Annotated in this window: 45 protein-coding genes and 2 pseudogenes (2 of these 47 running past the window's edge); 23 read left to right on the top strand and 24 right to left on the bottom strand. The window is 70.6% G+C overall.

The annotated features are described in order from the left end of the window. The 5 genes and pseudogenes from OG985_RS42215 to OG985_RS42195 form a co-directional block, all read left to right on the top strand. A protein-coding gene (locus OG985_RS42215; protein WP_371673702.1) for a S8 family serine peptidase crosses the window boundary here: on the top strand, positions 1-282 show its 3' end. It extends 3,150 nt beyond the left edge of the window; 282 of the gene's 3,432 nt are visible here — the last part of the coding sequence; the start codon falls outside the window, past its left edge; its stop codon occupies positions 280-282. Positions 283-353: 71 nt separating this feature from the next. After that, positions 354-1,547 (top strand): annotated as a pseudogene (locus OG985_RS42210) (ISAzo13 family transposase); the annotation flags it as partial. 223 nt (positions 1,548-1,770) lie between these two features. After that, entirely contained in the window at positions 1,771-4,122 is a 2,352-nt protein-coding gene (locus OG985_RS42205; RefSeq protein ID WP_371673701.1) for a GH92 family glycosyl hydrolase, read from the top strand. Positions 4,123-4,364: 242 nt separating this feature from the next. After that, positions 4,365-4,859 (top strand): lamin tail domain-containing protein, encoded by a 495-nt coding sequence (locus OG985_RS42200; RefSeq protein WP_371673700.1) that lies wholly within the window; start codon positions 4,365-4,367, stop codon positions 4,857-4,859. A 292-nt stretch (positions 4,860-5,151) separates the two neighbouring features. Further along, complete coding sequence (locus OG985_RS42195) at positions 5,152-5,931, top strand: class I SAM-dependent methyltransferase (protein ID WP_371674657.1); 780 nt, start codon at positions 5,152-5,154, stop codon at positions 5,929-5,931. A gap of 100 nt (positions 5,932-6,031) precedes the next feature. Here OG985_RS42195 and OG985_RS42190 read toward each other — a convergent pair whose 3' ends face one another. Further along, on the bottom strand, positions 6,032-6,667 hold the full coding sequence (locus OG985_RS42190) for a hypothetical protein (RefSeq protein WP_371673699.1): 636 nt from the start codon (positions 6,665-6,667) through the stop codon (positions 6,032-6,034). A gap of 433 nt (positions 6,668-7,100) precedes the next feature. On the opposite strand from OG985_RS42190, the gene OG985_RS42185 reads away from it, so the two are divergent. Beyond that, positions 7,101-7,436: a hypothetical protein gene (locus OG985_RS42185; RefSeq protein ID WP_371673698.1), complete on the top strand. Its 336-nt coding sequence runs from the start codon at positions 7,101-7,103 to the stop codon at positions 7,434-7,436. 122 nt (positions 7,437-7,558) lie between these two features. Here OG985_RS42185 and OG985_RS42180 read toward each other — a convergent pair whose 3' ends face one another. Then, positions 7,559-8,086, bottom strand: a complete 528-nt coding sequence (locus OG985_RS42180; RefSeq protein ID WP_371673697.1) for a cysteine hydrolase family protein — start codon at positions 8,084-8,086, stop codon at positions 7,559-7,561. Between the two features lie 204 nt (positions 8,087-8,290). On the opposite strand from OG985_RS42180, the gene OG985_RS42175 reads away from it, so the two are divergent. The 4 genes from OG985_RS42175 to OG985_RS42160 all read left to right on the top strand — a co-directional run bounded on the left by OG985_RS42175 (position 8,291) and on the right by OG985_RS42160 (position 12,014). Continuing rightward, a complete protein-coding gene (locus OG985_RS42175) occupies positions 8,291-8,908 on the top strand; it encodes a TetR/AcrR family transcriptional regulator (protein ID WP_371673696.1) in 618 nt (205 codons plus the stop codon). A 312-nt stretch (positions 8,909-9,220) separates the two neighbouring features. Beyond that, on the top strand, positions 9,221-10,054 hold the full coding sequence (gene modA / locus OG985_RS42170) for a molybdate ABC transporter substrate-binding protein (protein ID WP_371674656.1): 834 nt from the start codon (positions 9,221-9,223) through the stop codon (positions 10,052-10,054). Further along, positions 10,051-10,914 carry a molybdate ABC transporter permease subunit gene (gene modB, locus OG985_RS42165; RefSeq protein WP_371673695.1) on the top strand — a complete coding sequence of 288 codons (864 nt, stop codon included), beginning with the start codon at positions 10,051-10,053 and terminating at the stop codon, positions 10,912-10,914. Before modA ends, modB begins: the two co-directional genes overlap by 4 nt. After that, positions 10,911-12,014 carry an ABC transporter ATP-binding protein gene (locus tag OG985_RS42160; protein ID WP_371673694.1) on the top strand — a complete coding sequence of 368 codons (1,104 nt, stop codon included), beginning with the start codon at positions 10,911-10,913 and terminating at the stop codon, positions 12,012-12,014. Before modB ends, OG985_RS42160 begins: the two co-directional genes overlap by 4 nt. Positions 12,015-12,056: 42 nt before the next feature. On the opposite strand, the gene OG985_RS42155 is transcribed toward OG985_RS42160, so the two are convergent. From OG985_RS42155 to OG985_RS42145, 3 genes and pseudogenes are all read right to left on the bottom strand, one after another. Then, positions 12,057-16,112 (bottom strand): molybdopterin-dependent oxidoreductase, encoded by a 4,056-nt coding sequence (locus OG985_RS42155; protein ID WP_371674655.1) that lies wholly within the window; start codon positions 16,110-16,112, stop codon positions 12,057-12,059. Positions 16,113-16,768: 656 nt separating this feature from the next. Next, a complete protein-coding gene (locus OG985_RS42150; protein WP_371673693.1) occupies positions 16,769-17,746 on the bottom strand; it encodes an ABC transporter substrate-binding protein in 978 nt (325 codons plus the stop codon). A 197-nt stretch (positions 17,747-17,943) separates the two neighbouring features. After that, positions 17,944-18,466: pseudogene (locus tag OG985_RS42145) on the bottom strand (amidohydrolase family protein); the annotation flags it as partial. Positions 18,467-18,706: 240 nt separating this feature from the next. On the opposite strand from OG985_RS42145, the gene OG985_RS42140 reads away from it, so the two are divergent. Together OG985_RS42140 and OG985_RS42135 are read left to right on the top strand one after the other, a co-directional pair. Further along, complete coding sequence (locus OG985_RS42140) at positions 18,707-19,273, top strand: hypothetical protein (RefSeq protein WP_371673692.1); 567 nt, start codon at positions 18,707-18,709, stop codon at positions 19,271-19,273. Between the two features lie 82 nt (positions 19,274-19,355). Beyond that, positions 19,356-20,117: a hypothetical protein gene (locus tag OG985_RS42135; protein WP_371673691.1), complete on the top strand. Its 762-nt coding sequence runs from the start codon at positions 19,356-19,358 to the stop codon at positions 20,115-20,117. Positions 20,118-20,138: 21 nt separating this feature from the next. Here OG985_RS42135 and OG985_RS42130 read toward each other — a convergent pair whose 3' ends face one another. Together OG985_RS42130 and OG985_RS42125 are read right to left on the bottom strand one after the other, a co-directional pair. Continuing rightward, on the bottom strand, positions 20,139-21,056 hold the full coding sequence (locus tag OG985_RS42130) for an alpha/beta hydrolase fold domain-containing protein (protein ID WP_371673689.1): 918 nt from the start codon (positions 21,054-21,056) through the stop codon (positions 20,139-20,141). Then, entirely contained in the window at positions 21,041-21,598 is a 558-nt protein-coding gene (locus tag OG985_RS42125; protein WP_371673688.1) for a quercetin 2,3-dioxygenase, read from the bottom strand. Before OG985_RS42125 ends, OG985_RS42130 begins: the two co-directional genes overlap by 16 nt. A gap of 108 nt (positions 21,599-21,706) precedes the next feature. On the opposite strand from OG985_RS42125, the gene OG985_RS42120 reads away from it, so the two are divergent. Both OG985_RS42120 and OG985_RS42115 read left to right on the top strand, forming a co-directional pair. After that, positions 21,707-22,168, top strand: a complete 462-nt coding sequence (locus OG985_RS42120; RefSeq protein WP_371673687.1) for a MarR family winged helix-turn-helix transcriptional regulator — start codon at positions 21,707-21,709, stop codon at positions 22,166-22,168. A 291-nt stretch (positions 22,169-22,459) separates the two neighbouring features. Continuing rightward, positions 22,460-23,977 (top strand): MFS transporter, encoded by a 1,518-nt coding sequence (locus tag OG985_RS42115; RefSeq protein WP_371674654.1) that lies wholly within the window; start codon positions 22,460-22,462, stop codon positions 23,975-23,977. A 172-nt stretch (positions 23,978-24,149) separates the two neighbouring features. Here the strand turns inward: OG985_RS42115 and OG985_RS42110 are convergent, their stop codons facing one another. The 3 genes from OG985_RS42110 to OG985_RS42100 form a co-directional block, all read right to left on the bottom strand. Continuing rightward, entirely contained in the window at positions 24,150-25,073 is a 924-nt protein-coding gene (locus OG985_RS42110) for an RNA polymerase sigma-70 factor (protein ID WP_371673685.1), read from the bottom strand. A 62-nt stretch (positions 25,074-25,135) separates the two neighbouring features. Continuing rightward, positions 25,136-25,609 carry a carboxymuconolactone decarboxylase family protein gene (locus OG985_RS42105; RefSeq protein WP_371673684.1) on the bottom strand — a complete coding sequence of 158 codons (474 nt, stop codon included), beginning with the start codon at positions 25,607-25,609 and terminating at the stop codon, positions 25,136-25,138. A 562-nt stretch (positions 25,610-26,171) separates the two neighbouring features. After that, positions 26,172-26,828, bottom strand: a complete 657-nt coding sequence (locus OG985_RS42100) for a maleylpyruvate isomerase N-terminal domain-containing protein (protein WP_371673683.1) — start codon at positions 26,826-26,828, stop codon at positions 26,172-26,174. A gap of 249 nt (positions 26,829-27,077) precedes the next feature. Here OG985_RS42100 and OG985_RS42095 point away from each other — a divergent pair, with 249 nt between their 5' ends. Beyond that, positions 27,078-28,493, top strand: coding sequence for a DEAD/DEAH box helicase (locus tag OG985_RS42095; RefSeq protein WP_371673681.1), 1,416 nt, complete (start codon positions 27,078-27,080; stop codon positions 28,491-28,493). Between the two features lie 44 nt (positions 28,494-28,537). Here the strand turns inward: OG985_RS42095 and OG985_RS42090 are convergent, their stop codons facing one another. Further along, entirely contained in the window at positions 28,538-30,067 is a 1,530-nt protein-coding gene (locus OG985_RS42090; RefSeq protein ID WP_371673680.1) for an APC family permease, read from the bottom strand. Positions 30,068-30,297: 230 nt separating this feature from the next. On the opposite strand from OG985_RS42090, the gene OG985_RS42085 reads away from it, so the two are divergent. Together OG985_RS42085 and OG985_RS42080 are read left to right on the top strand one after the other, a co-directional pair. Next, complete coding sequence (locus OG985_RS42085; RefSeq protein ID WP_371673679.1) at positions 30,298-31,194, top strand: PfkB family carbohydrate kinase; 897 nt, start codon at positions 30,298-30,300, stop codon at positions 31,192-31,194. 351 nt (positions 31,195-31,545) lie between these two features. Beyond that, the gene (locus OG985_RS42080) at positions 31,546-33,705 is read left to right on the top strand and encodes a Tat pathway signal sequence domain protein (RefSeq protein ID WP_371674653.1); all 2,160 of its coding nucleotides are present in this window, start codon (positions 31,546-31,548) and stop codon (positions 33,703-33,705) included. Positions 33,706-33,821: 116 nt separating this feature from the next. Here the strand turns inward: OG985_RS42080 and OG985_RS42075 are convergent, their stop codons facing one another. The 3 genes from OG985_RS42075 to mmsA all read right to left on the bottom strand — a co-directional run bounded on the left by OG985_RS42075 (position 33,822) and on the right by mmsA (position 37,848). Beyond that, a complete protein-coding gene (locus tag OG985_RS42075; protein WP_371673678.1) occupies positions 33,822-34,925 on the bottom strand; it encodes a substrate-binding domain-containing protein in 1,104 nt (367 codons plus the stop codon). A gap of 80 nt (positions 34,926-35,005) precedes the next feature. Next, entirely contained in the window at positions 35,006-36,304 is a 1,299-nt protein-coding gene (gene mmsB, locus OG985_RS42070; RefSeq protein WP_371673677.1) for a multiple monosaccharide ABC transporter permease, read from the bottom strand. Further along, positions 36,301-37,848, bottom strand: coding sequence for a multiple monosaccharide ABC transporter ATP-binding protein (gene mmsA / locus OG985_RS42065; RefSeq protein ID WP_371673675.1), 1,548 nt, complete (start codon positions 37,846-37,848; stop codon positions 36,301-36,303). Before mmsA ends, mmsB begins: the two co-directional genes overlap by 4 nt. A gap of 268 nt (positions 37,849-38,116) precedes the next feature. On the opposite strand from mmsA, the gene OG985_RS42060 reads away from it, so the two are divergent. Next, complete coding sequence (locus OG985_RS42060; protein WP_371673674.1) at positions 38,117-39,310, top strand: ROK family transcriptional regulator; 1,194 nt, start codon at positions 38,117-38,119, stop codon at positions 39,308-39,310. 198 nt (positions 39,311-39,508) lie between these two features. Here the strand turns inward: OG985_RS42060 and OG985_RS42055 are convergent, their stop codons facing one another. Continuing rightward, positions 39,509-40,834 (bottom strand): lanthionine synthetase LanC family protein, encoded by a 1,326-nt coding sequence (locus OG985_RS42055; protein WP_371673673.1) that lies wholly within the window; start codon positions 40,832-40,834, stop codon positions 39,509-39,511. 208 nt (positions 40,835-41,042) lie between these two features. Here OG985_RS42055 and OG985_RS42050 point away from each other — a divergent pair, with 208 nt between their 5' ends. Continuing rightward, entirely contained in the window at positions 41,043-42,134 is a 1,092-nt protein-coding gene (locus OG985_RS42050; protein WP_371674652.1) for a hypothetical protein, read from the top strand. A gap of 39 nt (positions 42,135-42,173) precedes the next feature. On the opposite strand, the gene cpt is transcribed toward OG985_RS42050, so the two are convergent. Then, a complete protein-coding gene (cpt, locus tag OG985_RS42045) occupies positions 42,174-42,707 on the bottom strand; it encodes a chloramphenicol phosphotransferase CPT (RefSeq protein ID WP_371673671.1) in 534 nt (177 codons plus the stop codon). 661 nt (positions 42,708-43,368) lie between these two features. Between cpt and OG985_RS42040 the strand changes: the two genes are divergently transcribed. After that, a complete protein-coding gene (locus OG985_RS42040) occupies positions 43,369-45,291 on the top strand; it encodes a glycoside hydrolase family 97 catalytic domain-containing protein (protein WP_371673670.1) in 1,923 nt (640 codons plus the stop codon). A 74-nt stretch (positions 45,292-45,365) separates the two neighbouring features. Next, on the top strand, positions 45,366-45,689 hold the full coding sequence (locus tag OG985_RS42035; RefSeq protein WP_371673668.1) for a DUF6191 domain-containing protein: 324 nt from the start codon (positions 45,366-45,368) through the stop codon (positions 45,687-45,689). Between the two features lie 63 nt (positions 45,690-45,752). Here the strand turns inward: OG985_RS42035 and OG985_RS42030 are convergent, their stop codons facing one another. The 6 genes from OG985_RS42030 to OG985_RS42005 all read right to left on the bottom strand — a co-directional run bounded on the left by OG985_RS42030 (position 45,753) and on the right by OG985_RS42005 (position 52,925). Further along, positions 45,753-46,421, bottom strand: coding sequence for a hypothetical protein (locus tag OG985_RS42030; RefSeq protein ID WP_371673667.1), 669 nt, complete (start codon positions 46,419-46,421; stop codon positions 45,753-45,755). A gap of 181 nt (positions 46,422-46,602) precedes the next feature. Continuing rightward, positions 46,603-47,424 (bottom strand): hypothetical protein, encoded by an 822-nt coding sequence (locus OG985_RS42025; protein WP_371673665.1) that lies wholly within the window; start codon positions 47,422-47,424, stop codon positions 46,603-46,605. A 305-nt stretch (positions 47,425-47,729) separates the two neighbouring features. Beyond that, a complete protein-coding gene (locus OG985_RS42020; protein ID WP_371673663.1) occupies positions 47,730-49,328 on the bottom strand; it encodes an MFS transporter in 1,599 nt (532 codons plus the stop codon). A 115-nt stretch (positions 49,329-49,443) separates the two neighbouring features. Then, positions 49,444-50,850 carry an alpha/beta hydrolase gene (locus OG985_RS42015; RefSeq protein ID WP_371673662.1) on the bottom strand — a complete coding sequence of 469 codons (1,407 nt, stop codon included), beginning with the start codon at positions 50,848-50,850 and terminating at the stop codon, positions 49,444-49,446. 317 nt (positions 50,851-51,167) lie between these two features. Beyond that, positions 51,168-51,992, bottom strand: coding sequence for a PaaX family transcriptional regulator C-terminal domain-containing protein (locus tag OG985_RS42010; RefSeq protein WP_371673661.1), 825 nt, complete (start codon positions 51,990-51,992; stop codon positions 51,168-51,170). A 234-nt stretch (positions 51,993-52,226) separates the two neighbouring features. Further along, positions 52,227-52,925, bottom strand: coding sequence for an SDR family NAD(P)-dependent oxidoreductase (locus tag OG985_RS42005; RefSeq protein WP_371673660.1), 699 nt, complete (start codon positions 52,923-52,925; stop codon positions 52,227-52,229). A gap of 90 nt (positions 52,926-53,015) precedes the next feature. On the opposite strand from OG985_RS42005, the gene OG985_RS42000 reads away from it, so the two are divergent. Further along, on the top strand, positions 53,016-53,942 hold the full coding sequence (locus OG985_RS42000) for a helix-turn-helix transcriptional regulator (RefSeq protein ID WP_371673659.1): 927 nt from the start codon (positions 53,016-53,018) through the stop codon (positions 53,940-53,942). A 136-nt stretch (positions 53,943-54,078) separates the two neighbouring features. Here the strand turns inward: OG985_RS42000 and OG985_RS41995 are convergent, their stop codons facing one another. Continuing rightward, entirely contained in the window at positions 54,079-56,094 is a 2,016-nt protein-coding gene (locus OG985_RS41995) for a BTAD domain-containing putative transcriptional regulator (RefSeq protein ID WP_371674651.1), read from the bottom strand. 199 nt (positions 56,095-56,293) lie between these two features. Here OG985_RS41995 and OG985_RS41990 point away from each other — a divergent pair, with 199 nt between their 5' ends. Beyond that, entirely contained in the window at positions 56,294-57,277 is a 984-nt protein-coding gene (locus OG985_RS41990) for an alpha/beta fold hydrolase (protein ID WP_371673657.1), read from the top strand. On the opposite strand, the gene OG985_RS41985 is transcribed toward OG985_RS41990, so the two are convergent. Beyond that, positions 57,271-57,671, bottom strand: the 3' end of a protein-coding gene (locus tag OG985_RS41985) for a serine hydrolase (protein ID WP_371673656.1). Its footprint extends 505 nt past the window's final position; the window shows 401 of its 906 coding nt (coding positions 506-906); its start codon lies beyond the right edge, outside the window; the stop codon is at positions 57,271-57,273. The genes OG985_RS41990 and OG985_RS41985 overlap by 7 nt on opposite strands.

Here is a 57,671-nt window from a genome sequence, read left to right as displayed (position 1 = left end):
CCCGCACTGTCCCTGTCCAGCACGGCGAAGGCGGGCAAGCGGTTCGAGGTGCCCTTCAGCATCGAGGGTGCGGCCGCGGGACAGCGGCCCAGGAAACTCGCCTTCGAGGTGTCGTACGACGAGGGCACCTCATGGCAGCCCGCCAAGGCCGTCGGGGGTACGCACCTGACGCTGCGGCACCCGGCCGAGGCGGGCTCCGTCTCGCTGCGGGTCAGGCTGACCGACCGGCAGGGCAACACGCTGCTCCAGACGATCGAACGCGCCTACCTCACCGCGAGGTGACGCCAGGAGTGGGTAAGGGCTCGTAGCGAAACAAGTTATGAATCAGTCGCGCGGCGCGTACGTTTCCTGCTATGCCGATCGATATGGAGTCCCTGGCCCGGCGCTACGAGGCGATCCGGGATCACCTGACCGAGCGGCAGCGACGGTTGTGGCTCGGCAACGAGGCTCGTGAGCTGGGTGGCGGCGGTGCACGGATCGTCTGTGAGGCGACCGGGGTGTCCCAGGACACGATCCGACGGGGCCGCGGGGAACTGGACGATCCGCAGCCGCTGGCGGTCGGGCGGTCCCGGGGGCCGGGAGGCGGCCGCAGACGGGCCGAGGTCCTGGACCCGCAACTGGCCGTGGACCTGGATGCCCTGGTCGAGCCGGAGACTCGTGGTGATCCGATGAACCCGCTGCGCTGGACCACGAAATCGCTGTCGCACCTGGTTGCCGAGCTGGTCAATCGGGGACACCGGTGCACCGAGAACGTCGTGGCCCGACTGCTGCACGAGGCCGGCTACTCCTTGCAGGGCAACGCCAAAACCGTCGAGGGCAAGCAGCACCCCGACCGCGACGCCCAGTTCCGCTACCTCAACGATCAGGTCAGGGCGGCCCTCGCTGCCGGACAGCCCGTCGTGTCCGTGGACTGCAAGAAAAAGGAACTGATCGGGAACTTCAAGAACGTCGGCAAGGAATGGCGACCGCCTGGGGACCCGGTGAAGGTCAACGTCCACGACTTCCCCGGACCGGCCGGCAAAGCCATCCCCTACGGCGTCTACGACATCGGCGCCAACGCCGGCTGGGTCAGCGTCGGCATGGATCACGACACCGCCGCGTTCGCCGTGAACACCCTGCGGACCTGGTGGAACAACGTCGGCCGGGCCGCATATCCGCAGGCCACGACACTGACGATCACCGCGGACAGCGGCGGATCCAACGGCAGCCGACTACGGGCCTGGAAGACCGGGCTGGCTGCCCTCGCCGCCGAGACCGGCCTGTCGATCACCGTGCTGCACCTGCCGCCGGGTACTTCGAAGTGGAATCGCATAGAGCACCGGCTGTTCTCCGCAATCACCATGAACTGGCGCGGGACACCACTGACCAGCCACGAGGCCGCCGTTTCCCTGATCGGTGCGACGACGACCGAGACCGGCCTGACCGTGTCCGCGGCCCTGGACACCGGTGTCTACCCCACAGGCATCAAGATCAGCGACAAGGCCATGAAGGCCCTCCCGCTGACCCGTCACGAAACCCACGGCCAGTGGAACTACACCATCAGCCCACCCGCCGACACTCCCGAACCCGCAGACGTTAAATCACACTGAGCCCTAAGTGAAGTCGCCCGGGGCGGCGTCGGCGCCGCCCCGGGCGTTTTCCACGCGGTCGCCGGACGGACTCGACTCCGCCGTCCACCACGCCGTACTTGACGAGTACACGCACAACGCAAAGAATTGAGCCCGCTCGCTCTGACAACGTTGTCTGGCTTTCGGGGAGGCGCTTCCGCCCATGAGATGGATCCAACGGATACGCGGTGCGGGCACGGTGGCCGCGGCAGCCGCCCTGCTCGGCGCCGCCCTTGTCGCCCCCGCGGCGGCCCAGGCCGCCGCACCGGGCGCCCGGCTCACCGATCTCGTGAACCCGTTCATCGGGACCCAGAACGAGGGCAACACCTATCCCGGCGCGGCCGTTCCCTTCGGGATGGTGCAGTTCTCACCCGACACCGGTCACAACACCGGGTACGACTACTCCCAGAACCACATCCGGGGCTTCTCACTCGTCCATCTCTCCGGCGTCGGCTGCGGCCTGGGCGGCGACCTGCCCGTGCTGCCGACCACCGGTGACGTCACCGAGACGGACTACGCCACCTATCAGGCCGAGTTCAGCCACGACACGGAGAAGGCGAGCCCCGGTTACTACAAGGTCGGCCTGAAGACCGGCATCGACGCCGAGTTGACCGCGACCGCGCGCACCGGCGTGCAGCGCTACACCTTCCCCGCCACCGACAAGGCCAACGTCCTGCTCAACGCGGGCCAGTCACTGCACCGGACGGTCTCCACCAAGGTCGAGGTCCTCGACAGCAGGACCGTGCGCACCGCGATCACCGGCAGCGGCTTCTGCCAGGACACCAAGTCGTACACCGTCTACACGATCACCCGCTTCGACCGGCCGTTCACCGCCTACGGCACCTGGGACGGCTCGACCGTCACCGGCGGATCGAGGAGCGGGCGCGACGGCGCCTACGTCCGCTTCGACACCACCAGGGACCGGACCGTCGAGGCTACGAGCGCCCTGTCGTACGTCGACGCCCACGGCGCCGCCGTCAACCTCCGCGCGGAGGGCGGTCGTTCCTTCGACCAGGTCCGCGGTGCCGCCCGCCAGGCCTGGGAGGACCGGCTCGACGACGTGCGCGCGCAGGGTGGCGGCGACGCCCTCCGGCGTACGTTCTACTCCTCCCTGTACCGGTCTTTCCTCGCGCCCAACATCGGCAGTGACGCCGACGGCCGCTACACCGGCTGGGACCAGAAGATCCACCGCGCGCGGGGCTTCACGTACTACCAGAACTGGTCGCTGTGGGACACCTACCGCACCCAGTCCCAGCTCCTGTCCCTGCTCGCGCCGCGCGAGGCGCGCGACATGGCGATTTCCGTCATCAAGATCGACGAGGAGAGCGGCTGGCTGCCCAAGTGGGGCTACGGCACGGTGGAGACGAACATCATGACCGGTGACCCGGTCACTCCGTTCCTCACCAACGCCTACCAACAGGGGCTGCTCAAGGGCTGGGAGGAGCGGGCCTATCGCGCCCTGAAGAACAACGCCGACGGTGTGCCGCCCGCCGACTCGCCGGCCGTGGGCCGCGAGGCCAACCGGGAGTACATCGCCGACGGCTTCGCGCCCTACGTCCACGACCGCCCGCACGCGAAGCCCGGCGACTCCGACTACGACCACGGCGCGTCCGCGACGCTGGAGTACGCCCTGTCGGACGCGATGCTCGGGGCCATGGCCCGCGACCTCGGCCACGCCGCGGACGCCGCCCGCTACTCCGCCCGGGCCCAGAACTACCGCAGGATCTTCGACTCCTCGACCGGCTTCTTCCGTGCGCGTGACGCCTCCGGCGCCTTCACCGGGCCGGCCGACCCGGCCCAGAGCGAGGGGTTCCACGAGGGCACCTCCTGGCAGTACCAGTGGCTCGTACCGCAGGACCTGCCGGGCATGGTCGACCTGATCGGCGGCAAGCAGGCGGCCAACGACCGGCTGGACTCCTTCTTCGCCTACGAGCAACTCGTGCGGGATCCCGCGAAGACCGCCCGCGAGGTGTGGGTGAACGGCCCGTACGACTACTACAACGCGGACAAGTACAACCCGCAGAACGAACCCGACCTCATCGCCCCGTACACCTACCTCTCCACCGGCCGGCCCTGGAAGACCACCGACGTGGTGCACGCCGCGCTGACCCTGTTCACCGACACCCCGACCGGCATGACGGGCAACGACGACCTCGGCACGATGTCCGCCTGGAACGTGCTGTCGTCGATCGGCATCTTCCCGGTGCAGCCCGGCTACGACACCTGGGGTCTGTCCACCCCCGTCTTCGAACGGGTCGACCTCACACTCGACCGACGCTACTACCCGCGTGGGGCGCTCACGGTGACGGCGCCCGGCACCTCCGACGGCCGCCATTACATCCAGTCGGCCCGCGTCGACGGGTCCCCGTACGGCCGCACGTATCTCACGACCGATGCCCTGCGGGACATGCGGTCACTCGCGTTCTCGGTCGGCACCGAGCCGTCCGGATGGGGAACGGCCGCCGACGCGGGGCCGCCCGCGCTGAACCGGCCCGCGGCCGGCCACCGGGGCTGAGCACCCTCGGTTGAAGCACTTCATGCGCGCGGCGGCTTCGACCGGTGGCCACCACTGGCTGCGGCACGCCGAGGGGCCCGTCGACGACGGGCCCCTTCCGCGACCACCCGAAAGCGGGGCGAAATCGCCACTGTAAGGCGTGCTTCACCGTTTGTACACGTGTTGTACACATGGGGGCCACCACATGATCACATCCGGTATGCTCCAGGCGCACTATTCGCACCACCGAGGGGGGATTCCTCATGCGTATGCGCCACACCCTGGCCGCAGTCGCCGCAGCGGGCACGCTGGCCCTGATAGCCGCCGGCCCCGCCGCAGCCACCGAGTACACGTCCGCGCTGAAGCTCAAGGGCGTCCAGTACGACGCGCCCGGCAGCGACTCCAACAGATGCTCGGGCGGCAACACCAAGAACGAATACCTGACCATCAAGAACTACTCGCACACCAAGACCGTCAACCTCCAGGGTTACGTCGTCAAGGACGCGGTCGGCAACAAGTTCACGTTCGACTCCAGCCACAAGCTCGAGCCCGGCGACTACGTGAAGCTGCGAGGCGGCCGCGGGACCGACTCCGACGCCGGCAACGTCGTCTACCGCCAGAACTGCAACTTCATCTGGAACAACGACAAGGACACCATCTACCTGGTGAAGCCCACCGGCTCCCGGGCAGACGTGCACTCCTACACCAAGCGCGCCGACGACCGCGACGGCAACGGCTACATCACCTTCCACGGCTGATATTCGCCGGCATACCCCACGCCGCCCCCTCCCGCGAGCACACGCACGGAGGGGGCGGCTCATTGCTTCCCTGCACCAACTCCCCACCGTCGGTGGTGTCCCCACCGGGCAACTCCTCACCCTGGGCGGGTACGCGGCCGCCCAGCACATCACCGTCTCGCGGCGGGGCAGGCTGCGCGAGCCTTCCGCGCTGATCAGACCGCGGGTTAGGGTCGTGGCGTCGGGTGGATCTTCAGCTGAGGTGGGCAGGGTGCCGGGGTCGGTCACGGGGTTCGACGAGAGTGAACGGCTCATGTGGGCAGGCCGGGCTGCCGCTTACGCCGGAAGCTTCGCCAAGCTGTGCGCCTATCCGACGCGGCAACTGCTCGACGCCGCCGGAGTGGGGCCGGGCGAGCGGATGCTCGACGTGGGAACGGGACCGGGCACGGTTGCCGCCGCTGCGTGCGCCCGGGGGGCGACGGTGACGGCTGTGGACGCGGAACCCACCATGGTCCAGTTGGCCGCGCGGTCCGCGCCCGCCGCTGATGTGCGTGTCGCCGTACTCCCCGAACTGCCTTTTGGTGACGGCGAGTTCGACGCCGTGGTGGCCAACTTCGTGTTGAACCACGTGGGCCGGCCCACCGTCGCCCTGGCCGAGTTGCGCCGGGTCGTGAAGCCGGGCGGGCGGATCGCGCTGACGATCTGGGCGGCTCCCCCGGCAGCGGGACAAGCCTTGCTGGGGCGCGCCATACAGGCCGCCGGTGCCGTACGCCCACCTCACCTGCCCGCGGGCATCGCTCCTGAAGATGACTTTCCCCGCGACGAGAGGGGCCTGACCGGGTTGATGGAGTCGGCGGGGCTGCGCGAGGCGGCGTGCGAGACGGTGCGGTGGGACCACCGCACCAGCGCCGAGGAGTGGTGGAGCGGTCCTGCGGCCGGCGTGGCGTTCGGCGGACAGATGGTGCGGAGCCAGACTCCGCGGATCCGCGCCGAAATCAAGCGCCACTTCGATCTGTTCAGCTCGGAGTTCGCCGACGGGGACGGTGTGCTGACGCTGCCGCACGCGGCCCTGCTTGCCCGTGCGCGTCGCTGATCCGCGGCATACGGCCCGGGAGTGGCGGCTCGATCCGTGCTCACCGCACTTCAGTCAACGCCCACCCGGACCGTCGATCAGCTGATCCGGCCGAAACCGCTCAGCCGATGTCGAGGTCGAGATCCGTCACGTACCAGGCTTCGTCGATCTTGGTGGAATGCACCTTGACGTCCAGCTGTCCGGACTTCACCCCGGTGGAGTGGGAAAGGATGATCTTGTCGAGCGTCTGTCCGTCGACGGTGATCTTGTCGGCGGGGACCACTGCCTTGCCACCGGTGGCCGGGACCTTGGCGACGTCGACCTTCGGGTCGTCCGTGGGCGGCTCGGGCGTGAACGCCTCACGGAACTGCCCGATGTTCTTCTCCATCTGCTTTCCCTGAGGCGCGTCGCCGTCACACGTCGCCTCGCTTCCCGCTCGCGCGGGCGACGAGCCCTTGGCTGCTTCCCCCATCAGCAGGCAAGCGTCCTTCACCTCACCCTTGACCACCGCGGTGACCCACGCGGCAACGGCCCCCTCGGCCGTGGACTGGCCGGCGGCCGAGGCCCGCGACGACGCCGAAGCGTCCTCGGGCTTCCCCTCCTCCGACTTGTCGGTGTCAGCTGCGGGCGAGCTGCTCGCGGCCGACTCCTTGTCCGCGGTGGAATCCGTACTGTCCGAGCAGCCCGTGAGGCCCATGACCGCCGCCGCCAGCGCGCTCCCGGCGATCCAGCCGATGGCCCTCTTCCTGTGACTCACTAACACCGTTCTCGCTAACACCGTTCTCGAAGTCCTTCCATGACATCCATACGCCTTGACGACACCGCGCAGCGTCTCGTCGAGGTGCCGCTTCGACCATGGAGACGGGAGTGACGGGAGAACGGTTCTGGGAGTCGGCAGATCGCGCGGTGCCAGGTCTCGTGGATCACAGTGAGGGGACCCTCCTGCCGCTCGGGCCCCGGCGGGCATCCGTGTGTGGAACCGGATGACCGCGCCGTGCCGCTGTCCACCCGTACGGCGGCACGGCGGTACCCGAGGCGGCCCAGCCCGGCCTCGTCGACGGGCATGGAGGGCGGTGGGCGGCTCCACCTCACGCGACAGCGCGACGCCGGGCCGTGTTCGTCCCGGCCCACCCTCTGGAACACCTCAAATCGCTTGCCGTACAAGGAACCTGATGGCCACGGTGATCCGCATGCGAGGAATCACGGGACTCAACACGAAACACAACTTCGTCCTGCTCGTCCGGGACGCCGACATCGTCGCGGCCGCCCTCCGCCGGGCGCTGGACGAGGCATCGCCCGAGGAGCGACCGGGCCTCGAACGCGCCGCCGCGCTGGTCGAGTCGACCGCCGCCGCGAGCGAACCGCAACTGCGCGCCCGCTGGGTCCGCTCCCGGCTGGCCGCCGCTGGCTTCACCGGCGACATCGGCTCGGTCGCGGCGGTGAAGGCACTGCGCCAGGCGGAGCGGAAGCTGAGCCTGCTGGCGGCGGTGGAACTGCAGAAGGACGCGGTGGCCCATCCGGAGTGATCCGCGTGCCCGCGCGGGCGAGGGCTGCCGGAGGCGTCGCCGGAGCTTCTCGCCGCCGTGTTCTCGACTGAACGCATCTGCCCGTACGCCGCCCGGGCGACGCGTGTCGGCCTCGCGCGTCGTCAGGACAGGAGGCCGGTCACCGCGTCCGAGTTCACCATGCGGGCGATGCGCCACAGGCCGAGCCAACCGCCGGGGAAGACCGACTCGTCCACCAGGGCCGCGTGTACCTGCGGATCCGGGTCGGCACAGGCATCCGTACAGATCAGGACCTCGTAGCCGATGTCGTAGGCCCACCGTGCGGTGGACAGCACCGTGCCGGAGGTGGCCACGCCACCGAGGATGATCCGACGGATGCCGCCTGTCTGTAGGCGCTCGTGCAGATCTGTGGTGCCGAAGGCGCCCAACGTCCTTTTGCCGAGCACCGGTTCGCCGTCGGCGGGGCTGAGCAGGGGGTGGAACTGGTCCCGCATCGCCTCGTGGGTGATGTGGAAGACGGGTGCGCCTGCCTTTCGGGCGGAGCCGATGGCGTGCGCCGCCCGGTCGGTGACGTCCGGGTCGTGGCTGTAGTTCTCGACGATGTGAGTGGCGTAGTCGAGCGCGAGGAAGGCGGTTCGCGTCCGGTCGGCTCCGTGAGCGGCCAGCGTCATGGGATCTCGGCTTCCTTCGCGGGTGGGGGGCCGGTGGTGGTCAGGGCGTCGCCGCGTCGCGTAGGCGGGGCGCCGCGAGCCAGGCATTCTCGTACGGCAGCAGGATGTTCGGTGGCGCCGCAACCGGATACGGAGAGCGCGCCCCGGTTAAGCTAGCATGAAGCGGAGAGTGCGCCCCGCTTACTGTTCCACCGAGGGAGATTCGTGGGAGGAGAGCCACGGCCGCTTCGGGCTGACGCCCGTCGGAACCGGGACCGGCTGCTGGAGGTGGCACGGACGGCGTTCGCAGCCGAGGGAGTCGCCGTTCCCCTGGATGAGATCGCGCGCCGCGCGGGCGTCGGGCCGGGAACCCTCTACCGCCACTTCCCGACCAAGGAGTCGCTGCTCGAAGCCGTCGTCCAGGAGCGAGTCCGCCGCCTTGTCGAACGTGCGCAGGCGTTGCGGCACGCCGACGACCCCGCGGCGGCCCTCGTCACCGTACTGGGCCAGGTCGTCGAGGACGCGGCCGAGAAGGCGGATCTCGTCGACACGTTGGCAGGTGCCGGGGTCGAGGTCCGGACGGCGCTGGCCACCGACGTCACCCGGCTCCACGAAGCCATCGGCCATCTCCTGGTCCGCGCCCAGAAAAGCGGTGCCGTCCGCGGTGACATCGGCATCGCCGACCTCATGGCCGTGCTCGGCGGAGTGCTGTACGCCCTGCGCAACCTCGGTGGCGGCGCCGCCCGCGAACCCGTCCTGGCCATCCTGTACGACGGCCTGCGCACGAGCGGCGCCCACGCGACGGACCCCCCGGCCGCCGTTCCGGCGGCTGCGGAGGACTGAACCACGGACCGCATCTCCGAGGGCCGCAGCCGGACCCGCGTTCCGTACAAACGCACATGCCATGCCAGACAAACAATGATCCGGCTCATGCGAAGTGACAGGTGACTTTCCCCTCGCATCTGCGGCAGTATCATCGGCATATGTGCACCTGGCGGATCGGGGGCGCTGCCGCCTACCCCCGCTCGGCCCGGTGCACGTGCCGGGCACAGGCGGTGAGGGCCTGGCCGGAGATGATCCGGTGGCCCGGCTCGTCGCGGTCCGCCAAGACCGCAGGGGATTGCGTCCGTCAGGACCAGAGGGAGTACACCCGTGATCACTCGTTCCGCTCGCCGGACCCGTCGGACGCTGCAGGTGACCGGCGCGGGCGCCGCCGCCCTGCTGGCCCTGAGCGCCTGCTCGTCCTCCGACTCGGACTCCTCCGCGAAGTCGGGTTCCTCCGCCACTGCCTCGGCCTCGGCCTCGGACAAGCTCTCGGGCGACGTGACCGTCTTCGCCGCCGCGTCCCTGAAGGAGAGCTTCACGACGCTGGGCAAGGACTTCGAGAAGGCCCACCCCGGGACGAAGGTGACCTTCAGCTTCGGCGGCAGCGACACCCTCGCCGCGAGCATCACCGGCGGCGCACCCGCCGACGTGTTCGCTGCTGCCAGCCCCAAGACGATGGCGATCGTGACGGACAAGGGGGACGCCGACGGCACGCCCACCACCTTCGTGCGCAACCAGCTGGAGATCGCCACCCTCCCGGGCAACCCGGACAAGGTCGCCTCCCTCAAGGACCTCACCACGTCGAAGCTGAAGGTCGTGCTGTGCGACAAGGCCGTGCCGTGCGGTGCCGCCGCCCAGAAGGCCCTCGACGCCGGCAAGCTGAAGCTCACCCCGGTCTCCTATGAGGAGGACGTCAAGTCCGCCCTGAACAAGGTGGTCCTGAAGGAGGCCGACGCCGCCGTCGTCTACAAGACCGACGTGAAGGCCGCGGGTGACAAGGTGGAGGGCGTGGACTTCCCCGAATCGGCCGACGCCGTCAACGACTACCCGATCGCGCTCCTCAAGGACGCCCCGAACGCGGCCGCCGCCAAGGCGTTCATCGCGCTCGTCCAGTCCGCCGAGGGCCGGCAGGTCCTGACCCAGGCCGGGTTCCTGAAGCCGTGACCTCCCCGTCCACGCCTCCGTCCCTGGACAGGGCAGACGCCGCGGACACCCTGACGGGTGGCCCGCGGCGCCGTCGCGTCCACGGGGGTGTCCCGCTGCCCCTCCTCCTGCCCGCGCTGATCGGGCTGGCGTTCCTGGCCCTGCCACTCGTCGCCCTGCTGATCCGGGCCCCCTGGCGGAGCATGCCCGATCTGCTGACCAGCACCGAGGTGTGGCAGGCGCTCCAGCTGTCGCTGCTCTGCGCCACGGCGGCGACCGCGGTGAGCCTCGTGCTCGGCGTCCCGCTGGCCTGGCTGCTGGCGCGGGTCGAGTTCCCGGGGCGGGGCCTCGTGCGCGCCCTGGTGACGCTGCCGCTGGTCCTGCCACCGGTGGTGGGCGGCGTCGCCCTGCTGATGGCGCTGGGACGCAACGGGGTCGTGGGACGGTGGCTGGACTCCTGGTTCGGGATCACTCTGCCGTTCACCACCGCCGGGGTGGTGCTCGCGGAAGCGTTCGTGGCGATGCCGTTCCTGGTGATCAGCGTCGAGGGCACCCTGCGGGCCGCCGACCCCCGCTACGAGGAGGCGGCGATGACACTGGGCGCCTCCCGCTTCACCGCGTTCCGCCGGGTCACCCTGCCGCTCATCGCCCCCGGCATCGCGGCCGGCGCCGTGCTGGCCTGGGCTCGCGCGCTCGGCGAGTTCGGCGCGACGATCACCTTCGCCGGCAACTTCCCCGGCCGTACGCAGACCATGCCCCTCGCCGTGTACCTCGCCCTCCAGAGCGATCCGGAAGCGGCGATCGCCCTCAGCCTGGTCCTGCTCGCCGTGTCGATCGCGGTGCTGGCGGGGCTGCGTGACCGCTGGATGACCACCTCATGACCGACCTCGAGAAGACCACGAAGGCCGCGCGGGACGCGGCCGGCGGCCCCGGGCCGGCCGGTGCGGGGCTCGACTCCCGGCTGGTGGTCGAGCGCGGCTCCTTCCGCCTCGACCTGACGCTGACCGCGGCGCCCGGTGACGTCGTCGCCCTGCTCGGTCCCAACGGCGCCGGCAAGACGACCGCCCTGCGCGCCCTCGCCGGTCTCGTCCCGCTCACCGGCGGCCACCTCCGGCTCGACGGCGCGGAGTTGGACCGTACGCCGCCGGAGTCCCGCCCGGTCGGGGTCGTCTTCCAGGACTACCTGCTCTTCCCCCACCTGTCCGCGCTGGACAACGTGGCCTTCGGGCCCCGCTGCCACGGCGCGACCAGGGCGGAGGCCCGCGCGCAGGCCGCCGGGTGGCTGGAGCGCATGGGCCTCGCCGACCACGCCGGTGCCAAACCCCGTCGGCTCTCCGGCGGCCAGGCCCAGCGCGTCGCCCTCGCCCGCGCCCTGGCCACCCACCCGCGTCTGCTGCTCCTCGACGAGCCTCTCGCCGCGCTCGACGCCCGCACCCGTCTCGACGTCCGGGCCCAACTCCGCCATCATCTGGCCGACTTCGAAGCGGTCGCCGTACTCGTCACGCACGACCCGCTGGACGCGATGGTCCTGGCCGACCACCTCGTGGTCATCGAGGACGGCCGCCTCGTCCAGGAGGGCACGCCGTCCGACATCGCCCGCCACCCGCGCACCGACTACATCGCCCACCTGGTCGGCCTCAACCTCTACCGGGGCGAGGCCGAGGGACACACGGTCCACGTCGACGGCAGCCCCGGGATCACGACCACGGAGGATCTCACCGGGCCGGTCTTCGTCGCCTTCCCGCCCAGCGCGGTCACCCTGCACCGGGAGCGTCCCACGGGCTCCAGCGCCCGCAACCTCTGGCGCTGCGAGGTGGCCGGCCTGGAGACCTACGGCGACCAGATCCGCGCCGCCCTCACCGGCGAACTGCCGCTGGCCGCCGACCTCACCACGGTGGCCGCCGCCGAACTCGACCTCCGCCCCGGGGCCACGGTGTGGGCGACGGTCAAGGCCGCCCAGACCCACGCCTATCCCGCCTGAGGAGACGAGCGGGGGCGTGGCCGGCCTGTTCGCCCCGTCGGTTCAGTAGACGTCGCGGACGTAGCGTTTGTCGGAGGCGAGCTGTTTGACGTACACGGCGGCCGCTTCCGGGTCGAGACCGCCGTGTGCGACGGCGATGTCGCGCAGTGCCCGGTCGACGTCCTTGGCCATGCGGGTGGCGTCGCCGCAGACGTAGAAGTGTGCGCCGTCCTGGAGCCATGACCACAGCTGGGCACCGTGCTCCCGCATGCGGTCCTGGACGTAGATCTTGACCCGCTGGTCGCGGGAGAAGGCGGTGTCGAGACGGGTGAGGGTGCCGTCGCGTCCGAAGGCGGACAGCTCGTCCTCGTAGTAGAAGTCGGTGGCGCGGTGCTGTTCACCGAAGAAGAGCCAGTTGCGGCCGCCGTGTCCGCGTGCCCGGCGTTCGTCGAGGAACCCGACGAACGGGGCCACCCCGGTGCCGGGGCCGACCATGACCATCGGGACCGTCGGGTCGGCCGGGGGACGGAAGTGCGGTGAGCGCTGGACGAACACCGGTACCGGGACGTCGGGAGCGGCGTCCGCGAGAAGGGTGGAGCACACGCCCTTGCGTGCGCGACCGTGAAGGTTCTCGTAGCGGACGACGGAGACCGTCAGCGACACCTGCCGGGGGTCGGTCAGCGGGCTGGACGAGATCGAGTACAGGCGCGGTTGGAGGCGCTTGAGGACGCCCGCCCAGTCCTGGGCGTCGGCGCGGACGGCGTACTCGGCGATGACGTCGACGCTCTGCCGGCCCCAGGACCACTGGGCGAGCTCGCCCTTGTTGTCGGGGCGCAGCAGCTTCTTCAGCTCCCGGTCCCCGGTGCGCTCGGTGACGAAGCCCAGCAGGTCGGGAGTGAGCCGGGTGATGTCCAGGTGCCGGTGCAGGGCCTCACCGAAGGGCACCTCGCCCACTCCCGGGACCACTACCGCAGCTTCGGCGTCCAGACCGGTCGCGGCCAGCCACTCGCTCACCAGCTCGGGGCAGTTGACCGGGTGCACACCGAGAGCGTCACCGGTCTCGTAGACGAGGGGTGTCCCGCTGTCGCGGCTGTCGAAGGTGAACCGTCGGACCTCCTTGCCGGCACCGGGGAGGCTGAGGAGCCGGTTGCCCGTCAGCCGGGCGGCTGCCGGTGCCGGCCTGGTGCTGCGGGCGGGTGCTGGAGCGGGAACGGTTTCCGGGCCGGTCGACGGACTGTCGGTCAGCCGGGTGAAGACCTGGTCGAGCCAGGCGTGTGCGGAGGGTTCGTAGTCCGGTTCGCAGTCGCTGCGCGGTGCGAGGCGTTCGGCGCCCAGTTCGTCCAGTCGCTGGTCGAGGCGGCGGCCGTGGCCGCAGAAGTCGTCGTACGAGGAGTCACCGAGGGCGAGGACCGCGTACCGTCGGCCGTCCAGCCGTGGGGTGTCGGGTGCGGTGAGCGCCTCCCAGAACCCGGCGCCGTTGTCGGGTGCGTCCCCGTCGCCGAAGGTGCTGGTGATCAGCAGGAGATCGGCGGTGGCCGGGAGGTTTCGGGGGTCGGTGGCGTCCATGCCCAGGAGAGCCGTGCGGTGCCCGGCGGCGGTGAGCCGGTCGGCGGTGGCCGTGGCGAACTCCTCGGCGTTTCCGGTCTGCGAGGCCCACAGCACCACCACCTCACGGCTGTCGCTCTCGACCCGGGCCGGGGGTGCGACGTCCGCCTGCGGGGCGCGCGAGTACAGGCCGGCGAGTACGCCGTTGACCCAGTGGGCGTGTTCCGCGGTGAACGGCGCGCCGGGCGGAAGGACGGGAACGCCCGGCGCGCCCGATTCCAGTCCGGCCAGGAAGCCGACCAGGTAGAGGCGTTCGTGCTCGGCCAGTACGGGCGGTGGCGTGCTCCGCAGCCCGAACACGGCCGCCGCGCCGGACGTGGGCACGCCGAACGCGGGCACGCCGAACGCGGTGGCACCGGACGTGACGGTGGTTTCCGCAGCCGACCGGGTCTCCACGGCAGGAGCCGTGACCGGCAGTGAGGCGACCGTCACCGGTGTGCTGACCTTGGCCAGGGTCACCGCGCACATCTTGAACTCGGGCTGGAAGGAGATCGGGTCGACGGCGTCACTGGTCACCGCGTTGATGCTCAGGTACTCACCGAACAGGTCGTTCCAGTGGAAGGGTGCGAAGCAGCACCCCGGCCGTACCCGGTCCGTCACCACGGCCGGCAGCACGGCTCGCCCGCGCCGGGACGCGACCTCCACGGAGTCTCCCTCGGCGATGCCCAGGCGGTCGGCGTCCTCGGGATGCAGCTCGACGAAGGGCGCGGGGTTGAGCTTGTTGAGCTTGGCGACCCGCCCGGTCTTGGTGAGGGTGTGCCACTGGTGTTGCAGGCGTCCGGTGTTGAGGACGAACGGATAGTCGTCGTCGGGCATCTCCGCCGCGGGAACGTGCGGGCGGCCGAAGAACACGCCCCGGCCGCTCGCCGTCGGGAACACCGGACCGTCGCCCCGGCTCACGTACCGGATGGGGTTGCGGTCCGGTCCCTCGGCGTCGGCGGCCGGCCACTGGACAGGGGTGGCGCGCAGCCGCTCGTAGGTCACGCCCCGCAGGTCGTATCCGGTCTTCGGGTTCCAGGCGCCCTTGATCTCCTCGAAGACGTCCTCGGCGCTGTCGTAGGAGAACGCCTCCTCGTACCCCATCGCGCGGGCGATGCGCGCGATGATCCGCCAGTCCGCCATCGCCTCGCCGGGCGGGTCGACCGCCGGCCGGGCGAGGGTGAGGTTGCGTTCGCTGTTGACCATGACGCCCTCGGACTCGCTCCACAGCGCGCCGGGCAGGACGACATCGGCGTAGGCGTTGGTCTCGGTGTCGGCGAACACGTCCTGGGTGATGACCAGTTCAGCGGCCTCGAGGCCCTCGATGACGGTCCTGCGGTTGGCGACCGAGGCGACGGGGTTGGTGCAGATGATCCAGCAGGCCTTGATCTCACCCGCGGACATCCGCCGGAACATGTCGACGGTCCCCCGGCCGGAACCGTCGGCTCGCACGGTTCCGGGCTCCAGGTCCCACAGGTCCTCGACGAAGGCACGGTCCTCGTCCACCAGCACCGACCGCTGTCCGGGCAGGCCCGGGCCCATGTACCCCATCTCGCGGCCACCCATCGCGTTGGGCTGTCCGGTGAGCGAGAACGGACCGCTTCCGGTTCGGCATATCGCTCCGGTCGCCAGATGCAGGTTGATCAGGGCGTTGGTGTTCCAGGTCCCGTGGGTGGACTGGTTGAGCCCCATGGTCCAGCAGCTCGTCCACTCCCCCGCCTCGCCGATCCACCGCGCGGCCCGCCGGATGTCCTGCTCGGGGATGCCGGTGATCTCCGAGACGGTGGCGGGCGGGTAGTCCGCGAGGAAGGCCGGCATCGTGTCCCAGCCCTCGGTGCGGGCCTCGATGAAGTCCGCGTCGAGGTGTCCGTTCTCCTGGAGCAGGTACAGCAGGCCGTTGAGCAACGCGAGGTCGGTCCCGGGCCTGATCTGCAGGAAGAGGTCGGCCTTGTCGGCGGTGGCGCTGCGCCGCGGATCGACGACGATCAGTTTCGCGCCGGCCTTCACGCGCTCCATCAGCCGCAGGAAGAGGACGGGGTGGCAGTCGGCCATGTTCGAACCGATGACGAGGAAGACGTCGGCGTACTCGAAGTCCTGGTAGGAGCCGGGCGGCCCGTCGGCACCGAGGGAGAGCTTGTAGCCGCTGCCCGCGCCGGCCATGCACAGACGCGAGTTGGACTCGATCTGGTTGGTGCGCACGAATCCCTTCGCGAGTTTGTTGGCGAGGTACTGCGCCTCCAGACTCATCTGCCCCGACACGTAGAACGCGACCGCGTCAGGGCCGTGTTCGTCGACGATCCTCCTCAGCCGCCGCGCCGTGGAGGTGATCGCCTCGTCCACGGCGACGGGTACGGGCTCGGCGCCACGTTCGGCGCGCTCCAGCGCCGAGGCCAGTCGTCCGGGGGCCGCCAGCATGTCGGCGGTGGTGGAGCCCTTGGTGCAGAGCCGGCCGAGGTTGGCGGGGTGCGTCTTGTCGCCCGATGCCTTCAGGACCTTGCGGCGACCGTCGGGGCCGGTCGCGATGTCGAGAACCATTCCGCAGCCGACACCGCAGTACGAGCAGACCGTCCGAACACGCTCCGCACCGGTCCGGGAGTCCTCTGTGGGCACCGGGGGTCCTCTTTCGTCGGTCGGATCGGTTCTCCCGACCGTACGAAATGCCCGTTACACCGACGTCACCCGGACCGATCACGAGCGGTTACACCTGCCACACAGCCACTGATCCGCACGTGTGAGAAGCCTGAACCGATCCGGGACAGCTCGCCCGACCTCCCCTTTCACGGGAAGCGCAGTGCCCCGGCCCTGATCCTCACGACAGAACCTGAGCCTCCGCGGCGGCCGTGTCCGGTGCGAACTGGTGGCTGAGGAAGGTCCTGCCGCGGGCTGCGCGTCCTCGTCCTCCGGGCCGCCGCCCATCCGGGTCATCGCCGCCGGCGCGATCAGGTTGACCTTGATGTTGTGCGGCTCGCCCGCGAGCTTCGCGCTGCGGGCCAGCCCGATCGTGCCGCCCCTCGCAGCCGCGTACGACAGGTTGTCGAGGTGCCCGAACACACCGCTCGACGTCGCGCCGCCATCCTCAACACCCTTCACGGCTGACCGCCGTCGGGCCGTCAGGCGGCCCCCCTGGGCGCGCCCGGCAGGGCTGAACGTCGACGGGGGCCTGTGAGCGGTGTCCGACGGCCACCGGCAGGTCACGAGAACAGGGCGTCCAGATCCGGCTTCTTGTCGCCGAAGAGTCCGTCTCCCTCGCTGAGGGACGCGAGCTTCTTCAGCGAGGCCATGTCGATCCGCGCCGGCCAGTTCGGCAGGATGAGGTTCTTCAGCACGTCACCGTCGATCTTGGTGTAGGTGGTGAGGATCTGGCGTGCCTCGTCGGGGTGATCGGAGGCGTAGCGCAGTGACTCGGTCATCGCTTCGGTGAACTTCTTCACCAGGCCCGGGTTCTGCTGCGTGAGCCGTGTCGAGGTGAAGTACGTCGCCACCGTGAGATCGGGGTCCGTCTCGGCGAACGGCGAGGCCACGACGCGGGCGCCCTGTGCCTTGGCGATGGTCTGCGCGGGTTCCCCCATCCAGGCGGCGTCCACCCGGCCGCCGTCCACGGCAGCCGGCATCTGGTCGAACGCGATCTCGACGAACTTGACCTTGGACGGGTCACCGCCGGCCCTGCGCACCGACTCGCGCACCGTGGTGTCCCCGATGTTCTGCAAGGTGTTCACCGCCACCGTGCGCCCGGCGAGGTCCTTGGCCGACTTGATCGGGCTGTCCTTCTTGACCACCACGGCCGTGACATCGGCGCCGATCTCGCCGTTGGAGGCAGCGCCGTTGACCACGGACTTGACCGGAACTCCCTTGCTCTGGGCGATCATCAGGGACGTGGTGTTGCTGAACCCGAACTGGAACTGCCCGCTCACCACACCGGGGATGATCGCCGCACCGCCCTGGGCGCTCACCATCTCCAGCTTGATGCCCCGACGGTCGAAGAACCCCTTTTGCTGTCCGAGATAGAGGGGAGCCACGTCGACGATCGGGATGACGCCGACCTTGACCGTCGTGGTCCCGCTCCCGCCCGAGGACGACGTACCGCTCGAGCCGGATTCCGAGGACCCGCAGCCGGCCACGCCCACCACGGCGATGACCACCGCCAAGGGCCCGAGAACGCACCTTCGCATGAGCTCCTCCTAGGAACAGCAGCGGTGAACGGTACGAACAGCAGGTATGCACAAGCGGGTCCGCGAGCCGGCGGTAGGCCAGCGACGACGTCTCGGTGACCAGGTCGGAAAGGAGCGGGGAAGAACACGGCCGCCGCGCCGCGACCGCGCGGCCACCTTGTGCAGTTTCCTGACGGCCGCAATCTACACACCCGCTGTCAGGCTGTCAGCCCTCCGCACAGAGGTGGCAGCATGAGGGATCGGGGTGAGACATGGACAGGGTCCCCGATCGCGGACGCGTCCACCCGGTGCGGGTCGTCGCCGAGCAGGGCCAGGTCCGCCCGTTTGCCGGGGGTGAGTCTGCCGGCGTCGGAGTCCCAGTGGCAGGCGTGGGCCGCCTCGGTGGTGTAGGCGCGCAGGGCTTCGCGCACGCCGATCGCCTCGTCCCCGCCGATGGTGCGGCCGGACCCCGCCATGCGTTCGACCATGAACTGGATCGCCCGCAGGGGCGCGCCGTCTGGCGACGGGACGGTCGGAGCTGCCGACGAGGGGTACGCCGTGGTCGAGGAAGCCGCGGCCCCGGTGGAGCCAGTCCGCACGCTCCTGCCCCATGATCGTGGCGTAGTCGTCCCCGTAGTGGCGCAGGCAGTCGGGCTGGACGACGGCCGTCACCCCGAGGGCCGCCATCCGGGGCAACTGGTCGGGGCGGACCACGCCCGCGTGCTCGATGCGGTGCCGTGCCCCGCCGGTCAGGAGGCCCGGCGCGGCCGCCCCACAGGCGGGGCGGCAGGGCTGCCGGAGCCGGGCAAGGGCCGCCGTGAGGCCGTACGTCGCGGGAGAGCGAGCCATGGCCGTGACCCCGGACAAGCATGATCGTTACTCCCGGCGCAGAGACCGCCCGGCGAGGTCAGCGCATCGGCGTCTGCTGATCCGCGCCTCGGCCCGAGGCGCGCGCGTCTTCAACGGAGAGGAACCACACCGGTGAGCGGGTGGATCACAGTCGGTCTCGGAGCCGCGGCCGCGCTCTGCCCCCTGCCGGGCACAGCCGGAACGGCCGTGGTCATCGACACCACGCCCACCACGGCGCACCTGGTGGTGTGCGCCGCCGACACATGGGTCGAGATCACCCCCGCGCAGCAGGAAGCGCCGAAGGCGCAACCGTCGGCTGAACCTCCCTACGGAGAACGGGCGTTGCCCGCCCCGGCCCCTCCGGCACACCCCGTCGTCAGCGATCGACCGGCGCCACGTCCGTCGAAAGCGCCGCCTTCCCCGCCCGCCGAGCGCCGGCCGCCACCCACGACCGAGCCACGCCCGGACGCCGATGACGTCGCACATGTCGATGACGTCCTCGCCGATACCCCGGCCCCCTCCCCCGCACCACGGGCCGCCCCCTTCCGGTGGGTGCCGCGCTTCCGTTACGTCGGCCGCTCGGCCCGCCCGGCCCCCGCGGGCCTGTCCACCACGATGACCACCGTCGTGATCACCACTCCGGCCATCCTGGCCGCCGCCGCGCTGCGCCCGGGCTCCCGGCGCCGCGGCGGCGGCTGACCCGCCGTCAGGGCACCCCGGGATCCGTCCCGTGGACCCTTCGCCCACCAGTCCGTTCGTCCGTTCGCCCTGGAGTCCCACTGTGCCGGAATGGCTGATCTACACCCTGGCCTGCGCACTGGTCTGCGCCTTCGTCGTCGCCGCCACCATGATGCGCCACCGCCGCGTGGCCGACGACGAGGACACCTCACAGACTCCCGACGTCCTGGAGTACATGGTGATGATGGTCGGCGTCGTCTACGCCATCGTCCTGGGCCTGGCCATCGCCGGCGTCTGGGAGGCACGCGGCGCCGCCGAGGACACCGTCCAGCGCGAGGCCCAGGCCCTGTACGAGATCGACCAGCGCCTGGACGTCTACCCCGCCGCCTTCCACACCCGGGTCGAGCAGCACATCGACGCCTACGCCCGGCATGCCGTCGCCACCGAGTGGCCGGCCATGGAGGAGGACAAGCAGGTCGACGCCGCCGGCGCGGGACTGCTCACCCGCATCCGCAGCGACCTCGCCCATCACACGCCGACCGACGAACTGCAGGCCCAGGCCTACCAACCCCTTCTGGACCAGGTCGCCGCCGCCGACGACGCGCGCCACCAACGCCTCGACAGCGCCGGTACGACCCTGCCCGGCGTGGTCTGGTTCGGCCTGATCGCCGGCGGGATGGTCACCCTCGGACTGCTCTACGCCCTGCAGATCCGCCGCTCCGTCCGCGAACTGATGCTGGCCACCGCGTTCAGCGCACTGGTGGTGTTCCTGCTCTTCCTGGTCTGGAGCTTCGACGCTCCGTTCGGCCACTCCGGGGCCGAGTCGGCTCAGCCCTTGCAGGAGCTGTACGCGAGCACCGCGTGACGCCGAGGGGGCCAGGGGGGCTCAGACCACTCCTGCCGAGTCCTGACGGCGGCCCTCGTTCACCAGCCGTCGGGCCCACTCCTGGGAGTGCGTGAAGACCTTTTCGACCTGGTCGTCGGGGAGTTGGTGCCACACATGGTCCGCCCCCGGCACCATCACCAGTTCGACGGACGCTCCCACCGCCTCCAGGCGCGCGGCGAGGCGTCGACTGTGGTCGCAGTCGACCATCGAGTCGTGCGTGCCGTGTGCGAGGAGGAAGGACGGAGCACCGGCGTGCACCCGCGCCAACGGGCTTGCCGCGCGGGCCAGGTCGGGAACCGCGTCGGGTGCGGCTCCGAGCAGAAGTGCGTGGGGTGTGGTGGGGTCGTCGCCGTCGAGGGTGAGGTCGCTCGGTGCGTACCAGGCGATGGCGCCGGAGACGTGGCACGCTTCCGGCGACAGCGCGAGCAGTGACGCGAGGTGTCCGCCCGCCGACTCTCCCCACACCACCGTGCGGCGGGCGTCGATGCCGAGTTCGGCGGCGCGCAGGCCGAGCCAGCGGAGGGCGTGACGCAGGTCGTCCAGCGGTGCGGGGAACACGGCTTCGCCGCTGAGGCGGTAGTCGGCGGCCGCGACGGCGAATCCCGCGGCGGCGATCCGGGCGAGCGGGCCCGGGGTCCAGTCCCGCATCCGGTAGCCCATGTCCTCGCGGCGCCCCCGGCGCCAGGCACCACCGTGGACGAACAGCACCAGGGGCGAGGGTCCGGTGTCCGGGGCGCGGTCGGGAAGGTACAGGTCGAGTTCGAGTGGACGTGCGCCGGGCAGGTCGGCGTACGGCACGCCCCGCAAGAGGCGCGTCCCGTTGCCCACCGGGGCCGCGGGCGGGAGCGCCGCCTCGTCCGGGTGCGGGGCGGCGATGAGTGCCCGCAGGTCGGCGCCCGGGGTCACTGGGTGCGCCACTGGTGACCGGGCAGGAACCGGACGTCGTACTGCTGGGGGACGGTGGCGAACTTGTGCGGCTCGGGGATGTACGGCCGGCTGGGCGGGCCGAGGGTGTCGACCGGGGTGCCGAGGTTCTCGAAGAACCGCTCGAACGTGCCGCCGGGGCCCGCCGCCACGCCCACGATGCGGCTGCCGTGCCGTTCGATGCGGTAGGCGTGCGGGCAGTTCTTCGGCACGAAGCCGAAGTCGCCGCCGGCCAGGAGCTTTTCGTACTGCTCACCGGCGGTGTCCTCGACGAACAGGCGCACCGCGCCGTCCGTAACGAAGAACACCTCGTAGGTGTCGGGGTGCACATGAGCCGGAATGGTGTCGCCCTTGGGGCCCTCACAGGTGAAGAAGTTGAAGGTGTTCTCCGTCTGCTCGCCGCCCGCGTAGACCGTGAACAGGTCGGTGAACAGGTGCGCTCGGTCTCCCATGTCCTTCTCGATGAAGTAGGGCTTGCCCGGTTCGGGCGGTATGTGTGACGACTGCCGGTACCGGGTGGCGAACTCAAGTGTCATGGGGCGCTCCATCGTGATCACACCAGCGAATGTCAGGTAGCCTGACATAGAGGGGCGCGGGTGTGCAACACTTCCGCGAGGTCGAGTCGCCGTACCACCGGGGAGGACATGCACACCAGCCGACGCCAGCTGCCAGGACTGCTGGGCGAAGCCCGTCGATGGTTCGACGACGCCCTGCTCGCCGCACTGACGGCACAGGGGGCCCAGCCGGTGTCCTCCACACACCTGCAGCTCTTCGCCGTCCTCGACGACGACGGGACCACCGTCTCCGAACTCGCCCGGCGCATGGCCGTCACCCGGCAGACCGCGCACCAGGCCGTGCACAGCCTGGTCGCCGCGGGCCTGCTGGAGCAGGTGCCGGACCCCGCCTCCCAGCGCCGGCGGCTCATCCGGCGTACCGCCTCGGGCCGGCGGGCCCACACCCTGGCGGAGGACATCCTCACCGGACTGGAACACACGCTCGCAGAGCGGATCGGGACCGAGACGGTGGCTCAACTGCGGGCCGTCCTCGAACAGCCGTGGGGCCGGCCACCCGAGCCGGCGGCCGAGCCGCACGGCCTCGGAGGGTAGGGCAGGGCTCCGAGCCCGGACGACCGGCCCACCGACCGGCCCCCGGCCCGCAGTGCCTCCCCGCCCGGTGGGCGGCCTCGCGGACCGCGCCGGCCTGGTCCACGACGGCCACTCCGGCCGAAAACATGCACGGCTCCCTGTGCGATCTCGCGGACCGTGGCTGATCGTCTTCCGGATGCGTCCCCTCGGGTGCGAGGGCACACTGACCGCGTGAGCGGAACGCATACGAAACGTAACGAGAGCACGCTCGGTGCCGGACGTGCGGCCTCCCAGCCCTTGGCGCTCGCAGCCATGATGTTCGCCGTGGCGATGACCTTCATCGACCAGACGATCGTGTCGATCGCCGCCCCCGACATCGTCTCCGAACTCGGACTGTCCACCTCGGGCATGCAGTGGGTGGTCAACGCCTACCTGCTCGCCCTGGCCGCGTTCTTCGCGCTCGGCGGACGCGTCGCAGACCTGTGGGGACCGCGCCGCGTCGTGGTGGCCGGCACCCTGATCTTCGTCGTCTCCTCGGTGCTGTGCGGCTGCGTACCCACCGGGGACTACGCGCTGACCTGGCTGATCGTCTTCCGGGCCACGCAGGGGCTGGGCGCCGCGCTGCTCTTCCCGGCCGCGCTCGCCGTGGTCGTGGCGGTGTTCCCGGTCGAGCGGCGGGGACGGGCCCTCGCCCTGTTCTTCGGCCTCACCGGCGCCCTCACCGCCCTGGGACCGCTGCTCGGCGGCTGGCTGACCTCATGGACCTGGCGGGCGATCTTCTGGGTCAACGTCCCCGTGGCCGTCGCGGCACTGCTCCTCACCGCGCTCGCCCACGTCTCCGACCGTCGGAGGGACGAACGGCTGGACATCGTGGGCGCGTTGCTGATCGCCGCCGGCATGGGCCTGAGCGTGCTCGGATTCCAGCAGGCATCGGTGTGGGGCTGGGACAGCGTGGCGACCTGGGCGTGCATCATCGGCGGAATCGCCGTTCTCTACGTCTTCTGCCGCTACGAACTGCGCACTCGCCACCCTCTGATCAACCTCGCGGTGTTCCGTGACCGCGCCTTCACCGTCGACTCGCTGGTGCTCTTCTTCGCCATGCTGGCGTTCGTCCCTCTGTTCTTCTTCGCCTCGGTCTACGCCCAGGTCTCCCTGAGCGCCTCCCCCAACCAGGCCGCCCTGTACCTGCTGTACTTCTTCGTCGGGTTCGCCATCGCCTCCCAGTGGGGCGGCCGCATCCTCGACAAGCAGGGTGCCCGTCCCGCGCTGAAGATCGGCTGCGTGGTCGGCGCCATCGGGTTCGCGCTGTGGGCCGGCAAACTGACCGACCTGTCCATGCACGACCAGTGGCCCTATGCCGCGCTCGCCGGTGCGGGCATCGGCTTCATCCTCGCCCCGGCCTCGACGGACGCCGTGAACCGCTCGATCGACGCCTCCTACGGCGAGGTCACCGGCATCACCCAGACCGTCCGCAACTATGCGGCGAGCATCGGCCTGGCCGTCTTCGGAACGATGCTGACGCACACCATGACCGACAACGTCGTCGACACCCTCCAGAAGCGCGGCGTGCCCTCGGACACCGCGCACTCCGTGGCCCACAGCGTGACGGAGGCCGTCACCGGCAACGCGGACGCCAGGACCCCCACCGGGAACGGCCCGGCCGCGACGGCGATGCGCGATTCCATGTCCGCGATCCGCATGGACTTCGCCGAAGCCAACCAGTACGTGTTCTACGGCATGGCCGTCGCCCTCGGCGTCGGCTTTTTCTGCGCCCTGCGCCACCCCGGCGGGAGCGTACCGGCGACGGCCGAGGACAACCGGCCTCAGTAGTAGTGGATCCGCAGGCCGGCCTCGTCCGACTGCGCCTGCCAGCGCTGGGGATTGCTCTGAGCGGTCCGGGTGAAGAGGCGGTCGGGTCCCAGCACACGCAGCATGTCCTCCGAAAGCGGAACAACGCTTCGTGGTCATGGGCGCCCACGAGACTCGATCGCGCACGTCGCGTTCACCTCGTGTCCCGGCGGGCCGCCCTCCACTCACGATCGACGGCCCAGGCATCGGCGACCGGCCCGATGTGGGCGAGCTTCTCGGGGTTGATGACCGCGCGAATGGTCTGAATCCGCCCGTCGAGCACGTCGAGGACCAGGGTGTGCAGGATCCTGCCGTCCCGGTCGCGGAAGACCGCGCCGGGCTGGCCGTTCATCTCGCGCGGCTCGAACGTCACGTCGATCCGCGCGAGCCACGGGAAGACGGTGCCCAGCACCGTGGCCACGTTCTCCGCGCCCGTGAGGGCCCTGGCCAGCTGCGGGGCCTTGCCGCCGCCGTCCCCGACCAGCTGAACGTCGGCGGCCAGCAGATCCCGCAGCCCACCCACATCCCCGTTGCTCAACGCGTCGAAGAACCGCGCCGCCAGTTCCTGCCGCTCCTGACGGTCGGCGGCGAACCGGGGCTGCCCGGTCTGCATGTGTCGCCGCGCCCGTACGAGCAGTTGCCGGCAGGCCGTCTCGGAACGTCCCACCGCTACGGCGATCTCGTCGAACCCGAAGGCGAACACCTCCCGCAGCAGGAAGACCGCCCGCTCCAGCGGGCTGAGCCGCTCCAGCAACAGCAGCGCCGCCATCGACACCGAGTCGGCCAGCTCCACCGAACGCGCCGGATCCTCATACGGATCGTTCAGCAGGGGCTCGGGAAGCCACGGGCCCACGTACGACTCCCGCCGCACCCTCGCCGAACGCAGCACATCGATGGAGATCCGTGTCACCGCGGCCGAGAGGAACGACTTGGTCGACGTGGGCCGGGTCGCCGAGCCGTCGAAGCGCAGCCACGTCTCCTGCACCGCGTCCTCGGCGTCACTCACACTGCCCAGAATCCGGTAGGCGATCGAGAACAGCAGCGGCCGCAGCTCCTCGAAGTCCTCGACCTTGCTCACGTCGGATCCCCTTTCCCCTGAACCGGACGGTACATGTGCCGGAGTCGCTGACGCCGTTCGGTTCAGTGGAACTGGCCCGGTTCGTAGTCTCCGCCCGGCTGCTGGTTGATGATGTTCAGCCGGTTGGCCATGTTCATGAACGAGACCAGGACCACCAGAGCGGTGAGCTGCTCCTCGTCGTAGTGCTTGGCGGCGTGTGCCCACACCTCGTCGTCGACCCCACCGGCCGCGTCCGCGATCCGGGTCCCCTCCTCCGCCAGCCTCAGCGCGGCACGCTCGGCCTCGGTGAAGACCGTGGCCTCGCGCCAGGCCGCGACCAGGTGCAGTCGCACCGGGGTCTCGCCGGCAGCGGCGGCCTCCTTGGTGTGCATGTCGATGCAGAGGGCACAGCCGTTGATCTGGCTGACGCGCAGCGCCACGAGCTCCTGCGTCGCGGCCGGCAGCGGCGAGTCCTTGAGCGTCTTGCCCGCCGACATGAAGTACTTGAGGGCCTTGCCGGCGGTCGGGCTGGTGAAGAAGTTCAGTCGCGCGTTCATGGTCTGCTCCTCCGTGGTCGTCAGTGGCTACACCCACGGGACGAGGTAGCCCGTTCCCCTGTGACATGGATGCGTGTGACCTGGGTCTCCCCCTCGCCGAGGTCTACTGGCCGTCGAACGAGTCGGCGTACGGCGGCAGTTGACGGCACCGGCAGCCGGGCACCACTGGTGGCAGGCGTGCCCGAGAACGGCGAGGTGCTCTGGCACAGCCCCCAAGTGGCTCAGGACAAACTGGAGTTCGGCGGCCGGGTGGGAGCGTGAGACGCGGCCGACGCGAGCCTCAAGTCGTTCGCGCCCATGGCCGTCGCCGTTCAGGTCGGCTGCAGCTGGTGCCTCGACGTCGGCTACTTCCTGGTAGTACGGGCGGGTCACCCGGATCTACGCGACGGCCAACCCGCGGAAGCTGACACGGGTGGACGAACCGTCCGAACTGGTCAGGTAGAGCCGCCCGTCGTGAGTGTTCCGGGCGGCGGCGACCGCCCGGAACACTGCTCCCCGCACAGCGGTCGTACGCCCGGGATACGGATCAGCCGCTGTCACGTGCTCCCGCTCGGCCGCACGATCATCCGAGGACGAGCGGGAGTTTCCTGAGCAACCCGCCGAGTTCGGCGCTCTCCGCCTCGGTCGGGGCGCGGCGTCCGGTGCCGACCAGCAGCGCGTCCTTGTCGGAGAACGACGCGGGGAACCCGCTCCCGGCGATCTCCTCCAGCAGCTCGCGGGACCCGGCGAGGCCCTCCGCGGGCGGTTCCGCCGCGGCCGGGAGGTGCGCGATGAGGTCGAGGTGGTGCAGCGTCCACTCCAGGACGTACGCGCGGAGGTAGTCGCGCACGGTGAGGACCTGGTCGCGGGTGCCGACCCGCAGACCGGGGTCGGCGAGTTCGGCCGCTCGGCCGGCGGCGGAGCCGACGTCGTCGAGGTGGAACCTGAGCAGCCGGGGCTCCCCGTACGCGGCGGCCAGCCTGACGGTCAGCGCGTCGAGCGGGTCGTCGCCGGTCGGCGGCGACGCGGTGACGTCCCAGTAGGTCACGGCGTCACGGGTCGGCTCCGTGTCGGCGGGGGTCACGAGCGTGATGAGGACGTCCTGGGCGTCGATGACCAGATGGCACACCAGGTCCCGCACGAGCCAGCCGGTGCAGCCGGACGGCTGCGCGAAGGCCTCGTCCGGGAGCTCGGCCACCGCCGTGCGCAACGCCGTCCAGGAGCGGGAGAAGAGATCCACGGCGGCACGGTAGTGCGAGGTCGCAGGGGCCGACAAGCGGGTTCCGTACGGTCGCTCGCCCGCCCGGAGCGGTCGGCTCGCGCACACCCTCGACACGCGTCCGGCGCGCTGTCCGGTGCACGGGCCGCCGGACCGGCGGGCGGCCGGCGGCCCGCTGGTAAAATGGGCTCACGCTTCGACACCGCCGGGGTCCGTACCAAGGGGTACGGACCCCGGTGTGTTCCGGGCGCCAGATCAGGAAGGTTCCCCATGAACACGAAGCCGTCGGCCTCCGGACGCTCCCCGATCGGCACGTCCCGGCGGACGACAGCGCCGCAGGGCGAACTCTCGACTCCGCCGCCGGTGTCTCCGGGGCTGCCGCCGGTGGCGTCCTTCGACGCGCTCGGGCTGCCGCCGGAGGTGACGAGGACGATGACCGGCCTCGGCGTCACGGAACCCTTCCCGATCCAGGCGGCGACCCTGCCCAACGCGCTGGCCGGCCGCGATGTCCTCGGCCGCGCGCGGACCGGCTCAGGCAAGACGCTGGCCTTCGGGCTTGCCCTGCTCGTCCGGACGGCGGGCCTGCGGGCGGAGTCGAAGCGGCCACTCGCACTGGTTCTGGTGCCGACCCGGGAACTCGCGCAGCAGGTGAGCGACGCGCTGACGCCGTACGCGCAGGCACTGAACGTGCGCCTGGCCACGGTGGTCGGCGGGCTGTCGATCAACCGGCAGACGGCGCTGCTGCGGGCCGGGGCCGAGGTGGTCATCGCGACGCCGGGGCGGCTGACCGACCTGGTGTCGCGCCGGGACTGCCACCTGAACCAGGTGCGGATCACCGTGCTGGACGAGGCGGACCAGATGTGCGACCTGGGTTTCCTGCCGCAGGTCTCCGAGCTCCTGGACCAGGTACGCCCGGACGGGCAGCGGCTGCTGTTCTCGGCCACGCTCGACCGCAACGTCGACCAGTTGGTGCGCGACTACCTGCACGACCCGGTGCTCGCCTCGCTCGACCGGGTGGCGGGCTCGGTCACCACGATGGAACACCACGTCCTGAACATTCACCAGGCCGACAAGTACGCGACCGCGACCGAGATCGCCGCGCGGGACGGCCGGGTGCTGATGTTCCTGGACACGAAGGCCGGCGTCGACCAGTTCACCCGTCACCTGCGGGCCAGCGGCGTACGGGCCTCCGCCCTGCACAGTGGGAAGTCGCAGCCGCAGCGCACGCACACACTCGCCCAGTTCAGGGACGGTGAGGTCACCGTGCTGGTGGCGACCAACGTCGCGGCACGGGGCATTCACATCGACGCGCTGGACCTCGTCGTCAACGTCGATCCGCCGGCCGACGCGAAGGACTACCTGCACCGGGGCGGGCGCACGGCGCGCGCGGGCGAGTCCGGGAGGGTGGTCACCCTGGTCACGCCCAACCAGCGGCGTGATGTGAACCGGATGATGTCCGAGGCCGGGATCCGCCCGACGGTCACCCAGGTGCGCTCCGGCGAGGAGAAACTGACCACCATCACCGGGGCGAAGCGTCCGCCGACCGGCCCGAAGACAGCCGGCAACGCTCCCTTCCGCGGTATGGGAACCCGTCCGGGCCGTCCCGCGAAGGAGACCCGGAAGGCAGCCGAGGCCCGCAAGGCCGCGGAGGCCCGCGCGGCGGCTCGGGTACGCAAGAGCCGCTGACGACCGGACCGGGCCCGGCCGGGCCCGGCCGCCACCGGCAGCCGCTACCTGATGGCGGCGGACGACGTGCGGGTCGGCTTGCCCAGGGCCCAGAAGAGGACGCCGAGGAGCATGAACCCGGCGAGCGGGACGGTCTCCGTCAGCAGGTACTTCCAGCGCTCGCCGTGCTTCCAGCCGTCCGGGGCGTAGCCGGAGCCGAACCAGTGGTCGCCGAGTCCGGGGGCGACCAGCTGCACGCCGGCGAACAGCACGAGCAGGGTGAGGACGACGCTGATCGTGCGGGGGAAGGGCGCCCGGTACGGACGGGGAGTGTCCGGGGCCTTCCGGCGCAGTACCGCGAGCGCCGGGAAGATGCCCAGGTAGCTGAAGAGGGTGGTGGAGATGGCGAGGCCGAGGACGGCGCCGAAGAGCTTGGCCGCGCTGCCGCCGGTCAGTTCGTGGGCCAGGACGAGGACGAGCGTGGAGACCAGGCCGCTGAGGATGTTGACTCTTACCGGGGTACCGAACCGGCTGGAGATGACGCCGAGGAATCGGGGCGCGGCGCCGTCGTAGCCGGAGACGGCGAGCGCGCGGTCGGAGCCCATGACCCAGGTGACGCCGGAGGACAGCACCGTGAGGATGAACATGACCGCGGCGAGGTCCCCGAGCAGACTGCCGGCACCGCTGAGCGTGACGGTGCCGTCGGCGGCGACATGGCCGCCGTACACCGTGAAGACCTGTCGGATCGCGTCGACGAATCCGCCGAGGCCGGTGATGGCGTCGACCGGCAGGACGAGAAGGATGCCGAGGATCGGCAGCGCGTACAGGAGGACGGCGAGGACGGCGCTGCGGAAGATGGCGAAGGGCACGTCCTTCTGGGCGTCGGTCATCTCGTCGCCGGCGGTGCTGGGCAGCTCGAAACCGACGTAGTTGAACATCAGGACGGGCACCAGACCGACGAATCCCGCGTAGGTCGGGGAGAAGTCGCCGAGCCCGAACCCGTGCAGGCCGTGCTGGACGCCGTAGACGACGACGGTGAGGGTGAACAGGCCGAGGAGGACGAAACGGCTCCAGGCGCCGACGGTGGGAATCCATTTGCCGACGTCGAAGGAGAGGATCGCGGCGAGCACGCCCACCCAGATGAACACGAGGGTGAAGGCGTAGAAGGCCGGGGTGCTCAGGTCCTTCCCCTCGTTGAAGAAGGTGGTGTAGGCCGTGACGGCGACGACGGAGAGCGTGCCGCCCAGCCATACGGGATTGGTGATCCAGTACAGGAAGTTGTTCACGGCACCCGCGAGCCGGCCGAAGGCGCGGCTGGTCCAGATGTAGGGGCCGCCCTCGTCGGGGAAGGCTGCCCCGAGTTCGGCGGTCAGCAGCGCGGAGGGGACGAAGAACACCACGGCCAGCACGATGAGCCAGGTGAACGCCTCCGCGCCGGAACTGGCCACGGTGCCGATGGTGTCGACGCCGACGATGGTGCACAGAAGGAAGAAGAGAATGTCGAAGCGGCCGAAGTGCTTGCGCAGTTTCCGCCGCTCCGCCTGGGCTGCGGCGGGCGTGTCGACCGGCGCAGTTTCTATCGGGCCAGCGGTCACCGGGAGCTCCTGGGTGCTCGTGGTAGGGAAAGGATCCGGCCAATGATCCGCTGTCGCCGCGAAAACGCACAAGCGTACATGTGCAACTTTTGACCATCCCTTCTCCGCCAGAATGCACTCGCTTTTCACAGAATCGACGGAATCCGCCGACGGGTCTGGTGAATTCGTCCCTGCCGCTCCGGGGGTTCGTACACTGCCCGCATGGTGAGGCAGGACGAAGGTGCTGGTGAGTGAAGCCGATCAGGGGACGACGCCCGTCAGGTCTGTTCGTCGGCCTGAGCACGCTGGACGTCATCCAGCTCGTGGACCACGCGCCGGCCTCCAACGAGAAACTGACGGCTCATCAGCAGGTTGTCGCCGCAGGCGGTCCGGCGGCGAACGCGGCCGCGGCCTTCCGTCACGTGGGCGGCGCGGCCGAACTGCTCACCGCGATCGGCTCCCATCCGCTGGGAGTGGAGGTCGCGGCGGACCTGAACCGGCTGGGTGTGGCCGTGTCGGATCTGGCCGCCGACTCGGTCGAGCCGCCCGTCGTGTCCTCCATCCTGGTGACCGCCTCCAGCGGGGACCGTGCCGTCGCCTCGACCAATGCGTCGGGGTACCGGATCGCGCCGCCCGACGATCTCGACGCGCGGGTGGCGGCGTGTGACATCGCCGAGTTCGACGGCCACCACGGCGAACTGGCCGTGGCCGCCGCCCGCGCCGCGCGTGCCGCCGGCCGGCCGACCCTTCTCGACGGGGGCAGCTGGAAGGACGGCACGGGGCACCTGCTGTCGTCGATCGACGTGGCCGTCTGCTCGGCCGACTTCCACCCGCCGGGTGCGAGCACACCGACCGACACCCTGCGGTTCCTGCGCGAGCACGGGGTCAGGTGGTCGGCGGTCAGCCGGGGAGGACAGTCCATCCTGTGGGCGGGCCCCGACGGCAGTGGCACGGTGGACGTGCCGTCCGTCCGCGTGGCCGACACCCTGGGCGCCGGTGACGTCCTGCACGGGGTCCTGGCCCATCGCCTCGCGACGCAGGACCAGTTGACGCCGGAGAGCTTCGTCGAGGCCCTGCGGGGCGCGGCCGTGGTGGCCTCGCGGGCGTGCGGGTCGTTCGGCACCCGCGCCTGGATGCTCGAGGACTGACACCCCGGCGCGCCGATCCGCACCCTGCCGCTCCGTTCAGCGATGAAGGCCGGAAAGCCAGAAGGCCATCGACTCCATACGTCGGATCTCTCCTGACGCATTGACGTACATCACTCCCCTCTCTATGTTGCAACGCGGGATAGCTCCGATGAATCACTGAGCCCGCCTGGAGACAACGTGACCTTCCCCCTCGTGCCCGACCCGTCCAGACGTACCGTGCTCGCCACCGGATCCGCCCTGGGTGGCGCACTGCTGGCTTCGGGCCCGGCCACGCGGGCGAGGGCGGCCGACCAGGCCGGGGCCACCACGACACAGACGGATCCCTGGCGGACCGTGCTCGATGACGCCGACATGGTCTGGCAGCGGATGCCGGCCACCTGGTACGAGGGCCCGTTCCTCGGCAACGGCTTCCTCGGCTCCGGGATCTACGCGGAACCGGGTGCCGCGTCGACGGCCGTGCGCTTCAACGTCCAGCACTCCGAAGTGCAGGACCACCGACCCGAGTTCGGGTCCCTCTTCGGTCTGGCCCGGCTGCCGATCGGGTACTTCACCCTGGAGCCGGTGGGCGCGATCACCGGCATCGACTGGCGCCTGTCGCTGCACGACGCCGAGCTGACCGGCACCCTCACCACCGAGAAGGGCACCCTGACCCTGCGTGCCCTGGTCCACAACGACCGCTCGGTCCTCGCCGTGGAGGTCACGCCGAGCGAGGGTGAACGCGGCTTCCGCTGGGTGTTCCATCCGGCGGACGCGATCAGCCCGCGGGCCGCCTTCAAGCCACTGCCGGTCGGCTATCAGGGCAACCCGCCCGCCGTGATCGAGGACCACGACGGGGTGAGCGCCGCCGTCCAACCGCTTCTCGCCGACGGGCAGCACGTCACGGCGTGGCGCGAGCGGTCCAGGGGCCGGACGCGGACGCTGTACGCGCACGTCGCGCACTCCCATCCGCGCACCACGGCCCTGGCCCGCGCCCTGAAGGCGGTCCGTGCCACGGCCCTGCTGCCGTACTCCGCCCTGGCGGTGACGCACCGGGCGTGGTGGCAGGCCTACTACCGCAAGAGTTTCCTGTCCGTCCCCGACGCCCGCATGCAGCGCTTCTACTGGATCCAGCTGTACAAGGCAGCCTCCGCCGCCCGCCGCGACGCCCCCGTGATGGCGACGAGCGGTCCCTGGCTGGAACCCACACCGTGGCCCAACACCTGGTGGAACCTCAACGCCCAGCTGGAGTACTGGCTCATCCACGGCTCCAACCACCTGGAACTGGACGCCGTCACACGGGCGTTGAGCGAGTTCCGGGACAACCTCGCCGCCGAGGTGTCCACGCCGTACCGGGGTGACTCGCTGGGCATCCCGCGCACCACCGATCCCCACCTGGTCAACGGCGCGGCCGACCCGCTCACCGGTTACGGCGTCGGCATCCCGGGTCAGGACCCGCCCACCCCCGAGGTCGGCAACCTGACCTGGGCACTGCACAACGTCTGGCTCAGCTACCGGCACACCATGGACGAGTCGATCCTCCGCGACGTCCTCTTCCCCCTCCTGCGCAAGGCGATCAACTACTACCTGCACTTCCTGGAGCCGGGCCCGGACGGCAAACTGCACCTGCCCGCCACGTTCTCCCCCGAGTACGGCGGCGACTCGCGCGACTGCAACTACGACCTGATGCTTCTGACCTGGGGCTGCCGTACGCTCCTGGACGCCGCCCAACGCCTCGGCATCGACGACGCGCTGGCGCCCCGCTGGCGCGAAGTGCTCGCACGGCGGACGCCGTATCCCACGGACGCGAACGGCTTCATGATCGGTGCGGACATTCCCTTCGCCAAGTCCCACCGGCACTACTCGCACATGCTCGCGGTCTACCCGCTGTACGAGGTGACCGGCCGTACCCCTGACGAACGCGCCCTGATAGAGAGGTCGTTGGCGCACTGGGTGGGCTTCGAAGGCGCCCTCCAGGGCTACACCTTCACGGGCGCCGCCTCGATGTCGGCGCTGCTCGGCAAGGGCGAGGACGCGCTGAAGTACCTCGGCGAGCTGATGACCCGCTTCATCCGGCCCAACACCATGTACCAGGAGTCGGGGCCGGTCATCGAGACACCACTGTCCGCGGTCCAGTCACTGCACGACATGGTGTGCCAGTCCTGGGGCGACGTCATCAGGGTCTTCCCCGCGCTGCCCGCCGCCTGGGCCGACCTGGCCGTGCACGACTTCCGTACCCAGGGCGCGTTCCTGCTGAGCGCGGTCCGCCGGGGCGGTTTCACCCGCTGGGTGCGACTGGTCAGCGAGGCGGGAGCACCGTGCGTCGTACGGCACGGGATCGCGGGACCGGTCGACGTACGGGACCGGTGGGGCCGCCCGCTCCGCTACGCCGACGCCGGCGACGGCGCCGTTCGGATCACCCTGCGCAAAGGCGAGTCGGCGCTGATCGCGGCCAAGGGTGAGCGGCCCGACCTGACCGTGGCGCCCGTACGCCCGAACGAGCCCGCGCCTCGCTGGGGGTTGCCCGTCGGTTGAGGGGGTCCGGGTCGGGCACGGTCACGCCCGCCACATCCCACCCGCTCACCCGTCCGGGAAGGTGCCGGCCGTCCCGGGTCCGGAACCTGTTCCGGACCCGGGACGACAGCGGTGGCCTACTTGGTGAGCGGGGCGAGCTTCGGGTCGTTGGCGTAGGCCTCGACCGCGTTCTCCTTGGTCACGATGACCGGCGGGAGAAGGTAGGCCGGGACGACCTTGGAGCCGTTGTTGTACGACTTGCTGTCGTTGATCTCCGGCTTGTCGCCCTTCTGGATGGACTTGACCATGTTGACGGTCTCGGCGACGAGCTTGCGGGTGTCCTTGTTGATGGTCGAGTACTGCTCACCGGCCATGATCGACTTCACCGACTCCACTTCGGAGTCCTGCCCGGTGACGACGGGGACCGACTTGCCCGCGCCCTTGACCGAGGTGATGACCGCGCGGGCGAGGGTGTCGTTCGGGGACAGGACACCGTCGAGCTTCTTGCGACCGTTGTACGTCGAGGTCAGCAGCGAGTCCATGCGCTGCTGGGCGAGCTCGGCCTTCCACCCCTGGATCGCGGTCTGCTTGATGTTCTTCTGACCCGATCCGACAACGATGTCACCCTTGTCGATGAGCGGCTTCAGGACGTCCATCGCGCCGTCGAAGAAGACCTTCGAGTTGTTGTCGTCCGGTGAGCCGGAGAACAGCTCGATCGTCCAGGGACCCTTGGGCTTCTTCGCCTTCATGCCGTCGAGCAGTGCCTGCCCCTGGAGCTGGCCGACCTTGAAGTTGTCGAAGGCGATGTAGTAGTCGATGTCGGGTGTGTTGGTGATGAGCCGGTCGTAGGCGATGACGGTCGCGCCGGCCTCCTTGGCCTGCGCCACCTGCGTGGAGAGCTGGGAGGCGTCGGTCGCGCCGATGACGATCACCTTCGCGCCCTTGGTGACCATGGAGGAGATCTGGGCCTGCTGGTCCGCGACGGTGGTCGAGGCGCCCGCGTACTGCACGTCGGCCTTGAAGCCGGCCTTCTTCAGACCGTTGCTGAACAGGTCGCCGGCCAGCACCCAGTTCTCCGAGGTCTTCGCGGGCAGCGCGACACCCACGAGGGAGTCCTGCGCGAAGCCCTTGGAGTCCCCGCTGTCCGTGGAGCCCTCGCGTTCGTTGGAGCAGGCCGTGCCCAGGGTGAGCAGTGCGACGGCGCCGGCCGCGGCGATTCCTCGGGTGATGCTTGTGCGCATGGTGGATGAGCCCTTCTTGCGGTGATACCGGTTGGGTTGGGCGCCGTAAGATGCGGCGCTGTCGGATGACGGGCCTGCGTTCAGCGTGCGACCGGGGCCTTGGGAGAGTCGGAGGCGGGGTTCGGCGGATCCACGGGAGCGGTCGTCTCGTCCCGGTTGAACGGGCGCATCAGCGTTCCGATGATCGAGAAACGCCCCTGCTTCTTGCTGTAGACGTCGAAGGCGACGGCGAGGAGGAGGACCAGGCCCTTGATGATCTGGACCATGTCGGAGCCGACGCCCTCCAGCTGCAGTCCGTTGTTGAGCAGTGCCATGACGAGACCGCCGACGATGGAACCGCTGATGGTCCCGAGGCCGCCGGAGACCGCCGCGCCACCGATGAAGACGGCCGCGATGGCGTCCAGTTCCCAGCTCAGGCCGTCCTGGGGGCCGGAGGCCGCGGACCGGGCGACGAAGATCATGCCGGCCAGGGCGGCCAGGACGGACATGTTCGTCATGACGAGGAAGTTGACCTGCTTGAGCTTCACGCCGGACAGTTCGGCGGCCCGCGCGTTGCCTCCGACGGCGTAGATGTGCCGACCGCCGATGGTGTTCCGGGTGTAGTACGAGTACGCGAGCACCAGGGCGATCAGGATGATGCCGGAGATGGGCAGGCTGGTGCCCACGCGGCCGCCGGCGAAGCGCAGCGTCGTGAAGATGATGACGGTGAGCATGACGGCCAGGCGTATCCCGGTCACCCACAGCGGCGCGGCGACGGCGTTCATCTCCCGGCGGGTCTGCCGGGCCTGCCACTCCCGCCAGGCCACGCCCAGACAAGCGGCCAGACCCAGCAGCAGCGTCAGGTTGTTGTAGCCGGTCTCCGGCCCCACTTCGGGCAGGAATCCGGCGCCGATGTCCCGGAACCCGGTGGGGACCGGCACGGTGTCGGCGTTGCCGATGTACTGGTTGCCACCGCGGAACAACAGCATGCCGGCCAGGGTGACGATGAAGGCCGGCACTCCCACGTAGGCGACCCAGAAGCCCTGCCAGGCGCCGATCGCCGCGCCGACGAGCAGCCCGAGCAGGATGCCCAGGGGCCATGGGAGTGAGTACTCCTGCATCGCCTTGGCGACCACGATGCCGGTGAACGCCGCGACCGAGCCGACCGACAGGTCGATGTGCCCGGCGACGATCACCATCAGCATGCCGATGGCCAGGATCAGGATGTAGGAGTACTGGCTGACCACGGCGATGAGGTTGCCGGAGGTCAGGGTGAGGCCGCCGGTCCAGATCTGGAACAGCAGCACGATCGCCACGAGCGTGGAGATCATGCCGAACTGGCGGGCGTTGGACGTCGTACCTCCGAAGAGGTTCTTCTGCAGCTCTGTGATGCGGCTCATGGGGTCGGTGTCTTCGTGTTGGAGGTCATCTGCTTCATGAGGAGTTCCGGGTTCGCGTCGCGGCGCGTCACCTCGCCGGTGATGGCACCTTCGAAGACCGTGTAGATGCGGTCGCACAGTCCGATGAGTTCGGGCAGCTCGGAGGAGATGACGATGACGCCCTTGCCCTGGCCGACCAGCCGTTGGATGATCCCGTAGATCTCGTACTTGGCTCCCACGTCGATACCGCGGGTCGGCTCGTCGAGGATCAGCAGGTCGGGGTCGGTGAACATCCACTTCGCCAGGACGACCTTCTGCTGGTTGCCGCCGGAGAGCTTCACGACGCCTTCGTCGACGCTGGGAGTCTTGATCCGGAGGCTCTGGCGGTACTCCTCCGCGATCCGGTGCTCACGGACCGGATCGACGACCCGGCGCCGGGCGATCTTCGACAGCTTGGCTGCGACCATCGAGGTCTTGATGTCGTCCAGCAGGTTGAGGCCGATCGACTTGCGGTCCTCGCTGACGTAGGCGAGGCCGTGCCCGATGGCGTCGGCCACCGACTTGAGCTGGATCTCCTTGCCGTCCTTGAAGACCTGGCCGGAGAGGTAGGTGCCGTAGGAGCGGCCGAACAGGCTCATCGCGAGTTCGGTGCGGCCGGCGCCCATGAGACCGGCGAAGCCGACGATCTCGCCGCGCCGGACGGTGAAGGAGGAGCCCTTGCACACGAGCCGTTCCTCGGAACTGGGGTGCCGCACCGTCCAGTCGCGGACCTCGAAGAACACCTCACCGACGTTCGGCGTGTGATCAGGAAACCGGCTGTTGAGTTCGCGGCCGACCATGCCGCGCACGATGCGGTCCTCGTTGACGCCGTCCGCCTTGACGTCGAGGCTCTCGATCGTCCGCCCGTCGCGCAGGATCGTGATGGTGTCGGCGACCGCCTCTATCTCGTTGAGCTTGTGGGAGATGATGATCGAGGTGATGCCCCGCTCCCGGAAGCCGCGCAGCAGGTCGAGCAGGTGCCGGGAGTCCGCCTCGTTGAGGGCCGCGGTCGGCTCGTCGAGGATGAGCAGCTTCACGTCCTTGGCGAACGCCTTGGCGATCTCGACCAGTTGCTGCTTGCCCACGCCGATGTCCTTGATCAGCGTGTCCGGGTCCTCCCGGAGTCCGACCTGTTCCATCAGCTCGAGGGCCAGGCGCTGGGCTCGCTTCCAGTCGATCGCGCCACGCCTGCGCGGCTCGTTGCCGAGGAAGATGTTCTCGGTGATCGACATCTCGGGGACCAGCGCCAGTTCCTGGTGGATGATGACGATGCCGGCCTGCTCGCTGGCCCGGATGTCGTGGAACCGGACCTCCTCGCCCCGGTAGACGATGCCGCCCGTGTAGCTCCCGTGCGGGTGCACGCCGCTCAGCACCTTCATGAGGGTGGACTTGCCGGCGCCGTTCTCGCCGCAGATCGCGTGGATTTCCCCCTGTTTCACCACCAGGTTGACGTCGGCGAGTGCCCGCACGCCGGGGAAGGTCTTGGTGATCGACCGCATCTCCAGCAGCGTCGGAGTGCCGGTCATGAGCGGAGCCCCACACCGGTGGCGACGCGACGACCACATGGGCCCGCGGGTTCCGGGATGCGACATTTCGTGGACATCAACTTGCCTCCGAATGGCACTGCTCTGTGCCTGTGTACGGCCTGTTTCGCCTGCGGGACCGGACTTTAAATCCATTTGTTTTACTAAGTCAACGCCCTACGGAGGTATCGTCGTCGAGCTGGAACAGAGAGGACCCCGAGTGCGGCAAGCAGGAACAAACCTCCCCAAGGTCGGCCGGTACAACCGAGCGGTGGTTCTCGACCAGATCCAACTCGCCGACGGCATCAGTCGGGTCGAGATCGCCCAGCAGACCGGGCTCACCCCCCAGACGGTCTCCGGCATCGTGCGCCGGCTCCTCGACGAGGGGATCGTGCGCGAGGACGGCGCGAGCCGGGTGGCCAGCGGCGGCAAACCCCGCACCACCCTGCGCATCAACGCGGACGCCGGCAGTGCGGTGGGGCTCGTCCTCGACCCCGTCGAGCTGACCTGCACCGTTGTCGACCTGCTGGGACGGCCGCTGGTCGTCAAGCGCCGTCCCACACCTCCCGGCATCGACCCGACACACGTCGTGTCGGCCATGGCCGAACTGGTCGCCGACGTGCTCGACGAGGCGAAGGTGCCGCGCGGCGACGTCCTGGGCCTGGGCCTCGCCACTCCGGGACCGATCGATCAGAAGCTCGGCATGATCGTCGCTCCCCCGCAACTCGCACACTGGACACGGGTGCCCCTGCAAAGCATGCTGAGCGACGCCACCGGCCTGCCGGTGACCATCGACAACGACGCCACGGCTGCCGCGGTCGGCGAGCGCTGGTCCGGGGTGGGCCGGGGGGTCGCGAACTTCGCCTACTTCTTCTTCGGTACCGGCATCGGCGGCGGTCTGGTCCTCAACCACCAGATGTACAGAGGCGGTTCCTTCAACGCGGGAGAATTCGGCCACTCCTCCGTACTGCCCGACGGCCCGGAGTGCTACTGCGGCAACCGGGGCTGTCTGGAGGGGCTGGTCAACCCGTCCGCGATCGTGGCCGAGGTGCACCGCCGGCTCGCCGACGAAGCGGGCGACAACAGTGTGCTGTCGCAACCGTTCCGCCAGGATCCGGCCTCCGTCGACCATGCCGCGATCCAGCTCGCGGCGGGAGCCGGCGACCCCGTCGCGACCGCGGTCATCGACGAGGCCGCGGAACATGTCGCCTCGGTCGCGGTCAGCATCGCCAACTTCATCGACGTGGACCTCATCATTCTCGGCGGCCACGGCATCCAGCACGTGGCGTCGCGGTACGTCGACGTCGTCGCCGCCGCACTGGCCGCCAGACCGCTGGCCCGGCGCATCAGAGTCGTCAAGGTCGAAGCGTCCCCGCTCGGCACGGACGCCGCCGTCGTGGGCAGCGCGGCGCTGGTGCTGCACGCGACCTACTCACCGCAACTGTCGGCGTTGCTGTCCGACTGACCGTCCGGACGGGCGCGACGGGTTCGACCACGCCAAGGGCGTCCGACCGGACCGGATCACGCGCCGACCGCGAGGGCGGCCGGCTGGTCTCAGCGGCGCCGGCACCACGCGCCCGAGGTCGGCACGCGGGCGGAGGAGGCTTCGCGAGCCCGCGACTCCTCTCGATCGGGCTCAAGCCCGCGACTCCTCTCGATCGGCTCAAGCGGCCGTACTGCGCAGATGTGCGGGCACGGCCCACCACTGGTCGGGACGGTCCACCACAGAGGCGTCCGGACCGGTCTCGAGGAACCGGGCGAGGCGGAGAAGGTACGCCGCGATGCCCGCCGCGCCCTGCATCCACGCCGTGCCCGGGGGCAGGAGCGGTGGCTCCTTGCGGTGTTCCACGAAGCGCCAGCGGGTGCCCGCCTCGTCCGTGACGGCCCGCTCCACCAACGCGTCACCCATCGTGCGGGCGGCCCGCAGGTAGGTCTCCGCCGTCGCTCTCGCCCAGCGGTCCTGCGCCGCGTCGAGCAGTACGTCGCCCACGCCCGCCGTTCCGCAGCAGCGGCCGTCGTTGTCCCAGAAGCCGGGGCGCAGGCGTTGGGGGACCCCCGAGGTGAGGATCGAGGTCAGGCAGCGGTGCCGAAGTTCGTCGACGGCACGGCCCGCCACCTCCTCCACACCCGCGTACGACAGGGCCGCGAACAGGTGCGAGGTGCCCGCCGGACCGTGGCACCAGGTGTAGGTCACCGGTTCCACCTCGCGTGTCGACGGCGGAATGGTGTGCGGGACGATGAAACCGTCGTCCTCCAGGGAGCCCACGGACAGCACGTGCCGGGCGCCTTCGACGGCCGCCCTCACGAAGTCCTCGCGGTGCAGCAGCGCACCCGCCGTCGCCAGCGCGGCGGCCACCCCGGCGGTGCCGTGCGAGTAGTTCGGCGCCCTCCACCGCGTGCTCGTCGCGATTCCCCAGTCCAGGCCGGCCTCCGTACGGTCCGCCGCTCGCAGCAGGGCCTCACTGCCCGTCGTCGCGATCCCCTCGGCGAACTCTCCGCCCGCCCAGAGCGCTGTCAGCACGACGCCGGCGGTGCCCATGATGATGTCGTTGAGAGGAGCGTCGGAGCCCGGTTCGAACTCGATCGTGGTGTTCCAGCCTTCGGGCGTCGCCAGCTCGGCGAGCCGCCGCAGAGCGATCGATTCCCGGCCCGGGGCGAGCAGCTTCAGCGCCATGGCATCGCCTGCCAGACCGTCGTACAGCGAGGGTTCGGTTCTGCTCCGCGCCCGGGCCGACAGCCTGGTGACGATGCCGGTCGCCAGCGTCCGCTCACTTTCGCTCAGCTGCCGGTACTGCCCGATCTCCGCCAGCACCGGAGCGAGGCCCGCGATCCCCGAGTACAACGTGTCGCGGTCGGTCGCCGGTCCGGTGTCCTGGTCGCCCTCGGAAACCACCTCCGGCAGCCACGGGCCATTGTCCTCGCGCACCTGGTTCAGCACCCATGACCAGGCGCTTTCGCCCAACTCCCGGTACACCTCGTTCGTCAGCACCCGGTAGACGCTACAACCGCCGGCGCTACGGGGCACCTGTCCGGGCGTTGCCCGGTTCCGCGTCCTGCCCGCTCGCCGTGCAGCCCCGTTCCCGGGCTGCACGCGTGGACTTCGGTTCGTTCCTGTGCGACTGGGTTGTGTGATGATGCACGGACATCAACAGGCCCTGGGGAGGGGCCAGATGCCTGAGAAGGGACGGGAGCGCATCTTGGGCAAGGACGGGGCGTCCATATCGGACGACGAGTGGGAGCGGTTCCTGCGTGAGGCCGAGGCCGGTACGCAGGGCGCGCCCGAGGAACCTTCGGCGCGGGCCCGGATGGTGGCGCGGAAGCTGGGGGAGGAAACCGGTCCACCGGAGGCATGGCGGGCGTACCGGCCGGCCCGGCGCCGCAGCAAGGGCTGGTATGTGGTGGGCCTGCTGGTGGCGGTCGGATTGGCGGTCGTCGCGCTGGCCCCGGGACGGGTGGTGGGATGGTTCGCCGGTGACGAGGGTGGGAATACGCCGCTCGCCGCCGAGTCGGAACGTCCGAGTCAGCCGCCGGCCACGAAGTCGGCGGCCCAACTGCCCACACTCGACAAGCCGTTCAGGGGTTCGCCGGCGGCACAGTGGAGCGACGGGACAGCGGGGATCCACCTGCCCGCGGCACAGGCGACCGGCTGGATGAGCAAGGCTCAGGTCGCGCAGGCACTCGATCGGACCCGGGACTTCCTCGGCGCGTCCAGTCTCGATGCCGGTGTGCTGAGTGGAAAGCGGCCGTCGAAGGCGATCGCGTTGATCAATCCGCACCAGCAGGACGTCCAGGACTTCCTGGCGACGGCGTTCAGCAGGCCCAGCCGGGAGGACGATCCACTGCTGCTGTTCAGCCGGTTCTCGACAGCGGATGTGCGGCTCGTCGGGGACGTGATCAAAACGCGAGGACGGATCACGTACAAGGAAGGTGATCGCGGTTCGGTCGAGGTCGCCACCGATGTCACCTACGTCTATCCGGTTCGCGCCGCATCGGGGAGCGACGAGGTCGCGCGCACCATCGTGCGCCGTGAGGTGGTCATGAGCTGGGACGACCCGGCGAAGGTGGTCATCGAGCCGGGGACCTTCTCGCTCGTCTCCTACAAGGTGGACACCACCAACGGCGGCTGCGACACCTTCACCGGCTACCTCACCCCCGAGTTCCGTGCGGAGCGGGCGAGTTCGGGATCGGGCGACGGCCCCGAGGTCGACCCGTACGACCGCAGCGAGTCGATGGACGAGCGCATGCGGGAGGCCGAGGACGCGGGGTGCGGGACCGCCACACGGTCGTGAGTGGCAACGGCCCGGACGGTGGCCGACCGCGCCGCACGGTCATGTCACGCGGGCGGCGACAGTCCGTGCGCACTCCAGGGACTCCGTGTGCGTGGTGTCCACCTCCAGGTCGTACACCACGCCGCGGTGGGCCGTCTCCGCCTGCGCCGCGGCCATGCCCCGGGGCCGGTCGCCGCGGCCGATCTCGCGGCCCGCGGCGACCTCGCTGTCGCACCTGACGCCCACCCACAGCACGCCGAGTCCGCCGAGAGCCTTCTGCCACCTCTGCTGGGACGCCGCTCCGCCGAGGAAGACGTCATCGACGACGATCCGGGCGCCCGCCTCGGCCATCGCGGCGATCCCCGCCATCCATGCCGCCTCCAGCTCCCGGAAGACCGATCCGATGTTCACCACGCCGTCGGCGGTGATGTCGATGCCTCCGCCCGCCGTCTGCAGGGACGCGGGCATCGCCTCGACGAGCGAGTCGATCCCGTAGGCGAGCCACGGATCCGGCAGCACCGCCTGCAGACACCGGACGATCCCGGACTTGCCCGAACTTGACCCACCGTTCAACACGATCACCTGAGTTCTCACCAGGTCAGGGTAGGGGTGCCCGCCATGGCGCCCACAGTGGTTTTCGGTGAGCGGCCGTACTGCCGTGCGTGGGTGACCCCGTCAGCCGCTGAACCTCAATACATCGGATGAGGCGCGACCTCGCGTCGTGACTGCTGACGCGCACTGAAACTCGCTTCTCTGCCTATTCATGCCATTTGGCGCCCCGTTCATGCGGAGGTCAAGGTCATTGACAGGTGCACGAAGCCTGCTTAGGTTCGTCGATACACCCGATGTATCGACGATCCGTCAGGTCTGGAGGACGATGACGACCTCGCAGCCGGGGAAGCGCCCGCCGGTGCCCCGCGGAGCCGCACTCGGCAACGCGGCGGACGCGGCGGCAGCGGCAGCGGCAGCGGCAGCGGCAGCGGCAGCGGCAGCGGCAGCGGCGACGATCGGCCCGGCTGTGTCATCGTGCCGACCACACCCCTCGCCGGTGGCGAACCGGGCCCGGCGTCGCGCCTTCCGCGTCGGCCGGTCACCCGCGGCTCCCCCCGTACCGCCACGCCGTCAGGACGGCGGGCCCACACGGCCGTGCGCCACCTGAACATCCCCGGTTCGCGGCCCTCGTCACCTTCCCCGCACGCCCGTGACCGGGCACCCCTCACCCGCACACCCCACCTCATCACCCGGGAGGGTTCTCATGGCGGTTCCGATCAGGACCGCGGTCGCCGCGCTCTGCGCCACACTGGCGGCCACACTCCTCACGACCGCACCCGCGAGCGCCGGCCAGGACGTCGGCTCCCCCGATCACGCATGGGCCGTAGCCGGCCCCGAGCGAGCCGCCGCGGCGGCTCGCGAACCACGCGCACGGGTCTCCCTGGACGGAGCGACCGGCACGCTGAGCCTGTCGGTGTCCCGCGGCGGCCGTACGGTCATCGAGCCGTCGCCCGTCGGCATCGTCACCGAGCAGGCCGACCTCTCCCAGGGGCTGCGCTTCCTGCACCGCAGGAACCGACAGGTCGACGAGCGGTACCGGACGAAGTCCGGCAAACGACTGGACCGCCTCGTCCACATGAACGAGACACGCCTGTCGTTCGCCACCGCCGCGGGTGCCCGGCTCGACCTCGTGGTCCGCGCCTCCGCCGACGGCGTCGCCTACCGATACGTCCTGCCCGCCGGGTACGGCGCCGTCCTCGGCGAGACCTCCGCCTTCAACCTGCCGCCGGACGCGAGCGCGTGGCTCGGCACCTACCGCGTCGACAACGAGGGCCAGTTCGCCCAGTACACCGCCGCGAGCGCACCGACCGGCGCGTACTCGGACCAGGCGCTGTTCTCGACCGACGGCGGCTACACCCTGCTCGCCGAGTCCGACCTCACCGGCGCCTACTCCGGCGCCCGGCTCACCCACGACCAGGGCACCGGCACCTACCGGATCAAGCTCGCCGACGACCGGGTCCAGACCGACGGCCCCCTCGCCACCCCGTGGCGGGCGATGGTCACCGGCGACCTCGCCACCGTCACCCGGTCCACCTTCACCGACGACCTCGCCGCCGCCTCCAAGGTCGCCGACTCCTCCTGGATCCGGCCCGGCACCGTGCTGTGGACCTGGCTGGCCGGCGGCCGCGCGGCCGGGCAGAGCCTCACGGCGCAGAAGGCCTACGTCGACTACGCGGCCGAGCGGCACTGGCCCTACGAGGCCGTCGACGCGGGCTGGTACTTCAAGGCCGACGAGTGGGACACCACCGACCCCGACTGGCAGACCAACAGCTGGATGCCCCAACTCGTCGACTACGCGCGTGCCAAGGGCGTCGGAATCGTCGTCTGGATCCACCAGCGCGACCTCGACACCCCTGAGGAACGCGCCCAGTGGCTGCCCACCCTGGAGCGATGGGGCGTCAAGGGCGTCAAGATCGACTTCATGAACTCCGAGGCGCAGCCCATGCTCCAGTGGTACGACGCCATCCTCAAGGAGACGGCCGCGCACCACCTGATGATCGACTTCCACGGTTCGACGATCCCCAAGGGCATCCAGCGCACCTGGCCGCAGGTCATGACCTTGGAAGGCGTCGGCGGCGAGGAGAAGCGGACCAACACCGCCGCCCACCTCACCACACTGCCGTTCACCCGCAACGTCATCGGCTCCATGGACTTCACCCCGGGCGGCTTCCAGCGCGTCGGCATGCGCCCCAACTCCGACGCGGCCGAGGTCGGACTCGCGGTCGCCTACGAGTCGGGCCTCCAGATGTTCGCGGGCACCCCCGAGTCGTACGACGCCCGGCCGCTCGCCCGGACCTTCTTCGACCAGGTCCCCGCCGCGTGGGACGACACCCGACTGCTCGCCGGCCGGCCCGGGCAGGAGGCCGTCCTCGCCCGCCGCAGCGGCAACCGCTGGTTCCTGGGCGGGGTCTACGCCGGTGCCGCCCACACGGCCGGGGTACCGCTGTCCATCGGCTCCGGAAGGTGGCTGGTCCAGACGATCCGGGACGGCGTCGACGGGCTCGTCCAGGACCGGCAGGTACTGCGCGGCGGTGACACGCTCAGCGTCGACGTCGTGGACAACGGCGGCTTCGCCGGGATCGCCTGCCCGTGGCGCCCTGGCCTCACCAGCTGCTACACGAGCTGAACCTCGGAGCACGCCGTCGCACCGGTCACGGACAACACCGTGGGCGTACATCCCTCACCCGGGATACTGAGGACATGGAATTCGCCGTGTTCGTGACCCTGCCCGGACTGGTCATCCTGCTGACCGTCGTGGCCTTCGTCGATCAGCTGCTGCTGCGTCTCGGGCGAGCGGGGCTGCTGCCGTGGCGCAACAGCGCCCGGCAGGGCCAGATATCGGCAACCGGCTTCGAGCAGCTCCATGCGAGCTTCTCACCGGGCAAGCAGAACGAGCTCAAGGAGCGGCAGTCGGCGCTCGTTCTGCGCGACGACGAGGAGGACGGGGCGCCGCCTCACCGGACCACGGTGGATCTGCGACACGGGACAGCGGTGGTACGCATGCCCCCTCCGGCCGTCCGGTAGGGCGGCCGTCGACGTACTTCCCGACGCGGTGGCGGGCGGCTCGACCCGGCCGGCGCCGCGGCCTCAGTTGCCGCCGGAGGCCGCGTTCACGACGTCGGCTCGGTCCGGCGCCCGCACCTTCAGGGGCGCGTCGAAGGCGCTGTAGGAAGTGGTGGTGCGTTCCTTGGAGTTCTTGTAGACGACCCTGAGGATGTACGGCTTGCCCTCGGTGGCGACGTGGAAGGTGTAGGTCCCTCCTTCGTCGGACTTGGTCGTCACCACCAGCGTGCGTGCCGGGGTGCCGTCGATCCGCGTCGCCCCGCCCTTCGTCGCCTTGCCGAAGCCGGCGAACTTACGTGTGCACGGGATGAGTCCGTCCCCCGCCTGCGCCTCACTGGCCGGAGTCCGCATCCAGCTCTTCCCCGCCGAGTCGGCCACCTTGCCACCCGACCACTTCTGGAGGTACTTCCGGTTCGGGCGTACATAGTCGGTGTCACCGATCCGGATCTGCTCGAGGCTCAACCCGCCGGGCCAGTCGACCCGGGACCTGCACCTGCTCTTCAGATCGGTCGTCACATGGCTGGTGACGGCTGCGGGGGCCCCTGTCGCCCCGGCGGTTGTCGTGTCGACCGTCAGCGAACCGAGCCGGCTCATCGCCTTGTTGGCGCGGTCCAGCAACTCCCGTGCGGAGGGTTCGTCGTCCGCAGCGACATCCGAACATCCCGTCAACGTGGCGCTCAGCCCCAACCCCATCAGCGCCACGGTCACAACCGCCGATCTCGTACGCACAGACCCCCCAGTCGGTTCAGGAGTGGATCACTCTAACCGGCCCTCCACACGCACCGGACGGCCCCCTCAGAGGCGGCGGATCCGGAGCTGCGACGGACGTCCGGTGCCGGCCGCCCGGCACTTGGGGGACGCGCCGGTGGGACGGTCACGTAGCGGTGTCCAGGTCGTCGTGGCGCGCCTGTATGCGTGCGACGACGCGTTCCTGCCCCAGTCTCCTGGCCTGGCGGAGCTTCGCCTCGGCGGCGAGCACGGGGACCCAGAACAACCACCCCCAGAGGCTGAAGTCCAGCGCTCCGCTCAGCACCAGGGCTTTGTTCAGGCCCAACGACAGGACGAACGTCAGCACATACGCCCCGACGCGGTGGGCGAGAAGAAAGCGCAACGGCGCGTTCCGGGGTCCCTGCAACAGCTCGACGGCCGCGGCCAGTTCGGCGGCCCGGAGGTCCTCCCCGGCATCCTCCCCGGACTCGCCTCGTGCGGCTCGTCGCAGCGCGTCGGTGACCTGCACACTCTGGTCCGCGAGGGCAGCCTGTTGGGCCTGGCCCTGCAGTACGCCGGTCTGCAGCTCGTCCCAGTAACCCCGTCCGGCCCAGCCTGTCGCACTGTCGACGCGCTCGCGCTCGGCCGACCCGGGCGGCGCCAGCTCCTCGATCCTCTTCCGCAGGCCTACCGCCCGACGCGCCCTCGCCGGGTAGTCGAAGGCGTCCGCGCGGAGGCACAGCTCCAGACAGCACACCAGGAGCCCGAGATCGTCCGGCGCGAGTGCCAGACCCTTGCGGTACGCGTCCTCCGCCTCACGGTCATGGTCGTCCTCGTCCTCGGCGGCATGCGCCTGTCCGAGCCAGCGCAGGAGCGTCGGATCCGGCCCGAGCTCCTCGAGTCCGCGCTCTGCCGTGGCTCTCACAGCGGCGTACCCGCCCACCGCGAACAGATCCGAACACTGCCGCACGTACTGCTGCCGATCCACGTCCCCACCCCAGTCGTTTGAGCAAGCACTTTCCGTGGTGGCCAGTGCCGCTGTCAATTGACTGGGTGTGGTGGACGGTCGCTCCCCCACCGCGGGGAACACCCGGCCGGCGGACGAAGCCACCCGCAGGCGCCTTCCGGACCGTTCCACCCCCCGTCTCGGGCGGAACGGTCCATCGGGGCGATCCAACGGTCCGTCGGGGGCAGCGGGAGGGTCCGTCGGGGGCAGCGGGAGGGTCCGTCGGGGGCGGCGGGAGGGTCCGTATGCTCCTGACCACGGGTGTTCCTGCGGCCGTCCCGCGAGGTTCACCCCGTGACCGGCACCGCCTCCGCCTCCTTCTCCGGCGCGGGCTCCTCTGCCGTACGGCCGCGCAGGGCGACGACCACCAGCAGGGCCGAGAACAGGGCGGCGCAGCCGCACACCACGAAGCCGATCGAGTAGCCGTGGCCGAGAGCGTCCAGCGCGAACGAACGGGCCGCACCCGGAGGCGAGTCGGGCGGCACGGAGTTCAGGGCCAGCGGGCCGCCCTCCGCGAGCACCTCGTGTGCCGCCCCCTTCGCCTCCGCGCCCAGCGAGGACGTCGCGAGGGAGGCGGTCACCTGGGACGCGGCCTGGCTCAGGGCGACCGCGCCGATCACGGCGGGACCGAGCGTGAACCCGAAGTCGCGCAGCAGGTTGGTCGACGCGCTGGCCATGCCCGCGAAGTGCACCGGCACCGCGTTGACCGCGGTCGCGGTGATCGACGACACCGTGAGCGCGAAGCCCGCTCCGACCAGTCCCAGCGGCACGATCAGCGAGGTCAGCGCCATGTCGTCGACGGCGAGCGTGGCCGCCAGGAAGTCGCCCGCCGCGATCAGCCCCAGACCGGAGGAGAGCAGCACGCGCGCGTGGACGCGGTGCAGGAGTCGCGAGGTCAACGGGGTCAGGAACGGCGTGATCCCGCTGAGCAGCAGGAACGCGAAGGCGGTACGCATCGGGCTCTGGTGCTGGATCGGGCCGAGCCGGATGCTCGCCGCGTACGCCGTCCCGAGGAAGCTGAACATGCCGACGACGGCGACGACGGAGGCGATCGCGAAGGACCGGTTGCGGAACAGGTCCAGCCGCAGCAGGGGTGAGCGGGCGCGGCTCTCGGCCGCGACGAACAGGCCCAGGAAGACCGCCGCGATCACGAACGCCACGACCACGGAGGCCGACGCCCAGCCGTCCGCCGGCCCCTGGATGACGGCGTACAGCAGCGCGAACAGGCCGACACCGATGGTGATCTGGCCGCCGATGTCGAGGGAACGTCCCTCCGGCGCGCGGGAGTCGGTGGCGAGCAGGAGGCTCACCAGCGCGCTGGCCGCGGCGAGTACGGCGACCACGACGAAGGCCGAGCGCCACGATCCGTAGGTCCCCGTGATCCCGCCGAGCAGCGGCGCGAGGAAACCGCCCGCCGACAGGCTGGAGGCCCACACGGCGATGGCGCGGGCCCGCTGGGCGCCGGAGGGCGTGCCGGCCGCGATCATGGCGAGCGAGGTCGGGAAGAGCGCGGCGGCGCCGAGGCCGGCCAGCGCCTGACCCACCCACAACTGATGGACGCCGGAGCTGCCGGCGGCGACGATCTCGCCCGCGCACAGCAGCCCCGCGCCCCCGACGAGGAGCCGCTTGCGCCCGAAGAGGTCGCCGAGCACACCGAACGACAGCTCCAGGACGGCGACCGGCAGGAGGAAGGCGTCCGAGATCCAGGTCAGTTGGGAGCCGACGGGGTGCAGGTGTTCCTGGAACAGCCCGTTGAGGGTGGCCGGCATGGCAAGGCCGATCTGTGCGAGACAGACGGCGAGGCATCCCGCTATGAGCGTGCCGAGCGGGAGGCGGGCGATCGGAGCGGGGAGGCCCGGGGAGTGGGCTGCGGTGGTTTTGGACATGAGCGGTCCCAACGTCGCGGGGAGTGGGGCGGGTTCGGATGTCTGGGTCGGGGTGGGTGGGTGGAGTTCGGCGGCTCTGGTGGACGGGCGGGCGGCAGGTTCAGCGAGAGGTGTCCTACGGCCGGGGGCCGCGGCCGACCGTCAGTTCGGCCGGTCGGTAGGGGGTGTAGGCCGCCGCGTCGAGACCGAGCGCGAGGGCGGCCTTCTGCAGGGCGGCGGGCGTGGCGGCGTCGCCCCAGCGGCCGGTGGCGACGCGGTGTTCGACGGCGTGCACGGCGGCGACCGTCTCGGCGGTGGTGAAGGTGCAGTGCCCCTGTCGCTCGACGTACGCCTGGCGCAGCAGCGGTCCGTCGCCGGACGCGCGCACCCGGTCGGCGAACCGGTTCTCCTGCTCCACCGGCACCAGGTTGTCGGCGAAGGTGTGCACGTCGAGCAGGGGTACGCCGAGGCTCTGACCGGCGGAGGAGGTGCGCGCGGCGGCACGGACCGCGGCGGGATCGGCGGTGATCGTCGCGTCGGCGGTGAGTGTGCGCAGGTCGGCGCGCAGGTCCAGCCCGGCCGCCCGGTACAGCGCGCGGACCAGCGGGGCGTGCGCGGAGCCGGCGAGCAGTGCGGAGTAGTCGACGCCCCGGTTCCATGAGGTGTTGCCGCCGGCGGACTGCTCGATCGCGTACCGACCGCCCTCGACGAACGACAGGATGCCCTGCGCGAACCACGCGTACTGCTGTTCCTCCTGCCCCTGCCAGTCGTCCGGCGCGGGCCGGTCCCGGCCGGGGGCCCAGGCGGGCAGGTTGAGGAAGGCGGCGGCCAGCGCGATCCTGGCGCGGCCCGCCGGAGTGGACTGGGCCGCGGTGACGGCGTCGGTCAGCCGCTGGGCGGTGGCGGCCGCGTCGGCGGCGGAGCCGAAGCGCACGAGGTCGAGGTCCTGTCCCGGCAGGAGCAGGCGGGCGAGGGTGTACTCGGCGTCCAGCTGGTAGTTGTCGAGGTCGGTGGCACCGGCGACCAGGCCGCACAGACCGAGGGCGCCGTCGATGCGCCCGGCTCCGTCACGGGCCAGCCGGGCGTTGACGAGTCCGCCCATGGACTGCCCGACGGAGAGCGTGCTCTTCGGCCGGCCGATCTTCGCGGTGACGGCGTCGAGGGTGGCGAACTGGTCGCGTTCGGCGCTGTTCAGGGCCCACATGGAGCCGTTCGGATCGTAGGAGGAGCCGGCCAGCGCGTAGCCCTCGGCGAGGAGTTCGGTGTGGGCGCCGGCGGACGGGGCGTTCTGGGCGACGGTCGGTCCGAAGCCGTGGCTGAACAGCAGGAGCGTGCCGTTCCAGTGCGCCGGGACGTCGGCGATCCAGGTGGCGCCGTCGGTGAGGGTGCCGGTCAGCCGCTGGGTGGCGGGGGTGGGGGTGTCGGCGTGCGCGGTCGCGGACGTCGTCAGGGAGAGGACGACGGCCGCGGCGAGTGCGGCGAGCGTGTGGGGGCGACGGCGGCCGGGGCGGGCCGGGGAGGTGCGGTGGTTGCGGGTGGACATGGGGTCGGGCTCCTGTCTGGGGGGTGGGAGGCCTCTGGACCGGAATGCTCAGTGCACTGAACGTCAGGGAATGTAAGGCCGTTTTCTCACGGCCGTCAATGGAGTGCACAACATCAGCTGAAGAAGGTGCCTGCCGGGGAACACGGGGGCGGGGCCGTCGAACCGGCGTACCGGCGTTTACCTGCGACTGGCGGGCCGAAGCGGCCGGGGCTGTCTCGGCTGCCGGGCCGCCAGGGCTGTCACAGCCGTAGGGGCTGTCTGGGCTGACCGCGCTGACTGGGCTGTCACACCTGTAGGGGCTGACTGGGCAGCCGACGTCAGGACGCGGCCGGGACCGTCTCGATCACGCGGCGCGCCACATCCCTCACCGGTGCCTCCAGGCGGGCGTGCAGCGCGCGGAACGTCTCCTCCGCCGCGGCGGCGGGCCAGTCGGCCGGGAGATGACGCAACGGCAGCCGCGGATCGCTGCGGATGACGCGAAGCCATTCGGTGGCCAGCCGCAGACGCAGCGCCAACGGGTCCTCCCCGCCGGTGTCCCCGCCGTGCGCGAGCGGGCGCCACACAGCGTCGAACTCCCTGTAGCGGTCGGCCAGTTCGGCCAGGTCCCAGGTGTCGTGGATCATCTCGGCGATGTCCATCCCGGTGTCCGCCCGCGCACGGAACACCTTGACGTGGGCCGACAGCCCCAGTTCGGCGACGATCCCCGAGACGTCGACCTCCCCCGGCGCGACCCACAGGCCGCTGAACAGAGGACCGAAGCCGGCCCACGTGAGCTGGGAGCGCAGGTCGTGGCGCTGCCGCTGCCAGGACTCGGGAAGGGAGAAACCGAGCAGCGACCAGGTGCCGTCCCAGTCGCGGTTGACCGCGCCCGTCTTCCAGATGCGGCGCTCGCCGTCGCGCAGGATCACTTCGGAGCGTTCGGTGAGCCCGAAGTACATGCGCCGGCCCTCGCGCTGGCGGCGCAGCAGGCCGCGGTTGACCATCCGGGTCAGTGTCGAGCGGGTCGCCTGCTCACCGACCCCGGCGCGCGCGAAGACCTCGATGACGCTGCCGGAGTAGACGCAGACGCCCCGGCCCAGCACCTGGTCACCCAGGAAGGTCAGCATCAGCGACTGCGGGCGGGGGGCGGTGTCAGTGGGCACGGGGTTACGGTACGACGCGGAAGCCCATGGCGGGACGGGCCCCGGGCTTGACCGGGCCTGCGCCGAACCCGCCGGGCCGCACTCGCACCGTCCGTTCACCGAGGGCGGGGCGGCAGGCAGCAGCGCGGCGGGAGGGCCGCCGCGCTGTCGCCCCGCGGTTCGATGGTGGGCCCGGTGAGCGTCAACCAGTCGTGAGCCGAACAACTGACCCTGCGGTCCGTCGTGTTGCGGCGTTCACGACCAGCTGATCGGCCCGCTGCGGTCGATGAAACGGCCCGTGCCGGCGCCGGGCTGCTCCGTCGCGAGTCGGACGATCGCGTCGGTACCTTCGGTGACGGTCTGAGGGCCGCTGTTGCCGTTGAGGTCGGTCGCTGTGTACCCGGGGTCGGCGGCGTTGACGCGGATGTCCTTCAGACCCTTGGCGTACTGGGTGGTCAGCATCGTGAGGGCGGCCTTCGACGCGGTGTAGAGAGGCGCGACCACCGAGGACTCGATCCGTGACGGGTCGTGGGTGAAGGCGAGCGACCCGGTGCCGCTGCTGACGTTGACGATGACCGGATCCGGCGACCGGCGCAGCAGCGGGAGGAAGGCGGTCGTGGTCCGGACCACACCGAAGAGGTTGACGTCGAAAACGCTGAGGGCGTCCGCGCCGGTCAGGTCGCTGGGGTCGCCGTGCGGACCGTGGACACCGGCGTTGTTGATCAGGACGTCGATCACGCCTTCGTGTTCGGCGACACTGTTGGCCGCGGCGGCGACGGACGCGTCGTCGGTGACATCGATGGGGACGAAACGCGCGCCGAGCGTGGCGGCGGCCGCGGCGCCGCGTTCGGGATCGCGGGCTCCCATGATCACGGTGTGACCGAGTTCGATGAGGCGGCGGGCGGTTTCGAAACCGAGCCCTTTGTTGGCTCCGGTGATGAACGTGGTGGTCATGCACTGATCGTCCCCGCCCCGCCCGTGCTGTGCCAGGGACACCGTGACCGTAGGAAGAGCAGTACCAGGCGGGAACAGGTCTGGGGCAGGATGGACGTCATGACAACGATGCCGGGTGCTGGACTGGGCGCGACGATCCGCGCCTGGCGGGAGCGGCTGTCCCCGCCGAGCGTGGCGCTGCCGGCAGGTCGGACACGCCGCGCGACCGGGCTGCGGCGCGAGGAACTCGCCGAACGCGCAGGCGTGTCGGTCGACTACGTGATGCGTCTGGAGCAGGGGCGGGCGACAACGCCGTCGGCTCAGGTGGTCGCTTCCCTGGCCCGCGCCCTGCAACTCACCACCACCGAGCGTGACCACCTCTACCGCATGGCCGGGCTGGCCCCTCCGGGGGACAGCCCTGTCCCCGACCACATCCCGCCAGGGGTTCACCGCGTGCTGGCCCGACTCGCGGACGTCGCAGTCGCCGTGTTCGCCGCGGACTGGCAGTTGATCTGGTGGAACCCCGGTTGGACGGCGCTGCTCGGTGACCCCTCGACCTCACCACCGGAGCTGCGCAACTTCGCCCGGGAGAGATTCCCGGTCGGCTCCGACGACGCCCGTGTCACGTTGTGGCCGGTGCTGGCGCAGAACAGCGACGACTCCGACCTCGCCGTCGTGTCCGATCTGCGCCGCGCCACCGGCCGCTTCCCCGACGACACACGTCTGGCCGATCTGATCCGCCTGCTCCACGGTAACCAGCGATTCGCCCGGATGTGGGCGAGCGGCACGGTGTCCGCGCACCGCGAGGACCACAAGACGATCGAGCACCCCGACGTGGGACGCGTGGAGGTGGACTGCGACGTCCTGACCGACGGCGACTCCGAGCTCAAAATCGTGATCCTGACCGCAGCGCCCGCCAGCCCGGACGAGGCCAAACTGCGACGCGCCATGTCCACCGACCCGACACCGACACCGACACCGGCTCCGGCTCCGGCTCGGACACGTGTAGAGGCAGCAAAAGCGCGCCCCGCCCGCTGACCGCACGGCCTACCACCACAGGCCGACAGCCTGTCCGAATGGAGCGTTTCGAGCGGGCCGTTGGCGCTGTCGTGGGCTCAGCGGTCGGTGACGCGCTGGGCGCACCTTTCATGTGCACCGCCTCGGAAGTGACTGCTCACCGCTGCGCGGCCAGCGCCTCCAGATACCCCGCGACCGGGCCCAGGGTGAGCAAACCGCTGCCCGCGCCCGCGAGTTCGGACGCGGCCGGGGTGAGGGCGGTGTGCGCGCGTCGCATGCAGGTGGGTTCCCCGGCTTGGACCGCCGCCTGTGCGAGGAGGCACCACAGTGCCTCGTAGAGGAGGTCACGGGGTGGCGAGGGAACGGAGCGCAGCAGTTCCGCGGCCTCCTTACGGCGTCCCTCCGAGACCAGGAGCAGAGGGCGCACCCAGGGACCGTACGGGCCCCAGTCCGCGTCGGATGCCACGGTGGGGGTTGCTCCGCGGCTGACGGAAAGGCACAGCAGGGCGAGCGGCAGCAGGCCTGATTCGAGGCCGGGCATGCCCGCGCCGGTCAACGACGTGGCGGCCTCTCTGTAGGCGGCTTCGGCCGTGTCCGCGGGTGCCGTCATGGCGGTGCGCAGGGCGCGGTACCAGGTGGTGAACACGGACACCAGCGGCAGCTCGTGACGGTCCGACAGGGCGTCGGCGGCCGAGGCGTGCCGGTCGGCCGCGGCGAAGTCGGACACCGCGCAACGGGACTGCATCCGGATCAGGTGGCCCAGCACCTCGTACGTGACCAGGCTGTGGCGTGCGGCGAGGGAGACGATCTCGGCGCCGATCCGGTCGCGGTGGCCGGACAGACCGGCGCGTCGGAAGGTCTGCATGAACACGCCGTTCAGGGCGAAGACGAGCAGGGACGCGTCGTCGAGGCGCCGCGCGATGGCCTCCGCCTGACGCGCCGCCCGCAGGGGTCGTACCGCCGCGCCCGTGGGAGTCTCCGCGACAGGCAGCGTGCCGCGGGATTCGACGGCGACGGTGGCGAGCAGCCCGGCCCGGGCCGCGGCCCGCACCCCCGACGGCAGCCGAAGCAGCGTCCGTTCGGCGGCCGCCACCAGCCACTCGGCCTGGGCGGGGTCGTCGGAGCGGGTCCAGATGGCCGGCACGTCGTAGGCGCCGATGACGCGCGCGGTCAGCTCCGGGTCGCCCAGCTGTTCCGCCGCGGCGACGGCGGCCACCCGGTGGCGTCGGGCCGCCTCCAGCCCACCGCCTCCCGTCACCGCCAGGTCGCGCATCAGGCCCGCCGTCGACTCCAGACGCGTCCGCGCCCGGGACGGCACCATGGTGTCGTACGCCGCGCTCGCCTGTGCCCACACCCGCGCCACCGAGCCCTGGGGGCCGGGATCGAGGTGCTCGGCGTGCCGGAGGATGTCCTCCTCCATCCGGCCGAGCCGCGGGCCGGGGGCCAGGCCCAGGTGTTCCCGCAGCATGCGCCGGGCGCGTCTGACGAGGGAGAGGGCGTCGACCTGCCGGCCGGAGCGGTACAGCGCCAGCGCGAGCAGCTGCCAGGCGTCCTCTCGCCACGGGTGCTCCGCGACATGGGCGTCCAGGTCCGCGACGGCCTCCGCGACGGCGCCGAGGGAGATCTGCGCCTCGGCCCGCCGTTCGGCGGCGGTCAGCCGGAGTTCCGTCAGCCGGGTCCGCTCGGCTCTGGCCCAGGGTTCCTCGGCGACGTCGGCGTAGGCCGGGCCGCGCCACAGGTCCAGTGCGGTCTTCAGCCTCTCCGCCACCTCGGCGGGCACCGGCTCCGCCGAAAAGGATGAGAGGGACGACATCGCCGGCGTGGATGACGTGACCAGAGTCTCGAATCGCCAGGCGTCGACTGCGTCGTGGTCGGCGCGCAGGGCGTAGCCGGGGCCCTCCGTGACCAGAAGCCGGGACGGCGTCCGGGGGGTCCGGTCCGGTTCGAGTGCGCGCCGCAGCGCGGCGACGAAGGTACGGACACTGCTCACGGCGTCCAGCGGCGGCTCGGGTCCCCACAGGTCTTCGACCAGGCGGGAGACGGGTACGACGTGTCCGCGGGCGACGAGGAGCCGGGCGAGCACCGCGCGGTGTCGGGGTCCCCTCAGGGCCAGCGGCTCCGCGGCCTCGTTCCAGGCGGTCACCGGGCCAAGCACCCCGAACTCCACTCGCACCTCGGTCGTCCGTCCTTCCCGTCCCGCGGCCGGTCCCGCACCCGGCGTGACCTCAACGTACACGCGCTCATCGGATGCTCATCCGCACCCCGGATGCTGAACGACGTCGGACGTCACCGGGCCCGGTGACCGACCATCCCCCGTCCACCCCGTCCATCCCGTTCACCCACCCAGCGATCAGCGAACGAAAGAGCCCCCTGTGGAAACCGAACCCACCATCCCCGGATTCGACTACCGGCGAGTCGCGGTGTCCGAAGACGTCTCCTTGAACGTGGCCGTGGGAGGCACCGGCACGCCGGTCGTCCTCCTGCACGGCTTTCCGCAGACCCACCTGATGTGGCGGCACGTGGCGGCCGACCTCGCGGCCGACCACACCGTCATCTGCCCGGACCTGCGCGGATACGGCGACAGCGACAAGCCCGTCGAGGACGGTCCGCACACCTACTCCAAGCGGACCATGGCCCGGGACGTCGTCACTCTCGCCCAGGAGCTGGGGTACGACCGGTTCGCCCTGGCCGGTCACGACCGGGGGGCACTCGTGGCCTTCCGGGCCGGACTCGACCACCCGGACGTGATCACGCACCTGGCCTGTCTGGACGTCCTGCCCACGCTCGACATGTGGGAGGCACTGCACGGGGTCCCCGCGGCGGTCGGCTTCCACCTCTATCTGATGGCGCAGCCGCCGGGCCTGCCCGAGCTCATGATCACTGCTTCGGCGGACGCGTTCTTCGGCCACTTCCTCGACGTGTGGGCGAACGATCCGGACGCTGTTCCGGCCGACGTCCGCGCCGCCTATCTGCGGGCCTGTCGCGAGGCGGTTCCGTCGATCGTCGCCGACTACCGCGCCTCGGCGGGCATCGACGTCGAACACGACGAGGCCGACCGCGCCGCGGGCAACCGCCTGGCCATGCCGGTGGCCGTGCTCCAGCAGGACTGGGGCGCGGTACTCGGCTTCGAGGCCGCCGCCCTGTGGGGCGCCTGGGCGGACGACCTGCGGCACTCGACCGTCTCCTGCGGTCACTTCATGGCCGAGGAGGCTCCGACGGACATCGCCAAGGCGCTGCGCGACCTCCTGGCACGTGACAGCGCCGCACACACCGCTCACGCTTCCGATGGGACGAGCGCCTGCCCGGGGCCGAGTCAGTCCCGGGCGGGCGGCTCGGACCCGCGGCTGTCTCAGTGAGCGGATTCCGACGAGCTGACCGCTGCCCGGGCCGCGCGCTCGACCAGCGCTATGCCGCCCTGCATGGAGGTACTGCCGTCGGAGAGCACGGCGACGAGGTAGTGCCGCCCGCCGGCCGTGATCCGACCGACGCTGTTGATGTCCCACAGGCCGGTGGTGGTCCGCTGCAGCCAGCCGTTCTTCAACGCCGAGCCGGAGTCGGAGGCCGCCGAGACACCCCATGCCTGTTCGACGGCGATGTGGGCCATCTGCGTCCGGATGTAGCTCCGGGAGACCTCACTCAGACCGGCCGGAGCGGCATCTGAGGCCCAGCCGGTGTCGAACACGGCGCGCAGCAGGCGGATCTGGTCGGTCGCCGTCGTCCGGGTGAGCCCCCACTTGCCGCCGGTTCCTC

The organism is Streptomyces sp. NBC_00289, from assembly GCF_041435115.1.
GTDB lineage: Bacteria > Actinomycetota > Actinomycetes > Streptomycetales > Streptomycetaceae > Streptomyces.
The sequence above is the reverse complement of the archived record's forward strand: the minus strand, read 5'-3'. Positions and strand labels throughout refer to the sequence as shown.

Bases quoted from the DNA above. Each gene is read 5' to 3' on its own strand.
- OG985_RS42035 (WP_371673668.1), top strand. From the start codon at position 45,366: ATGGAATTCGCCGTGTTCGTGACCCTGCCCGGACTGGTCATCCTGCTG.
- OG985_RS42180 (WP_371673697.1), bottom strand. From the start codon at position 8,086: ATGACGCTGGCCGCTCACGGAGCCGACCGGACGCGAACCGCCTTCCTC.
- OG985_RS42105 (WP_371673684.1), bottom strand. From the start codon at position 25,609: ATGAACGCGCGACTGAACTTCTTCACCAGCCCGACCGCCGGCAAGGCC.
- OG985_RS42120 (WP_371673687.1), top strand. From the start codon at position 21,707: ATGCACACCAGCCGACGCCAGCTGCCAGGACTGCTGGGCGAAGCCCGT.
- OG985_RS42200 (WP_371673700.1), top strand. From the start codon at position 4,365: ATGCGTATGCGCCACACCCTGGCCGCAGTCGCCGCAGCGGGCACGCTG.
- OG985_RS42205 (WP_371673701.1), top strand. From the start codon at position 1,771: ATGAGATGGATCCAACGGATACGCGGTGCGGGCACGGTGGCCGCGGCA.
- OG985_RS42040 (WP_371673670.1), top strand. From the start codon at position 43,369: ATGGCGGTTCCGATCAGGACCGCGGTCGCCGCGCTCTGCGCCACACTG.
- OG985_RS42195 (WP_371674657.1), top strand. From the start codon at position 5,152: ATGTGGGCAGGCCGGGCTGCCGCTTACGCCGGAAGCTTCGCCAAGCTG.
- OG985_RS42150 (WP_371673693.1), bottom strand. From the start codon at position 17,746: ATGCGAAGGTGCGTTCTCGGGCCCTTGGCGGTGGTCATCGCCGTGGTG.
- OG985_RS42185 (WP_371673698.1), top strand. From the start codon at position 7,101: ATGCGAGGAATCACGGGACTCAACACGAAACACAACTTCGTCCTGCTC.
- OG985_RS42080 (WP_371674653.1), top strand. From the start codon at position 31,546: ATGGTCTGGCAGCGGATGCCGGCCACCTGGTACGAGGGCCCGTTCCTC.
- OG985_RS42095 (WP_371673681.1), top strand. From the start codon at position 27,078: ATGAACACGAAGCCGTCGGCCTCCGGACGCTCCCCGATCGGCACGTCC.
- OG985_RS42075 (WP_371673678.1), bottom strand. From the start codon at position 34,925: ATGCGCACAAGCATCACCCGAGGAATCGCCGCGGCCGGCGCCGTCGCA.
- mmsB (WP_371673677.1), bottom strand. From the start codon at position 36,304: ATGAGCCGCATCACAGAGCTGCAGAAGAACCTCTTCGGAGGTACGACG.
- OG985_RS42160 (WP_371673694.1), top strand. From the start codon at position 10,911: ATGACCGACCTCGAGAAGACCACGAAGGCCGCGCGGGACGCGGCCGGC.
- OG985_RS42030 (WP_371673667.1), bottom strand. From the start codon at position 46,421: ATGGGGTTGGGGCTGAGCGCCACGTTGACGGGATGTTCGGATGTCGCT.
- OG985_RS42115 (WP_371674654.1), top strand. From the start codon at position 22,460: ATGATGTTCGCCGTGGCGATGACCTTCATCGACCAGACGATCGTGTCG.
- OG985_RS42005 (WP_371673660.1), bottom strand. From the start codon at position 52,925: ATGACCACCACGTTCATCACCGGAGCCAACAAAGGGCTCGGTTTCGAA.
- OG985_RS42000 (WP_371673659.1), top strand. From the start codon at position 53,016: ATGGACGTCATGACAACGATGCCGGGTGCTGGACTGGGCGCGACGATC.
- OG985_RS42155 (WP_371674655.1), bottom strand. From the start codon at position 16,112: ATGGTTCTCGACATCGCGACCGGCCCCGACGGTCGCCGCAAGGTCCTG.
- mmsA (WP_371673675.1), bottom strand. From the start codon at position 37,848: ATGACCGGCACTCCGACGCTGCTGGAGATGCGGTCGATCACCAAGACC.
- OG985_RS42020 (WP_371673663.1), bottom strand. From the start codon at position 49,328: ATGTCCAAAACCACCGCAGCCCACTCCCCGGGCCTCCCCGCTCCGATC.
- OG985_RS42015 (WP_371673662.1), bottom strand. From the start codon at position 50,850: ATGTCCACCCGCAACCACCGCACCTCCCCGGCCCGCCCCGGCCGCCGT.
- OG985_RS42125 (WP_371673688.1), bottom strand. From the start codon at position 21,598: ATGACACTTGAGTTCGCCACCCGGTACCGGCAGTCGTCACACATACCG.